Annotated in this window: 57 protein-coding genes; 37 read left to right on the forward strand and 20 right to left on the reverse strand. The window is 43.3% G+C overall.

Annotated features, from left to right (window positions below; translation table 11 throughout):
• Nucleotides 1–200, forward strand: a 200-nt coding sequence (locus ACXAGP_RS17620) for a hypothetical protein (protein WP_475262875.1), incomplete at its 5' end; no start/stop codon positions are given.
• 268 nt (nt 201–468) lie between these two features.
• Nucleotides 469–1,011 carry a gamma carbonic anhydrase family protein gene (locus tag ACXAGP_RS17625; RefSeq protein ID WP_475262876.1) on the forward strand — a complete coding sequence of 181 codons (543 nt, stop codon included), beginning with the start codon at nt 469–471 and terminating at the stop codon, nt 1,009–1,011.
• 10 nt (nt 1,012–1,021) lie between these two features.
• Here the strand turns inward: ACXAGP_RS17625 and aroE are convergent, their stop codons facing one another.
• The 7 genes from aroE to ACXAGP_RS17660 all read right to left on the reverse strand — a co-directional run bounded on the left by aroE (nt 1,022) and on the right by ACXAGP_RS17660 (nt 6,763).
• Nucleotides 1,022–1,819 (reverse strand): shikimate dehydrogenase, encoded by a 798-nt coding sequence (gene aroE, locus ACXAGP_RS17630; protein WP_475263086.1) that lies wholly within the window; start codon nt 1,817–1,819, stop codon nt 1,022–1,024.
• Between the two features lie 8 nt (nt 1,820–1,827).
• Nucleotides 1,828–2,763, reverse strand: a complete 936-nt coding sequence (gene hemF / locus ACXAGP_RS17635; protein WP_475262877.1) for an oxygen-dependent coproporphyrinogen oxidase — start codon at nt 2,761–2,763, stop codon at nt 1,828–1,830.
• 2 nt (nt 2,764–2,765) lie between these two features.
• Complete coding sequence (tsaC, locus tag ACXAGP_RS17640; RefSeq protein ID WP_475262878.1) at nt 2,766–3,338, reverse strand: L-threonylcarbamoyladenylate synthase type 1 TsaC; 573 nt, start codon at nt 3,336–3,338, stop codon at nt 2,766–2,768.
• A 76-nt stretch (nt 3,339–3,414) separates the two neighbouring features.
• Nucleotides 3,415–3,975: a DNA topoisomerase family protein gene (locus tag ACXAGP_RS17645; RefSeq protein ID WP_475262879.1), complete on the reverse strand. Its 561-nt coding sequence runs from the start codon at nt 3,973–3,975 to the stop codon at nt 3,415–3,417.
• A 37-nt stretch (nt 3,976–4,012) separates the two neighbouring features.
• Nucleotides 4,013–4,489, reverse strand: coding sequence for a DUF494 family protein (locus ACXAGP_RS17650; RefSeq protein WP_338290269.1), 477 nt, complete (start codon nt 4,487–4,489; stop codon nt 4,013–4,015).
• Nucleotides 4,490–4,494: 5 nt separating this feature from the next.
• Complete coding sequence (gene dprA / locus ACXAGP_RS17655; protein WP_475262880.1) at nt 4,495–5,649, reverse strand: DNA-processing protein DprA; 1,155 nt, start codon at nt 5,647–5,649, stop codon at nt 4,495–4,497.
• Nucleotides 5,650–5,698: 49 nt separating this feature from the next.
• Entirely contained in the window at nt 5,699–6,763 is a 1,065-nt protein-coding gene (locus ACXAGP_RS17660) for a LysM peptidoglycan-binding domain-containing protein (RefSeq protein ID WP_475262881.1), read from the reverse strand.
• A 151-nt stretch (nt 6,764–6,914) separates the two neighbouring features.
• On the opposite strand from ACXAGP_RS17660, the gene def reads away from it, so the two are divergent.
• Genes def through trkA form a run of 4 tightly spaced genes read left to right on the forward strand, consistent with a single transcriptional unit; the run spans nt 6,915 to nt 11,122 of the window.
• Complete coding sequence (gene def / locus ACXAGP_RS17665) at nt 6,915–7,424, forward strand: peptide deformylase (RefSeq protein WP_475262882.1); 510 nt, start codon at nt 6,915–6,917, stop codon at nt 7,422–7,424.
• A gap of 23 nt (nt 7,425–7,447) precedes the next feature.
• Nucleotides 7,448–8,398, forward strand: coding sequence for a methionyl-tRNA formyltransferase (fmt, locus tag ACXAGP_RS17670; protein ID WP_475263087.1), 951 nt, complete (start codon nt 7,448–7,450; stop codon nt 8,396–8,398).
• A gap of 1 nt (nt 8,399) precedes the next feature.
• Nucleotides 8,400–9,707 (forward strand): 16S rRNA (cytosine(967)-C(5))-methyltransferase RsmB, encoded by a 1,308-nt coding sequence (gene rsmB / locus ACXAGP_RS17675; protein ID WP_475263088.1) that lies wholly within the window; start codon nt 8,400–8,402, stop codon nt 9,705–9,707.
• A 38-nt stretch (nt 9,708–9,745) separates the two neighbouring features.
• Nucleotides 9,746–11,122 carry a Trk system potassium transporter TrkA gene (gene trkA / locus ACXAGP_RS17680; RefSeq protein ID WP_475262883.1) on the forward strand — a complete coding sequence of 459 codons (1,377 nt, stop codon included), beginning with the start codon at nt 9,746–9,748 and terminating at the stop codon, nt 11,120–11,122.
• Between the two features lie 31 nt (nt 11,123–11,153).
• On the opposite strand, the gene ACXAGP_RS17685 is transcribed toward trkA, so the two are convergent.
• Together ACXAGP_RS17685 and ACXAGP_RS17690 are read right to left on the reverse strand one after the other, a co-directional pair.
• Nucleotides 11,154–12,605 carry a TrkH family potassium uptake protein gene (locus tag ACXAGP_RS17685; RefSeq protein ID WP_475262884.1) on the reverse strand — a complete coding sequence of 484 codons (1,452 nt, stop codon included), beginning with the start codon at nt 12,603–12,605 and terminating at the stop codon, nt 11,154–11,156.
• A gap of 125 nt (nt 12,606–12,730) precedes the next feature.
• Nucleotides 12,731–13,177, reverse strand: a complete 447-nt coding sequence (locus tag ACXAGP_RS17690; RefSeq protein WP_475262885.1) for a YtoQ family protein — start codon at nt 13,175–13,177, stop codon at nt 12,731–12,733.
• Between the two features lie 185 nt (nt 13,178–13,362).
• On the opposite strand from ACXAGP_RS17690, the gene ACXAGP_RS17695 reads away from it, so the two are divergent.
• Together ACXAGP_RS17695 and polA are read left to right on the forward strand one after the other, a co-directional pair.
• Nucleotides 13,363–15,909: a TonB-dependent receptor plug domain-containing protein gene (locus ACXAGP_RS17695; protein ID WP_475262886.1), complete on the forward strand. Its 2,547-nt coding sequence runs from the start codon at nt 13,363–13,365 to the stop codon at nt 15,907–15,909.
• Between the two features lie 479 nt (nt 15,910–16,388).
• The gene (polA, locus tag ACXAGP_RS17700; RefSeq protein WP_475262887.1) at nt 16,389–19,157 is read left to right on the forward strand and encodes a DNA polymerase I; all 2,769 of its coding nucleotides are present in this window, start codon (nt 16,389–16,391) and stop codon (nt 19,155–19,157) included.
• A 466-nt stretch (nt 19,158–19,623) separates the two neighbouring features.
• Here polA and yihA read toward each other — a convergent pair whose 3' ends face one another.
• Entirely contained in the window at nt 19,624–20,241 is a 618-nt protein-coding gene (gene yihA, locus ACXAGP_RS17705; RefSeq protein ID WP_475262888.1) for a ribosome biogenesis GTP-binding protein YihA/YsxC, read from the reverse strand.
• Nucleotides 20,242–20,406: 165 nt separating this feature from the next.
• Here yihA and ACXAGP_RS17710 point away from each other — a divergent pair, with 165 nt between their 5' ends.
• The 6 genes from ACXAGP_RS17710 (at nt 20,407) to ACXAGP_RS17735 (ending at nt 25,976) form a co-directional block, all read left to right on the forward strand.
• Nucleotides 20,407–21,030 carry a c-type cytochrome gene (locus ACXAGP_RS17710; protein ID WP_475262889.1) on the forward strand — a complete coding sequence of 208 codons (624 nt, stop codon included), beginning with the start codon at nt 20,407–20,409 and terminating at the stop codon, nt 21,028–21,030.
• A 331-nt stretch (nt 21,031–21,361) separates the two neighbouring features.
• A complete protein-coding gene (gene yihI, locus ACXAGP_RS17715) occupies nt 21,362–21,883 on the forward strand; it encodes a Der GTPase-activating protein YihI (RefSeq protein WP_475262890.1) in 522 nt (173 codons plus the stop codon).
• A complete protein-coding gene (locus ACXAGP_RS17720) occupies nt 21,883–22,347 on the forward strand; it encodes a DUF2489 domain-containing protein (RefSeq protein ID WP_475262891.1) in 465 nt (154 codons plus the stop codon). Before yihI ends, ACXAGP_RS17720 begins: the two co-directional genes overlap by 1 nt.
• A gap of 170 nt (nt 22,348–22,517) precedes the next feature.
• Entirely contained in the window at nt 22,518–23,420 is a 903-nt protein-coding gene (gene glyQ / locus ACXAGP_RS17725; RefSeq protein ID WP_475262892.1) for a glycine--tRNA ligase subunit alpha, read from the forward strand.
• Between the two features lie 23 nt (nt 23,421–23,443).
• Entirely contained in the window at nt 23,444–25,522 is a 2,079-nt protein-coding gene (glyS, locus tag ACXAGP_RS17730) for a glycine--tRNA ligase subunit beta (protein ID WP_475262893.1), read from the forward strand.
• 4 nt (nt 25,523–25,526) lie between these two features.
• Complete coding sequence (locus ACXAGP_RS17735; RefSeq protein ID WP_475262894.1) at nt 25,527–25,976, forward strand: early set domain-containing protein; 450 nt, start codon at nt 25,527–25,529, stop codon at nt 25,974–25,976.
• Between the two features lie 45 nt (nt 25,977–26,021).
• Here the strand turns inward: ACXAGP_RS17735 and gyrB are convergent, their stop codons facing one another.
• The 4 genes from gyrB to dnaA are packed head-to-tail and all read right to left on the reverse strand — an operon-like array spanning nt 26,022 to nt 32,088.
• Nucleotides 26,022–28,451, reverse strand: coding sequence for a DNA topoisomerase (ATP-hydrolyzing) subunit B (gyrB, locus tag ACXAGP_RS17740; RefSeq protein WP_475262895.1), 2,430 nt, complete (start codon nt 28,449–28,451; stop codon nt 26,022–26,024).
• Nucleotides 28,444–29,562: a DNA replication/repair protein RecF gene (recF, locus tag ACXAGP_RS17745; protein ID WP_475262896.1), complete on the reverse strand. Its 1,119-nt coding sequence runs from the start codon at nt 29,560–29,562 to the stop codon at nt 28,444–28,446. The genes gyrB and recF overlap by 8 nt, the downstream gene beginning before the upstream one ends.
• A gap of 10 nt (nt 29,563–29,572) precedes the next feature.
• Nucleotides 29,573–30,676: a DNA polymerase III subunit beta gene (gene dnaN, locus ACXAGP_RS17750; protein ID WP_475262897.1), complete on the reverse strand. Its 1,104-nt coding sequence runs from the start codon at nt 30,674–30,676 to the stop codon at nt 29,573–29,575.
• An 11-nt stretch (nt 30,677–30,687) separates the two neighbouring features.
• On the reverse strand, nt 30,688–32,088 hold the full coding sequence (gene dnaA, locus ACXAGP_RS17755) for a chromosomal replication initiator protein DnaA (RefSeq protein ID WP_475262898.1): 1,401 nt from the start codon (nt 32,086–32,088) through the stop codon (nt 30,688–30,690).
• A gap of 411 nt (nt 32,089–32,499) precedes the next feature.
• Here dnaA and rpmH point away from each other — a divergent pair, with 411 nt between their 5' ends.
• The 22 genes from rpmH to ACXAGP_RS17865 all read left to right on the forward strand — a co-directional run bounded on the left by rpmH (nt 32,500) and on the right by ACXAGP_RS17865 (nt 51,187).
• Nucleotides 32,500–32,634 (forward strand): 50S ribosomal protein L34, encoded by a 135-nt coding sequence (gene rpmH / locus ACXAGP_RS17760; RefSeq protein ID WP_014290886.1) that lies wholly within the window; start codon nt 32,500–32,502, stop codon nt 32,632–32,634.
• Nucleotides 32,635–32,687: 53 nt separating this feature from the next.
• Nucleotides 32,688–33,014 carry a ribonuclease P protein component gene (rnpA, locus tag ACXAGP_RS17765; protein ID WP_475262899.1) on the forward strand — a complete coding sequence of 109 codons (327 nt, stop codon included), beginning with the start codon at nt 32,688–32,690 and terminating at the stop codon, nt 33,012–33,014.
• Nucleotides 32,978–33,226: a membrane protein insertion efficiency factor YidD gene (yidD, locus tag ACXAGP_RS17770; protein ID WP_475262900.1), complete on the forward strand. Its 249-nt coding sequence runs from the start codon at nt 32,978–32,980 to the stop codon at nt 33,224–33,226. The genes rnpA and yidD overlap by 37 nt, the downstream gene beginning before the upstream one ends.
• Nucleotides 33,227–33,233: 7 nt before the next feature.
• Nucleotides 33,234–34,877, forward strand: a complete 1,644-nt coding sequence (gene yidC / locus ACXAGP_RS17775; protein WP_475262901.1) for a membrane protein insertase YidC — start codon at nt 33,234–33,236, stop codon at nt 34,875–34,877.
• A gap of 67 nt (nt 34,878–34,944) precedes the next feature.
• Nucleotides 34,945–35,427, forward strand: coding sequence for a YajQ family cyclic di-GMP-binding protein (locus tag ACXAGP_RS17780; RefSeq protein WP_338294767.1), 483 nt, complete (start codon nt 34,945–34,947; stop codon nt 35,425–35,427).
• An 11-nt stretch (nt 35,428–35,438) separates the two neighbouring features.
• A complete protein-coding gene (mnmE, locus tag ACXAGP_RS17785) occupies nt 35,439–36,806 on the forward strand; it encodes a tRNA uridine-5-carboxymethylaminomethyl(34) synthesis GTPase MnmE (protein ID WP_475262902.1) in 1,368 nt (455 codons plus the stop codon).
• Nucleotides 36,806–37,258, forward strand: coding sequence for an FMN-binding protein MioC (gene mioC, locus ACXAGP_RS17790; protein ID WP_475262903.1), 453 nt, complete (start codon nt 36,806–36,808; stop codon nt 37,256–37,258). Before mnmE ends, mioC begins: the two co-directional genes overlap by 1 nt.
• Entirely contained in the window at nt 37,245–37,880 is a 636-nt protein-coding gene (locus tag ACXAGP_RS17795; RefSeq protein ID WP_475262904.1) for a DnaT-like ssDNA-binding domain-containing protein, read from the forward strand. Before mioC ends, ACXAGP_RS17795 begins: the two co-directional genes overlap by 14 nt.
• Nucleotides 37,867–38,685 (forward strand): ATP-binding protein, encoded by an 819-nt coding sequence (locus ACXAGP_RS17800; RefSeq protein ID WP_475262905.1) that lies wholly within the window; start codon nt 37,867–37,869, stop codon nt 38,683–38,685. Before ACXAGP_RS17795 ends, ACXAGP_RS17800 begins: the two co-directional genes overlap by 14 nt.
• Before the next feature lie 1,063 nt (nt 38,686–39,748).
• Nucleotides 39,749–41,644 carry a tRNA uridine-5-carboxymethylaminomethyl(34) synthesis enzyme MnmG gene (gene mnmG / locus ACXAGP_RS17805; RefSeq protein ID WP_475262906.1) on the forward strand — a complete coding sequence of 632 codons (1,896 nt, stop codon included), beginning with the start codon at nt 39,749–39,751 and terminating at the stop codon, nt 41,642–41,644.
• A gap of 11 nt (nt 41,645–41,655) precedes the next feature.
• On the forward strand, nt 41,656–42,294 hold the full coding sequence (gene rsmG, locus ACXAGP_RS17810) for a 16S rRNA (guanine(527)-N(7))-methyltransferase RsmG (RefSeq protein WP_475262907.1): 639 nt from the start codon (nt 41,656–41,658) through the stop codon (nt 42,292–42,294).
• Between the two features lie 2 nt (nt 42,295–42,296).
• Nucleotides 42,297–43,067, forward strand: coding sequence for a ParA family protein (locus ACXAGP_RS17815; protein ID WP_338294760.1), 771 nt, complete (start codon nt 42,297–42,299; stop codon nt 43,065–43,067).
• A 60-nt stretch (nt 43,068–43,127) separates the two neighbouring features.
• The gene (locus ACXAGP_RS17820) at nt 43,128–44,018 is read left to right on the forward strand and encodes a ParB/RepB/Spo0J family partition protein (RefSeq protein WP_475262908.1); all 891 of its coding nucleotides are present in this window, start codon (nt 43,128–43,130) and stop codon (nt 44,016–44,018) included.
• 143 nt (nt 44,019–44,161) lie between these two features.
• Nucleotides 44,162–44,557 (forward strand): ATP synthase subunit I, encoded by a 396-nt coding sequence (locus ACXAGP_RS17825; protein WP_475262909.1) that lies wholly within the window; start codon nt 44,162–44,164, stop codon nt 44,555–44,557.
• A 34-nt stretch (nt 44,558–44,591) separates the two neighbouring features.
• A complete protein-coding gene (atpB, locus tag ACXAGP_RS17830) occupies nt 44,592–45,431 on the forward strand; it encodes a F0F1 ATP synthase subunit A (RefSeq protein WP_475262910.1) in 840 nt (279 codons plus the stop codon).
• A gap of 86 nt (nt 45,432–45,517) precedes the next feature.
• Nucleotides 45,518–45,763 carry a F0F1 ATP synthase subunit C gene (atpE, locus tag ACXAGP_RS17835; RefSeq protein WP_229530439.1) on the forward strand — a complete coding sequence of 82 codons (246 nt, stop codon included), beginning with the start codon at nt 45,518–45,520 and terminating at the stop codon, nt 45,761–45,763.
• 40 nt (nt 45,764–45,803) lie between these two features.
• Complete coding sequence (gene atpF, locus ACXAGP_RS17840; protein ID WP_475262911.1) at nt 45,804–46,274, forward strand: F0F1 ATP synthase subunit B; 471 nt, start codon at nt 45,804–45,806, stop codon at nt 46,272–46,274.
• A gap of 13 nt (nt 46,275–46,287) precedes the next feature.
• On the forward strand, nt 46,288–46,821 hold the full coding sequence (gene atpH / locus ACXAGP_RS17845; protein WP_338294755.1) for a F0F1 ATP synthase subunit delta: 534 nt from the start codon (nt 46,288–46,290) through the stop codon (nt 46,819–46,821).
• A gap of 14 nt (nt 46,822–46,835) precedes the next feature.
• On the forward strand, nt 46,836–48,377 hold the full coding sequence (gene atpA / locus ACXAGP_RS17850; RefSeq protein ID WP_475262912.1) for a F0F1 ATP synthase subunit alpha: 1,542 nt from the start codon (nt 46,836–46,838) through the stop codon (nt 48,375–48,377).
• A 55-nt stretch (nt 48,378–48,432) separates the two neighbouring features.
• A complete protein-coding gene (atpG, locus tag ACXAGP_RS17855) occupies nt 48,433–49,293 on the forward strand; it encodes a F0F1 ATP synthase subunit gamma (protein WP_475263089.1) in 861 nt (286 codons plus the stop codon).
• Between the two features lie 31 nt (nt 49,294–49,324).
• Nucleotides 49,325–50,710, forward strand: a complete 1,386-nt coding sequence (gene atpD, locus ACXAGP_RS17860) for a F0F1 ATP synthase subunit beta (RefSeq protein WP_338294753.1) — start codon at nt 49,325–49,327, stop codon at nt 50,708–50,710.
• Between the two features lie 60 nt (nt 50,711–50,770).
• Nucleotides 50,771–51,187 carry a F0F1 ATP synthase subunit epsilon gene (locus tag ACXAGP_RS17865; protein ID WP_338294752.1) on the forward strand — a complete coding sequence of 139 codons (417 nt, stop codon included), beginning with the start codon at nt 50,771–50,773 and terminating at the stop codon, nt 51,185–51,187.
• A 47-nt stretch (nt 51,188–51,234) separates the two neighbouring features.
• Here the strand turns inward: ACXAGP_RS17865 and ACXAGP_RS17870 are convergent, their stop codons facing one another.
• From ACXAGP_RS17870 to ACXAGP_RS17885, 4 genes are all read right to left on the reverse strand, one after another.
• Nucleotides 51,235–52,101 (reverse strand): phytanoyl-CoA dioxygenase family protein, encoded by an 867-nt coding sequence (locus tag ACXAGP_RS17870; protein WP_475262913.1) that lies wholly within the window; start codon nt 52,099–52,101, stop codon nt 51,235–51,237.
• A gap of 4 nt (nt 52,102–52,105) precedes the next feature.
• Nucleotides 52,106–53,008, reverse strand: coding sequence for a phytanoyl-CoA dioxygenase family protein (locus tag ACXAGP_RS17875; protein WP_475263091.1), 903 nt, complete (start codon nt 53,006–53,008; stop codon nt 52,106–52,108).
• Nucleotides 53,009–53,078: 70 nt separating this feature from the next.
• Nucleotides 53,079–53,624: a hypothetical protein gene (locus ACXAGP_RS17880; RefSeq protein WP_475262914.1), complete on the reverse strand. Its 546-nt coding sequence runs from the start codon at nt 53,622–53,624 to the stop codon at nt 53,079–53,081.
• On the reverse strand, nt 53,624–54,142 hold the full coding sequence (locus tag ACXAGP_RS17885) for a hypothetical protein (protein ID WP_475262915.1): 519 nt from the start codon (nt 54,140–54,142) through the stop codon (nt 53,624–53,626). Before ACXAGP_RS17885 ends, ACXAGP_RS17880 begins: the two co-directional genes overlap by 1 nt.
• Nucleotides 54,143–54,222: 80 nt before the next feature.
• On the opposite strand from ACXAGP_RS17885, the gene ACXAGP_RS17890 reads away from it, so the two are divergent.
• Nucleotides 54,223–55,086, forward strand: a complete 864-nt coding sequence (locus ACXAGP_RS17890; protein WP_475262916.1) for a helix-turn-helix domain-containing protein — start codon at nt 54,223–54,225, stop codon at nt 55,084–55,086.
• 16 nt (nt 55,087–55,102) lie between these two features.
• Here the strand turns inward: ACXAGP_RS17890 and ACXAGP_RS17895 are convergent, their stop codons facing one another.
• Both ACXAGP_RS17895 and ACXAGP_RS17900 read right to left on the reverse strand, forming a co-directional pair.
• Entirely contained in the window at nt 55,103–55,459 is a 357-nt protein-coding gene (locus tag ACXAGP_RS17895; RefSeq protein ID WP_475262917.1) for a DUF2750 domain-containing protein, read from the reverse strand.
• Nucleotides 55,460–55,535: 76 nt separating this feature from the next.
• Nucleotides 55,536–57,410, reverse strand: coding sequence for a tetratricopeptide repeat protein (locus ACXAGP_RS17900; RefSeq protein WP_475262918.1), 1,875 nt, complete (start codon nt 57,408–57,410; stop codon nt 55,536–55,538).
• Between the last annotated feature and the right edge of the window lie 261 nt (nt 57,411–57,671).

A 57,671-nucleotide genomic window follows, 5' to 3' on the forward strand; every position in this document is an offset into this window, starting at 1 on the left:
CAATTAAAATCGAAAATATAAATTTTTTGGGTCGACATCAAAATCAATCGATGCCCACACAGATTGTCTTATTGCTAATTGTTAAAGAACGCTTGCTTGAGTCTCTCCTCAAGCGGGATGCGCATTCTACACTTCCCTTTGTGACTGTCAACATTTTATTTGAATTTATTTTTTCAAGTGACTTGTTGAAGTCCGCTTAACTAAAGGCCTGTAGAGTTTTTACGCAATTCAGTTTTTGTGCCTTTAGAAGCTGCTTCTGAGTTGTCTCTTTACTAGGAAAGAACGTTTCCCCCCTGAAGCGAGCGCGCATTCTACAGACATCATCTTCACCGTCAACACTTTATTGCAAAATTTTGACAAAAAAGGTTCAAGCGATGAATTATTAATCAATATAGTTCAAAAAGCCTAAATTACAGGCTGATCTTTGCTAAAGTCCTGGAATATTTAACGCTATTAAATGAGACAGTAATGCCAATTCGATCTTATAAAGGAATAACGCCCAAATTAGCTGAAGGGGTTTATGTAGATGAATCATCAATATTAGTGGGTGATATTACTATAGGTTCCCATTCCAGTATCTGGCCATTAGTTGCTGCCCGTGGTGACGTGAACAGTATGACGATCGGCCGCAATACCAATATTCAGGATGGCACAATACTGCATGTCACCCGCAAAAGCGCAGGGAATCCTGAAGGGCATCCACTAATTATTGGGGATGATGTGACGGTCGGTCATCATTGTATGTTGCACGGTTGTAAATTAGGGAATCGAATTCTAGTGGGGATGGGCGCTATTATTATGGACGGTGCCGTTATAGAAGATGATGTGTTTATTGGTGCCGGAGCATTGGTGCCACCCAACAAAACATTAAAATCCGGTTATCTATATGTGGGCCAGCCCTGCAAGCAAGCTCGTCCCCTTAACGACGCAGAGCGAGCCTTTCTAAAACAGTCGGCAGAGAATTATGTTTTATTGAAGGATGAATATCTGGAAGAAATAGTTGAGCAATAACTCCAAGGTTTCAGCCCTTGCGCAATACATCTACCACACTAGTAATATCAGGTTGTTGACCGTGCCATATACGGTAACTTTCAGCAGCCTGTCCCACCAGCATACCAAGACCATCTTTTAGCTGCGTTTTATTATTGTATTTTTCAGCAAACTCTAGAAAGCTGGTTAACCCTTGCTGATAAAACATGTCGTAGACCAATTCCGCCTCTTTGAATACATCAGGTGTGATATCAGGAACACGACCACTGACGCTTGAAGAAGTTGAATTGACAATAATAACAGCTTTGACATAGTCCAGCTCTTCGCTGCTAACGGCAGAAACATTGCCAAAAGCGCATAACTCATTAGCCAAAACGGTTGCCTTTTCATGGGTGCGATTCCAGATGCTTATCTTTTCCACACCAGCTTGAAGTAATGGATAAATACAGCCCCGTGCGGCTCCACCAGCGCCTAATAGCAACACATGTTTTGCGGTCAGATTAACAGACAAACTGAGATCTCCCACCAATCCTTGTCCATCGGTATTGTCAGCCACTATTTTATCTTTGAATAAACTGAGGGTATTGGCAGCTCCGGCAATGCGAGCCCTATGAGATACCTCATCAGCCAGCTGAAAAGCCAGCTCTTTAAAAGGCAAGGTTACATTACAGCCAACAAATCCTTCAAGCTGGAGCGCTTTTACATCTTTTACAAAGTCTGACTCGGTAGAAAGCTGCCTTTCATAGGACAGTTGCTCGCCAAATTGTTGCGCAAACATTTTATGTATTTCTGGAGACCTGCTGTGCGCAATAGGATTTCCAAACACCATAAACTTTTTCAAGCGCGCAACTCCTGCTCGGTGATATTCAACCAATCCTGCGGTTTTAAATAATAGTCGTATAGTTCTGCTTCTTTTGAGCCTGGCTTAGGAGAATAGGCATATTCCCATCTTGCCAGTGGTGGCATCGACATTAATATGGACTCAGTGCGCCCACCACTTTGGATGCCGAAAAGGGTTCCTCTGTCGAACAGCAAATTAAACTCGGTGTAACGCCCACGTCTATACAACTGGAATTGCCTTTCCTGCTCATCAAAACGGGTGGCTTTGCGTTTTTCAACAATTGGAATGTAGGCAGACAAGTATCCTTCGCCGACCTTGCGCATAAACTCAAAGCTCTTATCAAAGCCCCATTGATTCAAATCATCAAAAAACAAGCCGCCCACACCACGCGTTTCTTTCCTATGCTTCAAATAAAAATATTTATCACACCAGCTTTTATATTCCTGATAAACCTCTTCGCCAAAAGGTTCACATATACTTTTAGCTGTTTGATGCCAATGCTGAACATCATCAAAAAATGGATAGAATGGGGTTAAGTCAAAACCGCCACCAAACCACCAGACAGGCTCTTCTCCAGGTTTTTCCGCGATAAAGAATCGCACGTTAGCATGAGAGGTAGGGATAAAAGGATTGTGGGGGTGAATGACCAATGAAACGCCTAGCGCCTGAAAACTTCGGCCGGCCAGCTCAGGTCGAGCAGCTGTTGCTGAGGCTGGCAGCTCTCCACCAAAAACATGGGAGAAATTTACCCCGCCCTGCTCAATAACATCACCACCTGTGAGCACTCGTGTGCGACCGCCACCTCCTTGTTCTCGCTGCCAGTTATCTTCTTTAAATGTGCCTTTCCCATCACTTAATTCTAATGTCTGGCAAATATCATCTTGCAGCTTTAATAAAAACGCTTTAACTTCTTCAATCTGTTGTGTCGACACAGTTAACCCCGAATGATTTGACCGGTAATGGCATCTCTTATAGTACTTGGATTAGCATTGCCATCCGTTTCGCCTTCTATGTATACCACCGAATCGCCAAAAACGGCTTTTGCTTCAGTGATGGTTCGGCAAGCTTCCTGCCCTGCCAGATTAGCGCTGGTTGACACCAGGGCACTATTTAATTTCTGACAAAGTGCTTTTACGCCCTTATGAGCCGTCACTCTTACCGCGATAGAATTATGCTCACCTGTAATCCATGAGGGGGCATATTTAGATTTAGGTAAAAGCCAGGTATTGGCTCCTGGCCAACTGGAAAAGATCTCGGTGCGCTTGTCCATCGGTATGGCACTGTCATCCACATACTTAACCAGTTGAGAATAGTTATCCGCAATCAAAATAACACCTTTGTGCAGTGGGCGTTGTTTCAATGCACACACTTGTTTAACGGCATCTTCATTATCGGGATCGCATCCAATGCCGATAACGCCTTCTGTGGGATAAACAAATATCTTGCCCGCATTAAACGCCTCTAATATCGGATCAACATTGTCATTTGCGGAATTTTGTTGTGCCATGGCTTACCTGTTACCTTAAAACTTTAAGGCTAATGTATAGCTTAAAAACGTAAAAGCAACGCGTTACACCAGAGATTTAGACGTCGACTTTGGTTTGACAGTCTTTTTGCGGGCATTGAAGTTGTGTTTCAGACTTTTTAATGAGAACTGGCCACTGGCACACAGGACAGGTTTCAGCAACAGGCTGCTCGTTAAGAATATACTTGCACCCTGGATATTGATTGCAAGAATAAAAGGGTTTACCGGATTTGTTGGCGCGTTTGACTAGCTCACCCACTTTACACTTTGGGCAAGACACGACTGTCTCAGTTTCGGTTTTTGGCTCATCATGCTGGATAAAGTGGCACTCTGGAAAATTTGTGCAGCCGATAAACATACCAAACCGCCCTTTTTTAACCGCCAGTAACGAATGACATTGCGGGCAGTCGGAGTTTTCCATCACCTTTAAGGTTTCAACACCGTGGGTTTTCCCCAAAGGTTGGGCATAGTCACACTCGGGGTAAGCAGAACACCCAAGAAATTTGCCACTTTTGCCGTTGCGGATACGCAATTCAGACTGGCACTGTGGGCAGTCGCCATAGGCATGCCTGATTGACTCTTTACTGTGGTCAAATAAGGAGTGATCAATATGATTCATAGTTCGCTATCGAGAACATTGTTTGTGCAAGGGTCGTTTAGTGTAACGGACCTTCAGGCTCTTCGAACAGCAAATCTTCCATTTGAGCATAAGCGTTTTCTTTGCCAGGCACATTAAACAGCACCATTAATACTACCCATTTGAGATCTTCAAGGCAGAAGTCATTGGCATCAATTTCCATGACTCTATCTATCACCATCTCACGTGTGCAGGCATCTAACACATTAATTTGCTCAAGGAACATTAAAAAGCCGCGACATTCAACATCAAGACGCACCTCTTCTTCAGCCGTAAACACACGCGCAACCGCGTGACTATTAGCAGAAGACAAATAGGGGTTGATGTCACTGTCTTGCAGAGCAGCTAATTTTTCCAACCAAGCTAAGGCTTTGTAGATTTCATCGTGATGAAAACCCGCTCGGATAAGCTCTTCGGTGAGTTCATCTTGGTCGACGCGAAATTCAGACTCGCTATGAACAAGATTTTCGAAAAGATACATGAGGATATCGAACATTTTTATTATTCCCCCAATCTAATGTAACCACCTGGAACAGTGGCTACCAAACCACGTAGCTCATATTCTAATAATTCTGACATCACCGCCGTCACTGGCAGACCGCTACGTTGCGCTACAACATCTATTGATGTTGCTTCAAACCCAACACTAGCTAACAATCTGTCGGTTGCCAAGGGTAATTTGCACTTTTTTTCTGGCTTTTTTGTTTCAGTTAATTGCGCTATTTGTTTCAGGTTCAGGAATTCTTCATTGATGTCAGAGACTTGCTCTACAAGCTTAGCTCCCTGCTTAATCAGATAGTGGCAACCTCGACTGTTTGAATTATAAACACTTCCCGGCACAGCGAAGACTTCTCGATTTTGTTCAATGGCATAGCGAGCCGTGATCAAAGAACCACTTTTAATGGCCGCCTCCACCACCAAAACTCCTTTAGATAAGCCACTAATGATTCTATTGCGTCTTGGAAAATGATCTTTTTTCGGTGCACTTCCCAGTGCAAACTCAGTGACCAAACAGCCACCATTGGCCACGATTTCCTGTGCGAGCTGTCTGTTTCTTTGAGGGTAAACAGCATCAGCGCCAGTAGCCATCACGGCAATGGTTTTACCATTATTATGCAATGCCCCTCGATGCGCTTCAGTGTCCATGCCCATTGCCAAACCACTGGTTACTACCCAGCCGCATTGCACAAGTTCAGAAGACAGAGTACGGCCGAGTTTAGCGCCAGTCGGGGTTTGTTTTCTCGCCCCTACAATAGCTATTTGAGGCAACTGCAGGATTTGATGCTCCCCAACACAAAAAAGAACCAAAGGTGGGGATGAAATTTCACGCAGTGGATCAGGATAATCAGGATGATTAAAGGTGAGTACCCTATGTGATTTTGAGTCAGTAAGCCAACTTTTTACCTTTTCAATATAGGCCGCGTTAGACTTTAACGCCGTTGCGATTGAGGGCTCAGAGAAATTCAACTGCTTTAAAGCTGTGGAACTGACTTCCGGAAGGTTTTCCAGACGACCATCGCACAACATGGATAGTTGTTTTACTTTCTGAAACCCCAACCCAGGTGTGTTGTGTAGTAATAGCCAATAATCTATTGATTGTTCTGGCGCATATTTAAAGAGGTTGCGCTCCTCTGTGTGGGAATATTCGTCCATCATCTCCCTACTCCCGAACTCCTTGTTCGGCGATGTTATTTAAATTTCCGTTCTAGGGCTTCGCCACTATCGCTCCTTTTCGAATCACACTGGTGGATGAGGTGATTAAGCCATAACTGACTTTGGCAAATGTTTTGAATATCACCATTTCTCCTACCTTAACAGCAGGCTGCTGTATGCGGCCAGATTCGTTGTGGAAAGTGAGTAACGACACTTCATCTTCGTCGTAACTTAAAGGCTCAGCATCAATAATGTCTGGTCCTTGTAAATAAACTCCCATTACGGTGCCTGCTTGTACATCGTCGTAGCCCAAATCCACCACGACGGTATCATATTTTCCCAATAAAGAACGATCTTGTAAACTGGTAATTATATTTCCCTTTTGAGATACTGCTGGGCTCATTTCCACCTGCAAATCTTGGGCGCGGTGCTCAAGCGGAATTAGCCGGTCACCTTGTTTAATTTCCTGATCTGCACCCTTGATGCGCACTAACATCTCCGTATCCAGTTGTGTTTCTATTGGTTCAGCCGTCGCCACATGCTTGACCAAAAAGCCCAAGCTCTCCCCCTCCATAGAGAGCAATTCACTGTGTGCTCTCACCACTTGAAATGTTTCCGGTTGAAAGCCCCCTTTTTTGCCAAGCACAATGTCGGTATGGGCGAAACGCACTGCACCTTCACGATCACCCAACAAATAAGGCTGTGCATCATAAACGGCTTTTTCCATTACCAGATCATTGCGAATATGGGTTTCAATGATTGACCAGGAAAGAGTGGGAATTGGGTCTGGTTTTTTCAGCTGTCGAATGGCTTTAGGAGATAAACTGACTTGACGCTTTTCATTTCTCACCATGGTGAGTTCAGGCTGCCCATGCTCATTGCGCACTAACATTAACTTATCACCGGGATAAATCAGATGTGGATTAACAATCTGGGTATTTTTCTGCCATAACAGCGGCCAATTCCAGGGCTTGTCCAGGTACATGCCAGCAATTTGCCACAGCGTATCGCCTTTTTTTACAACGTAGACATCCGGGGCCGAGGCTTTAATCTCCACTGATAGCGCGCTAAAACTTATCAGAAACAACAGAACCAAACTAAAAATACGGAATTTCAAACCCATCTCCACCAGTGATTAGTTGCTCAAGCTACTGTTATTAGCCCGACGTTATCAGTTAGAATAGCGGGTTAAAAGCAATTGATCGTAATTTTTAATCAAATAAATGTATGTAAGCCGATACCCTGTAACGGTTTTACAGAGAAGAGTTATGGCAGTATTAGACGTTTTAAGATTTCCCGATGAAAGACTCAGAACAGTAGCTGAAACAGTGACTGACATTGATGCTTCCATCAAAACCTTGGTCAAAGATATGTTCGAAACCATGCGCGAGGAACGCGGCATTGGTCTGGCTGCAACCCAGGTTAACGTACACAAACGCGTTATCGTTATGGATGTGTCGGACGAACAAAATGAACCACGGGTATTCATCAATCCAGAAATCATTGAACAGCAAGGCAAAATGATCAATGAGGAAGGCTGTCTTTCAGTACCTAACAACTATGCCAAGGTAGAACGTGCTGAAGAAATCACGGTTAAGGCACTGGATGAAAACGGCGAAGAATTTACCTTAAGTGCTGAAGGGTTGCTGGCAGTGTGTATTCAGCATGAAATGGACCACTTAGAAGGCAAGTTATTCGTAGACTATTTGTCGCCATTGAAACGCCAACGCATCAAAGCCAAGCTGGAAAAAGAAGCCCGTTTAGCGGCAAAAGGATAACCATCGCCGTGTCACAGAGCACCATTAAGAGAAAGCTAAAGATAGTATTTGCGGGTACACCGGATTTTGCTGCCAAGCATTTACAGGCACTGCTTAACTCAGAGCATCAAGTGGTTGCTGTTTATACGCAACCTGACAGACCCGCCGGTAGAGGTAAAAAATTACAGGCAAGCCCGGTAAAACAGCTTGCCTTGGAAAGCAACTTGCCGGTTTACCAGCCCGCGACATTAAAAGCGGAAGATGCACAAGCGGAACTACGAGACATCGAGTTCGACATCATGGTAGTGGTAGCTTATGGATTGATCTTACCGAAAGTGGTACTGGATATTCCTGAACTGGGTTGTATCAATGTTCATGGTTCGTTGTTGCCAAAATGGCGAGGTGCAGCTCCGATACAACGTGCCATCTGGGCAGGAGACGAGATTACTGGCGTCACCATTATGAATATGGACGTCGGCCTGGATACTGGTGACATGTTGTTGACATCAGAACTAGCCATAGAAGCGAATGATACCAGCGCCAGTCTCTATGAAAAACTGGCCGAATCCGGGCCCGTAACCTTGGTGGAAGCATTGAACAACATTGAGCAACTGACCCCAGTGAAACAGGATGAACAGCTAGCCACCTATGCTCAAAAACTGGAAAAGTCCGAAGGACTTATTGACTGGAGCCAAGATGGACAACAGCTGGAAAGGAATATCCGTGCTTTCAATCCCTGGCCAGGTACCTGGTTTGAACTGGATGAGCAAAATATTAAGGTCTGGCAATCTCAATGGCTAAATGATGATTCAGGTAAGGTGCCCGGTACTGTATTGGCCGCTGATAAAAATGGTATTCAGGTACAAACCGGTAACGGCGTATTAAACTTGCTGCAGCTGCAAATCCCCGGAAAAAAAGCCCAATCAGTAGCAGACATACTCAATGCCCGTCCAGAATGGTTTACGACAGGAAAATGTTTAGGAGCCGCTCATTAGTATTGCCAAACAATACAATCTAAGAGCCATAGCCGCACAAGCAATCTATGGAGTATTGGAACAGCGTAAGTCGCTGCAAGAAGTGCTGCCCAAAACCCTGGAAAAAGTCAAAGAGCAAGACAAAGCTTGGCTGCATGAAATGCTTTATGGTGTTTTGCGCAATTTGCCCACCTTACAATTTTGGCTCAATAGATTACTGCAGTCCCCCATCAAACCCGACAGCAGAGTCGTTGAGCATCTTCTGTATTTGGGAGTTTATCAGCTGCATTTTTCTCGAGTATCAGAATACGCTGCCGTTTCAGAAACAGTGAGTGCCTGCGATAACTTAAAGCAACCTCATTTAAAAAAACTGGTAAACGCCGTTTTACGCAATTTTGTACGAAAAGAAACGGCCAGACTAATGCCCAAAGAAGAACGTATTCAACTCAATCTTCCAAAGTGGTACTACAAAAAAATCAAGCAAGCTTATCCCGAACAGTATCGCGACATTGCTTGTAATCAAAGCGCTAAACCACCAATCTGGTTGCGAATCAATCAAACCAAAACCACAGTCGATACCTTTTTAGCAGCCTGTTCACAAGCGGGTATCGAATGTAGCCAGGAAGAGCAGTTGCCTGAAACGATCAAATTAGTGAACAACATCAATATCCAAACCCTTCCCGGCTTCAACGAGGGATGGTTTAGTGTCCAGGACAAAGCGGCACAGCAGGCTGCTCACTATCTTGCCGCGCAGCCCAATGATGTAATTCTGGATGCCTGTGCCGCCCCCGGCGGAAAGTATTGCCATATTCTTGAAGCGCAACCGCAACTGCAAACATGCATCGCTCTGGAGTTGGATGCCGTACGGGCTAAAAATATTGCAGAAAATACCGAACGTTTAGGACTGAGCAACACCGACATCAGAGTTGCCGACGCCAATGACATAACCAGCTGGAATCCAACTGGCCAATTGTTCGATAAAATATTGTTAGATGCCCCCTGCTCTGCCACTGGTATTATCCGCAGACACCCAGACATAATGTGGTTGCGCAAGGGTCCGGATATTGAACAATTGTCTGGTTTGCAGGCACAAATTCTGGATTCGATGTGGACCTGTTTAAAACCTGGTGGTGTTTTGCTTTACGCCACTTGCTCTATTTTGCCTGAGGAGAATAGCCAACAAATTGTTGAATTCCTCAGCAGAACCCCGGATGCATCAGCTATGTCGCTACATGAAAGTATTAGCGCAACGGAAAGACAAATATTGCCCGGTGAGTCTGGTATGGATGGTTTTTATTACGCTAAACTGCAAAAAGCAGTCACTGAGTGAACAAAAACAACAATAATTGAGGGTCGTTACGCTCCAACATGAAAATCATAATATTGGGCGCCGGTCAGGTTGGTGCCACCCTGGCAGAAAATCTGGTGGGCGAAAAAAACGACATTACCGTTATCGATTATGACGCAGATAAAATTCGGGCACTGCAAGACAGGCTAGACTTGCAAGTGGTGCACGGTATCGGCTCCCATCCCGACGTATTGCAAAAAGCCGGTGCAGAAGATGCCGACATGTTGGTGGCCGTAACTAACAGCGATGAAAGCAACATGATGGCTTGTCAGGTTGCCTACAGCTTGTTTAAAACCCCCACCAAAATTGCGCGGGTTCGCTCAGAACAATATATCCATTACCAAAAGCAATTATTCAAACATCAAGATGTACCTGTAGATCACTTAATAGCCCCTGAGCAACTCGTGACTCAATCAATAAAGCGCCTTATCGACTACCCAGGTACGTTGCAGGTTGTAGAGTTCGCAGAGGGAAGAGCCAGTCTCGTGGCGGTAAAAGCCTATTATGGGGGGTTACTGGTAGGCCATGCTTTATCCGCATTAAAAGAACATATGCCCAACGTAGAGACGCGCGTAGCAGCAATTTATCGCCGTGGAAAACCCATCCGTCCACTGGGCACAACAGTTATTGAAGCGGATGACGAAGTCTTTTTCATCGCTGCTACTAAGCATATTCGTGCCGTTATGAGTGAGTTGCAGAAACTCGAGGGCAGCTACAAACGTATAATGATTGCCGGTGGTGGATTGATCGGTGCAGGGTTGGCCAGACAACTGGAACACGATCACCATGTAAAACTGATTGAATACAGTTACGACCGGGCTAAATACCTGTCTACAACACTGGATAAAACCATCGTATTTGTAGGCGACGCCTCAGATCAGGAATTACTTCAAGAAGAGCAGGTGGAACAAATAGATGCCTTTATCGCCGTTACCAATGACGATGAAGCCAATATTATGTCTGCCATGTTAGCCAAACGACTTGGTGCCAAAAAAGCCATGGTGCTGATTCAGCGTGGTGCTTATGTGGATCTGGTGCAAGGTGGTGAAATCGACATCGCCTTCTCCCCACAACAAGCGACTATCTCTGCACTACTGACCCATATCCGTCGAGGCGATATCGTTAATGTTTACTCACTTCGCCGCGGTGCCGCTGAAGCAATAGAAGCCATTGCTCATGGCGATGAAAACACTTCAAAGGTAGTGGGCAGAATGATTTCTGAAATCCGGCTACCTCCGGGTACGACAATAGGTGCCATAGTACGCAAAGAAGAAGTGATCATTGCTCATAGCGATACCGTTATCGAAGCTGACGACCACGTGATCATGTTTTTAGTGGATAAGAAATTTATTTCTGATGTAGAAAAACTGTTCCAGCCCAGTGCGTTCTTCTTCTAAATTGAGGCAGTAATAATTGCTATAACAGCGCTTAACTACGCCAAAAAGTTGGTGAAAACAACACAAGCAAGGAAAAGACTTCAAGTCGTCCAAACAGCATAGCCAGTATTAGAAACCATTTCCCCGCATCGCTGACTGTAGAATAACTTGCTGCCACTTCACCCAAGCCTGGACCAAGATTGTTAAGCATGGCTGCCGTTGCGGAAAACGCAGTCAGGTTGTCCAGGCCGGTGGCAATCAGACAGATCATAATAATCACGAAGACCAAAGCATAAGCGGAGAAAAATCCCCAAACCGCATCTACCACGCGACTGGGTAACGCTCTATCTCCGAGCTTTACAGAGTAAATTGCTTTGGGGTGTATCAAACGATCCACCTCCCGCTTACCTTGTAGATAAAGCAATAATACCCTTATCACCTTCAGGCCCCCTCCCGTTGAACCTGCGCAACCACCGATAAAGCTGGCAAAGATCAAGACTATTGGCAGAAAAATAGGCCAGGCAGAAAAATCCGTTGTGGCAAAGCCTGCAGTGGTGCTGATAGAAACGGCTTGCAATAACGCCTGATCAAACGCCTGCTCTGCATTATCGTATAACTCGTAATACACCAACACCAAAAAAGTAATTAATACCAAAGTAAATTGAATGGAGAAAAAAGCTTTGAGTTCAGGATCTGAAAAATAGGTTTTTAATGATCTGCCGGTAGCGGCTGCATAGTGCAAAGCAAAGTTGAGCGCCGCAATCCACAAAAAGACAACACACACTAAATTGATCAGGGTGGAGTCAAAATGGCCTAAACTGGCGTCATAAGTGGAAAAGCCGCCAATAGCTATGGTTGAGAAAGCATGACATATTGCATCAAACCAGCTCATACCTGCCAACCAGTAAGCTACAGTACAAGCAATGGTTAATGAGAGATAGATATACCACAAGTGTTTTGCGGTATCGGCAATTCTCGGCGTCATCTTGGAGTCTTTCACCGGGCCCGGTGTTTCCGCCCGGTATAGCTGCATGCCACCTACACCAAGGATAGGTAAAATAGCAACAGCCAAAACGATAATCCCCATACCGCCCAACCACTGTAACTGTTGTCGATAAAACTGTACCGCTTTGGGCAGGAACTCGATGCCCTGAATAACGGTGGCACCCGTAGTGGTTAAACCAGAAAAGGACTCAAAAAAAGCATCGGTTACTGACATCTGAGGCTGTTCCATCAAAATTAATGGCAACGCCCCGAAACTGGCTAGTACGGCCCAAAACAAAGCAACAATTAAAAAGCCCTCTTTAGCACGCAGATCATCTCGTGCATCCTTGTTGGGGTACCAAATTGCTACGCCGGTGATTAAACACAAAAAGAAAGCCAGTAAAAATGGAAGGCCACCGCCATCTTGAAAGATCAGAGATACCAGAGCAGGCGGCACCATGGTGACACTGAACATTGCCACCAGTAAACCCAAGATCCTGACGATGGAGCGATATTGCATGTATATGAGAAATAAAAGAAATTAGCTAGCCAAAGAATAGCGCACTTTAAAAGTAATGGGCCAGATACTCAAGGATAAATAGATGCACTGAATAAGAAATACCTGGAAATAGGAACTACTACTGGCTAACTGCAAATATAAGCCAGTGCTTTTACAACTTGATCCACATCGTTGGCTACGGTTACAGCAGCGGCATCAATGTCTTTAAGCGCGTGGTCGAGGGATTCATCGTGCCAGGAAATTAACTGCTTGCCATGGGCAACGGCATATCCAGCATCAAAGGCGGAGTTCCATTGTCTGTAATGCTCACCGAAGCGAACAACTACAATATCGGACTTTTCTAACAATACTTTGTTGCGAGCTTGGTTTAACCTGGCGCTTTTAAAATCGTTCCAAAAGGCTTTTTGCTCTGCACCTGAGATTTGCTGGCCAATATCATCACTCAGTTGGTGGTCAGTGATTGGGCTACAATAGGCTGCATTAATCCCCAGAGTCTCACTCAACCCCGTAATTTCAGCACGCCACTGTGTGTGGATTTCTCCAGCCAAATACACTTGCCAAACCATCGACATGACACTTTAACCTTTGTCCCGAATTTAAATATGGACGTAATACCTTAAAAATACAAATTTTGGTTTATTTTTTAGACAATAACGCAAGCTACTTCTCAAAAAAATACAACTTTAGATGTATGTGTATTCCTCAGAATTCATTCTATACTTACGGCAAATAACTCATTTCAAAGAATTATTCCGGTTTGGCTAAAGTAAAAACGCGCAAAAACTATCTACAATACTGCATCTCCTTGTTGTTGGTATTACCCCCTTCAGCGATCACCTTAGCGCAAACAACTATTAGCCTGGATTCTGCAGAAGATTTTGAGGATGAAGAAATCGAGCAAGTGCGAGTTATTGGTACTCGTAACTTTGGGCGCAGCAGTGCGCAATTGCCAGTTGCTGTTGACACTATAGATGCACAAAGATTGCGTAGCAGCGGTCATTTTGAAGTGGGCAGAATGTTGCAGAATACTGCGCCCTCTTTCAACTTTTCCAGCTCAGCTATCAGTGATGGCACCGATGCTATACGACCCGCCACCCTGAGAGGATTGGGCCCGGATCAGACACTGGTATTGATTAACAACAAACGACGGCATACTGCTGCACTGGTGCATATCAACACCTCAGTAGGCAGAGGAACCTCTGGAACAGACCTCAATGCAATACCGGCTGGCGCTATTAAACGCATAGAAATATTACGGGATGGAGCCGCAGCGCAATACGGCTCTGATGCCATTGCGGGTGTCATCAATATCATTCTTAAAGATGACGTGGATTATTCCTCTGTATATGGCAGCTATGGCTTGCATCACGAAGGTGATGGCAATTCAGCGCTAATTTCAGTTAACCACTCTATTGAGTCAGAATTGGGCACAATAAACGCGACGCTTGAATATAGAGACCGTGGGTCTACCAATCGCGCTGGACAATCTGGAGTGTGCCAGTACTTACTATCTTGTTCAGATATGAATAATGACGGCATATTTGAAACCAGTGACCCAAGAGAAATTGCGTTTCCCAGGACCAACTTCCAGATAGGCGACGCCGATGTCAAACAGTTGTCAGGTGCTCTAAATGGCTATCGCGAAACCCTTGATGGTGAATATTATGGTTTCGCCACCTTTTCATTGCGAGAAACCCTCTCCAGGGGATTCTTCAGAAGAGCCAATGAACTGGAAAAAAACCCACTTGTAGACGGTACTCAAAGTTTTTACCCTGATGGCTTTCTACCCGAAATTGATTCTCAGCTATTAGACTTTTCAGTCAATGCCGGTTATTCCACATTGTTAGAAAGCAATATCAATATGGATGTATCTTTCACTTTTGGTCGTAATCAAATGCAATTTGATGTGAATAATTCCGTCAATGCTTCTTTTGTGCAAGAACAAGTGAATAGTGGTTTGAACGCCCAACAAATCATAGCCAATACCCCTACTCATGCCTATGCAGGAGAGTTGGCCACATCTCTGGGGACAGTTAATCTGGACTTTGTCAGTGAACGCATAAGAAAGAATTACGCATGGGGACTAGAGCTACGATTGGATCAGTATGAAATTAAACAAGGCGACGAATACGCCTGGTTTGATTACGATGGTATAGAAGGTGGTGGTGCTGCTGGCATTCAAGTATTTCCGGGATTTACACCAGAAAATGAAGTCAATGAAACGCGCTTTGTTTATTCTGCCTATTTTGACGCTGAATGGGACGTCACCACTAAAAGCCTTGTGAGTGGGGCGCTTCGTTATGACCACTATCAAGGTTTTGGCGGTACTCTCAACGCAAAACTGGCGGGTCGCTTTGATTTCTCCCCAACACTTGCCATTCGAAGCTCTATTAATACAGGATTTCGCGCGCCCTCAATGCAGCAGCTCTATTTCAACAATATCAGCACCCAATTTAACTTTGGCAGCGCAGCGCAAGTAGGCACTTTTCGCAATGACAGCGATCTGGCTCAGCAAATTGGCATCCGGGAATTGCAAGAGGAACAATCTGTCAGTTTTAATGCAGGCTTGCTTTACAATAATCACAATGTCACAGCAACACTGGATTTTTATCTCATCCATATCGATGACAGAATCGTTATTAGCGAACAATTAACGCAAGGATTAGGTAGCCTTCAGCTCGATCAGGCCTTAATGCAAAACGGCGTACAAAGTGCTCAATTTTTTATTAATGCCGCGGAAACTGAAACCAAAGGACTGGATTTAGTGGTTTCCTGGTTCCCGGAAATATCAGTAGGCGACCTGGAACTCACTGCCGCTTTAAATATTACCGACACCGAAGTCACAAGCATCAACGCCAGTGGCAGTTTGTCCGAACTTAACGACCTGGATTTGTTTGGTGAGCAAGCCAGATCCATCATCGAAGATTGGCAACCTGAGTCGCACGCCATTTTTTCTGCTAACTACACCCACGAAGATTGGCAAATAGACTTTAATCTAAATCGCTACGGAAAATATCGCGTTATTGATGCACAACAAAGTCAGCAGTTTTCCAGCAAGTGGCTGGCAGACGTTCGAGTGGGTTACTCTCTCAGTGAAACCATCTTGATACATTTCGGGGTAAATAATCTGACAAATACCTATCCAGACACTAATTTAATCGGTCAAAGTCGAGAAGGTCGAATAGAAACCAATACAGGTGATGTGGTGGTGAACTCGGCCGGCGTATTTACCTATTCCAGAAGAGCCGCTCCTTTCGGTTTCAATGGTCGATTTTACTACGCTGGAATAGAGAGCCGTTTTTAACATCAAAACTTCTGAAACCCAAAAAAGCTAGTGTATTCATTGCTTTAAACTGAGGTTGAAAGTTGTCAAATCTATCATTAGTTCGTTTGGCTGTTTACTAATAAAAAAACTCTATAAAGAAATCGTTAATTAATACTATTAAAAATCTTTGAACGTGGTAAAGTCTCACCCCCTTGACGAAAAACGATTAAAAAATCCACTGTGGTTTTGAAGTTCTTCCAAAAGGTTATCCACAAAAAAAACTAAAATAAGAATTAATACTCACAGTCTCTTCTTATTATAAGTTGTTGAAATTAAAATAAATTTTCGTAAACCATGCCGTTTAATTACGGTTTCTCGTGTTTCTGAAAAATTATGCTCACAAAGTTATCCACAGGATTTTGCATGTTATCAAGGATAAAGACCTGCATTTCATGTGTAATTCGTTATCATGAAGCGATAACTTTAAAACCCGCAAAACATGCTTCGGATATTTGTTAATGACTGCAAAGAACAACGCACCTTTTATCTTGGTGGATGGCTCATCCTACTTATTCAGAGCCTTTCACGGACTTCCACCGCTTACCAACTCTAAAGGCATGGCTACCGGCGCCATTTATGGTGTGATAAACATGCTAAAGAGCTTAATAAAACAATACAATCCAGAATTGATGGCGGTTATTTTTGACGCAAAAGGTAAAACCTTTCGCGATGACATTTATCCCGAATACAAAGCCAATCGTCCCCCCATGCCCGACGAATTAAGGGAGCAAATAAAACCTTTGCACGAAATTGTGGCCGCTATGGGCTTACCCCTATTGGTTATTGAAGGTGTCGAAGCCGACGATGTCATAGGAACACTTGCTAAACAAGCATCAGACTCTGGGATGAAAACTCTTATCAGCACGGGTGACAAAGATATGGCTCAGTTGGTAAATGACAAAGTCGAACTGATTAACACCATGACAAACACTCTGATGGATGTACCAACCGTCAAAGAAAAATTTGGTGTTGGGCCAGAATTAATCATTGATTATCTGGCGTTAAAGGGTGACAAAGTTGACAACATACCGGGCGTGCCTGGTGTGGGAGATAAAAGCGCTACCAGTCTGTTGAATGGCATAGGCGGAGTGGATGAGATCTATGCAAGGCTTGATGAAATTGCCTCCCTGGAGTTCAGAGGTGCTAAAAATTTTGCCAACAAAATCCGTGATTTTGAACAGCAAGCAAAACTATCTTACGAACTTGCCACCATTAAACTGGACGTTCCATTAGACGCCTCTCCTGCAGATCTTAAAATAAAGCCAGCAGACAATAACAAGCTTATTGAGTTTTTTGGCGATCTGGAATTTAAACGTTGGCATCAGGAACTGCTTAACGCGTCTGATGCTTTTTCACCAGCCAACATTGAAACAACGCAACCTGATGAAACGAGTCAAAGTGCTAATACCGCAATGCCAGTGGAATACGAAACTATTTTGACTGAACAACAATTGCAAAGCTGGTTAGAGAAGTTGTCTTCAGCCACATGTTTTGCGGTGGATACTGAAACCACAAGCCTGAATTACATGCAAGCTGAGCTGGTTGGGATGTCTTTCGCCACAGAAGAGCACAAAGCTGCTTATTTACCTTTGAGGCACGATTATCCCGGCGCCCCTGAACAACTACCTTTTGAAGACACATTAGCGAAGTTAAAAACTATTCTTGAAAATAGCGACATTAAAAAAGTGGGGCAGCACCTTAAATACGATCAAAATGTGTTAAGTCATTACGGCATTAAGATTAACGGAATTGGTAACGACACTATGCTGGCCTCCTATGTCCTCAACAGTGTCGCCGGTAAACACGATATGGATAGCCTGGCGCAGCGATACTTACAAACATCAACAGTATCTTTTGAAGATATTGCCGGCAAAGGTGTTAAGCAACTCACCTTTAACCAAATTGATCTGGACAAAGCCGCCCATTATGCGGCGGAAGATGCCGATATTACACTGCGTCTGCACAACGAACTCAATAAGCAGTTAGCCAATACCCCTTCGCTTATGAAGATTTTGCAAGAAATAGAACTACCCTTGGCTTCTGCGCTATCACGCGTTGAACAAAATGGGGTTTATATCGACGTACAAAAGATGCAGGAGCTGTCCAACAGTTTTGCCATCCGCGCAGCTGAGATTGAGCAACAAGTGCACGCTGAAGCTGGGGAAACCTTTAATTTAAGCTCCACCAAACAGTTGCAAGAAATCCTGTTCAACAAACTTTCGCTACCGATACTGAAAAAAACGCCAAAAGGCGCCCCTTCTACATCTGAAGAAGTACTTCAGGAGCTGGCATTGGATTACCCTATCCCGCGCCTCATTATGGAGTATCGGGGCCTGACTAAACTGCGCAATACCTACACCGATAAGCTGCCCAAGATGGTGGACAACAAAACCGGACGGGTACACACCAGTTATCATCAAGCTGTTGCAGTTACTGGAAGACTGTCTTCTACTGAGCCAAATTTACAGAATATTCCCATCCGTAACGAAGCTGGTCGAAGCATAAGAAAGGCGTTTGTTGCACCTGCAGGCTATAAAATAATGGCCGCGGATTATTCTCAGATAGAACTGCGCATTATGGCGCATCTATCCGGAGATGAAGGCCTGATTAATGCCTTCAAGATGGGACTGGATATTCACAAATCCACTGCAGCAGAGGTTTTTGATGTGCCGTTAGAAGAAGTCACGGCAGATCAGCGAAGAAGCGCTAAAGCCATTAATTTTGGACTGATTTATGGCATGTCAGCCTTTGGTCTTGCCAGACAATTAAACATTCCCAGAAATGAAGCACAGAAGTACATGGACTTATACTTTGAACGCTATCCAGGCGTACTGCGTTATATGGAAGAAACCAGGGCCTTTGCTGCTGAAAAGGGCTATGTCGAGACAGTATACGGGCGCAGGCTCTATTTGCCTGAGATAAACGCCAGAAATGGTGCCCGAAGAAAAGCAGCAGAACGCGCTGCCATCAACGCGCCCATGCAAGGTACCGCAGCTGATATTATTAAGATGGCTATGTTACGGGTCGACAACTGGCTTAGTCATCAAGACAACGATGATATAAAAATGATCATGCAAGTACACGATGAACTAGTTTTTGAAATAAAAGAACAAAAACTTAAAGAGTACTCAGCTGAAATCAAAGCCCTCATGGAAGCAGAAAATAGCTTAGAGATACCATTAATAGTTGAATGTGGTGAAGGAGACAACTGGGAAGAAGCTCATTAACAATTAAAATAAATGTAATTTAATTACATTATTGTTATTGACTTTCAATTAAGCCAGGACTATAGTCTCTCTCGTAGGGTACAGAGGTAAGATGTTCTATCTTTCAAACCTTTGCTTTAACCCCGGTAGTTTTACCGGGGTTTTTTTATGTCTGCTCGCTCTCAACAATTCCCTTTCATATTTTCTTGTATTGAAGTTCTTAAAAATCGTTTTGTTGTTATAAAGGTAATATCCGTTTACCGGGTCGTTTTCTGGAATTATTGAAATGTTACCAACTTAGTGACCTGGATTAGCTTGTAGGCATTGAGAAACTGACGTGGAAAAAGTGAAGAATAAAAATAATTAAAAAAATTTATTTATTTGTGAACTAATCAGAATTAGCTCGGTCTATGTATATAGTTGTGTGTGTTTTCTCTGTTAAATAGCCCCTCCTCTGGAGGGGTTTCTTTTATCTGCGCCTAAATATTCAAACTGATTCATCAGTTTTGTTATCAAACCCAAACCAATGATTCAATTTATTTTCCAGTATAGGCAGTCCAATTTTACTGGTGGAAGAGAATGCTGCGACTTCAACATCGCCACAAAATGCCATAGCAGCCTCTTGAGCCATAGCCACCTGGGCTTTTCGTTTCCCCGATTTGAGTTTGTCTGCTTTAGTTAATAGCGCCAGTACCGGGATCTCACTGGCCACCGCCCAGCTAATCAATTGCTGATCGAGATCCTTTAAGGGGTGTCTGATGTCCATTAAAACCACTAAGCCTTTTAAACTCTGTCGTTTTTCAAGATACTCACCCAATGCTCTTTGCCACTTTTCTTTCATTGCCTTTGGAACCTGGGCAAATCCATAACCGGGGAGATCGATCAGTCTTTTATCTTCGGCAATTTCAAATACGTTAATCTGCTGAGTTCGACCTGGGGTTTTACTGGTACGCGCCAGGCTTTTTTGACGCGTCAACGCATTTAAGGCACTAGACTTACCGGCATTGGAGCGTCCGGCAAAAGCGACTTCAATGCCTTCATCGACCTTTAAATGCCTTATATCAGGGGCGCTAATAGTAAATGTTGCTTTAGAATAAATGCTCACGGTAACTGTTTTCTCTGTAAATTCTGCTAAAGTTTTTGCATTGGAAACTGCAAAACAACAACAGATAATTACTCAGAATATCTTTTATGCTGTTTTCCTGTGTTTCAAAGTGTGTAAAATACCTGATTACTAAACGATTTTAACAAGAATTACTTGAGAACCACTATGAAAAAATGGCTTTTATTGCTTGGACTGGCTGCGGGTTTTGGTCAAATGGCGTTTGCTGAGGGTGATGCCGAGGCTGGTAAATCAAAAGCGGGCACCTGTGCTGCATGTCATGGCAATGACGGAAATAGCATGATCCCGATGAATCCAAAAATCGCGGGTCAACATGAAGGTTACCTGGTTAAACAGTTAATGGACTTTAGACTAGCCTCACAAACTGGTGGTGCAGAAGGCAGAAATAACGCCGTTATGAATGGCATGGCGGCCGGTTTATCGGACCAGGATATCGCCGATTTATCTGCATGGTTTGCTAGTCAAACTATGAGTAAAGGTGAAACACCAGAAGATGTTATTGAAGCGGGTAAAGCACTATACACTGGTGGTGATCTTGAGCGTGGCATCACCGCTTGTATCGCTTGTCACGGCCCCAGAGGAAACGGCATGGAATTGGCCAAATTCCCAGACATTAGTGGTCAGCACAGCGATTATACCAAATCTCAACTTGAACAGTTCAGAAGCGGTCAGCGTGCCAATGACCTCAATGGCATGATGCGTGATATCGCTAAAAAGTTAACAGACGAAGATATCCGAATACTGTCACTGTATGTTTCCGGATTGCATTAATTTTGTTTTTGTAAATAAGTTGTAAAATTTTTAACATCGTGTATTCTTACGTCCCAAGGTTGAGCAGGGAATAATAATTTCCCCCTACCAACCTACTTCTTGGGAACAAGGAAGAAATAATAAGTGTCACGATGACATAAAATAAAAAAGTCCCGAATAAAAATAACAAACACGGGATTACAACAAGATTGGTTACTGAAGGGATCATGGTTTCTCTATAACCTGTTTTAGAAACAACGGTGCATCTGCACCGTTTCTTGTTTTTGTCTCTCAATAAATATCCTATAATTCACCTAATTAAATCCCCTTCATTCATCAGAGAATAAATTCTATGCCTCGTGTTAAAAAAACTCGAAAGGTCACTCAATCTGCTCCCAGGCCTAAAGTCAGACCAACTGAAAATGCGCCTAAAAGAAATAAAAAGTTAAAGGGCAATGCACCTGGAAATCGAAATAGCCTGAAAGACGGTAACCCAGGTGGAAACCAAACTGGTAACGCTAGTGACAACAAAGATCGACGCTTTGGTAGCAAAAAGAAGATTTCTTTGTTGCCAAATGAAAAGGCAGAGTCCGGTAACAAGCGGCTTATTCCCAAATTCAAAACGCCCCAGGAAGAGCTAAACTACATCGAAACCGATACTCGATTACAGGCGCTAATGGATAAAATGGATGATGGCCAGAGTGTTGATAAAACAGATGAGCTTTATGTAGAACAGCTGTTAGCTAGACACAAAGTTCTGTGCGAATTATTGGGCATCAGTGTCGACGATGACGTAAAAGAAGAAACTCAAGCAGAACATGATTCTGACGATTTGCTTGATATGCTTGATAAGTCTCCGGGTAAGTTTTTCTGATGAGCTTTATTGAAACGCATTTGCTTACTATCAGTTTTATTGCAGGAGCCATTGTTCTGGTTCTGGCTGGTTACGCCAGCCACTTGATGTACAAACTGCATCAGCAGAAAGCGCGTGTCAAAAATATCAACGATGCCAGACTTAAAGACATAACAGAGAGCCTCGACGTTATCGCAAGAGCCACTTTGCAACAGCAATGTGGTATCAGCGAGGCAGTTATCAGGCTCAGAGGGCTTTTAGACGCATTAGCTGTGAGAGAACTTAATTTCCAGCAATTGCTGCCCCACTCGGCACAGTTTTATCTCAAAATACAACATCACCCTATACTTTCAGCAAGAAAAAAAGTTAATAAACTTAAGTTGCTAAAATTAGATGCTGAAAGAGAAGAGCTCGAAGCACAATGGGAGCAGCGAATATTGAAAGAACTGGAGCAGTTTATAGTGGTACTGCAGCAAAATTCTTAATTGTTGCAAGCCATAACTTTCTTTCTCAGTTGTTTTACCATGGTATTTTGATGTACCTCTTTAATATTCCGCATAATATTCCATAAATAACCCGTTCCCAAAGCTTTTGGGCTACATAATAAGCATTACAAGAGTTATACTTCGCCCATTTTGGTTGAATTGACAGTTATATGGCGAATTACGATTTAAAAACCTTTCAAGGGCTCATCTTAAGCCTACAGGATTATTGGGCCAGGCAGGGTTGTGTCATTGTGCAACCTCTGGATCTAGAAGTAGGTGCAGGCACCTTCCACCCCATGACTTTTCTGCGCGCAATTGGTCCTGAGCCAATTAGTAGTGCTTACGTGCAACCTTGCAGAAGACCTACAGATGGGCGTTACGGCGAAAACCCCAATCGATTACAGCATTATTACCAGTTTCAGGTAATGCTTAAACCTTCTCCAGAGAATATTCAGGAATTGTATTTGGGCTCTCTAAAAGAAATGGGCTTTGATCCGCTGGAGCACGATATTCGATTTGTGGAAGATAACTGGGAATCTCCTACCCTGGGAGCCTGGGGGCTTGGTTGGGAAGTATGGCTCAACGGGATGGAAGTCACCCAATTTACTTACTTTCAGCAGGTTGGTGGTCTTGAGTGTAAGCCGGTAACCGGAGAAATCACCTACGGTCTGGAACGACTTGCAATGTATGTGCAAGGCGTGGATTCTATTTATGATTTGGTGTGGGCAAATGGGCCATTTGGCAAAGTCACCTACGGTGATATTTTCCATCAAAACGAAGTAGAGCAATCGAAGTACAACTTTGAACTTGCGGATGTAGAAAACATGTTCCGCTACTTTGACGAAGCTGAAAAACAAAGCCAATTGTTAATTGAACAGTCACTACCTCTTCCCGCTTACGAACAAGTAATGAAAGCATCACATTATTTCAATTTGTTAGATGCACGTCAGGCTATCTCAGTGACAGAAAGACAACGTTATATTTTACGTGTACGAACGCTCGCAAAAGCCTGCGCAGAAGCCTTTTACAAAGCGCGAGAAGAACTTGGCTTCCCCATGTGCACCACTAAATAATTAGTTTTAAGGATTAACAGAACGTGAGTAATAATTTAGTTATAGAGCTGGCTTGCGAAGAGTTGCCACCCAAGGCACTCAGAGCCTTAGGTCAGACTTTTAAGTCCAATATCGTTGATGGCTTAAAACAATCCAGATTTGCTTTTCAATCTACACAATGGTTCGCAACACCAAGACGACTTTCAGTACTGGTAACAGGTTTATCTGAAAAACAGGAAGATATTGAGTTGGTAAAAAAAGGGCCTCCAGTTAAAAGTGCTTATGATGCTTCAGGTGAGCCTACAAAAGCAGCTTTGGGTTGGGCCAAGTCAAATAACATTACTTTAGAAGAAGCTACGGTTGTCGAAACACCGAAAGGTGAATGGCTACAAGTTACGATCCAGGAAAAAGGTAAGAATATTAGTTCTTGTTTGCAAGATATCCTGGATTCGTCGGCTTCAAAACTTCCTGTACCCAAAGTAATGCGCTGGGGCCACAGTGAACATCAATTTGTAAGGCCCGTACACAACCTGTGCTGTCTCTTTAATGACAAAGTAATGCCTGTAGAGCTTTTTGGTAAAAAGGCCAACAACTTGGTTATGGGGCATCGTTTTCATTCTCCCGGTCTGCATGAGCTGCATAGCGCAGAAAACTATGAAAGCCAGTTAAATAGTCTCAATGTAATCGCCGATTTTGAAAAACGTAAAGACTCTATTATTCAGTCTTTGAATAAAGCGGCAATTGAGCTAAATGGCGCTGTAGTTGAGGATGACGACCTCGTAGAGGAAGTGACAAGTTTAGTTGAATACCCTGTAGTGTTGAGTGCTCAGTTTGATGAAAGCTTTCTCAAAGTTCCCAAAGAACCTCTCATTTATACAATGAAAGATGATCAACGTTACTTCCCTTTATTATCTAACAACGATGGTAAGTTACTCAATCGCTTTTTGTTTGTTACAAATATTGCCAGTAATAACCCCAACACTGTAGTTAGTGGAAATGAAAAGGTCGTTAGACCACGCCTCGCTGACGCAAAGTTCTTTTATGAATACGATTTATCTGTATCCACGGAATCAAGACTAGATAGTCTTAAATCTATTGTTTATCAGAAACAACTAGGCACTTTATTTGAAAAATCACAAAGAGTTGCTAACTTGAGTCGTGCTCTATCAGAGCAGTTGCAAATTGGTGAGCCACAAAAGTGCTATCGTGCAGGCCTTTTAGCAAAATCAGATTTAACCTCGAAAGTTGTTTATGAATTTCCTGATGTACAAGGCTATATGGGTCAATACTATGCCTTAAACGACGGCGAAGATGCAGAAGTAGCTACGGCGATTGCTGACCACTACAAGCCTCGCTCAGCATCTGATTCCCTACCTACTAGTGATACTGCTAAAATTGTATCTATAGCAGAACGGTTGGACACACTGACGGGCATTTTTGGCATTGGTATGTTACCCAAAGGCGATAAGGATCCATTCGCACTTCGTAGAGCCACATTGGGTATTATTAAGGTGGTCTTAGAAAATAATATTAATCTTGATTTCAAAACCCTGCTTAATATGTCCGCGGGCTTCTACTCTGAAGGCACTTTGAGCAATCAAGATTGGCAAGATCAACTACTTCAGTTTTTCAATGGCCGTCTTGAAAACTTCTTCATAGAACAAGGCCATCAAGTTAATACAGTGCGCTCAGTTATTGAAGTGTCTGGTAACTCAATCGAGACAGTGAAATACCGCTTAGAAGCACTCACTAACTTTATTGATACAAATCGCGATACCATGGCAATACTATCCGAATCCAATAAGCGAATCGCTAATATCCTCGCAAAGAATAATGTAACTGCTACAGATGTAGAACCGTCATTATTTGTAGAAGAGCAAGAGAAAGTATTATGGCAGGCGCTAAATGAAATTAGTAAAGAATCAGAAGAAAAGCTTTCTTCACAAGGTTATTCGGCTCAATTAAAAGAGTTAGCTTCATTGAGAGATCCAATAGCTGAATTTTTTGATAATGTGATGGTAAATGCAGATGATGATGCAATTAAGCAAAATCGTTTTGCTTTAATTGCGACAATCAGAAATAAATTTTTGTCAATTGCCGATATTTCATTATTACAGGGATAAGATTTTGAAGTTAAAGTCCCTATTCAGCACATTTTTAATAGCCGCCACACTAACTGGTTGTAGTTCAACTAAGACTTTTGTAGACGGTTTAGATAATGACAAACCCTCTTATGATGAACTTTACCTTCGAGGTAGTTTTACCTGGTGGGAAGCTGATGAAGCCTATAAGGTCGTTAAATTTGATGAAAGCATTTATAGAGTAGTTGTAGAACTAGTGGCAGACGGACAACCTTATGATTTCAAATTTGCAGATAAAGCATGGTCTGAAGGATTAAGTTGTGGATATAAAGATAAAGACTCAGACGAGTATTTAGCTTTAGATAAAACAGTCAGTGCTAATTGCAACACACCGGTAGATAACTTTATTTTCATACCCGAAGATTCCGGGAAGTATATATTTCAAATAGATTTTAGTGGCTGGCTAGATCCTAAGGTATCTGTATTTAAGATGTAAAAAAAAGGCTCCATACGGAGCCTTTTTTATGTTTATTGCAATAATCTATACATCAAGATTGGTCACTTTAAGTGCATTTTCTTGAATGAATAGCTTACGTGGCTCTACGTTATCTCCCATCAGAGTAGTAAACAATTGGTCAGCACCAATAGCATCTTCGATGGATACTTGTAGCATACGCCTGGTTTCAGGATCCATAGTGGTCTCCCACAACTGTTCAGGATTCATCTCGCCAAGACCTTTGTATCGCTGTATGTATTGGCCCTTTTTAGACTCTGCCATAAGCCAATCAAATGCCTCTGCAAAATTAGCCACCTGATGCACCTTTTCACCGCGTTTAACATAACCGCCTTCTTCAAAGAGGTTATTGATAGCTTTATTCAATGCTGTAATTTGTTGTAGTTCACCAGATTTAACAAAATCGTTATTAAATTTGAATGTAGTATCAACACCGTGCTGACGGACAACAACAACTATCTTTTGACAATTGTGCTCTTCATCATGCTCAGCCGTTACAGTATAGGTTGCACCATCTTTTTCTGACTCGGTAAGTTGTGTTTCAAAGCTTTTAGCAAAATTTTCAGCTTTTGAGGCATCTTGCAACAATTCAACATCCATTACATCGGAATATACTAAATTATTTAGGATATGTTTAGGATAGAACCTGGACATACGTTTTATTAACTTAGTAGTGGTTGTATATTGTTTAACAAGTGTCTCTAAACCGCCGCCTTGAATGGGAGGAGCATTTTCGTTTACGTGAACTGAAGCACTATCTAACGCTATATTGATAAGGAATCCTTCCAAAGCTTCATCATCTTTTAAATATTGCTCTTGCTTACCTTTTTTCGTTTTGTACAAAGGAGGCTGTGCGATATAGATGTGCCCTCTTTCAATAATCTCTGGCATTTGACGATAGAAAAAGGTAAGCAGTAAAGTTCTGATATGAGAACCATCAACATCAGCATCCGTCATAATGATGATATTGTGATAGCGCAGTTTTTCTGGGTCATATTCGTCACGCCCTATGCCACAACCCAATGCAGTAATAAGAGTGGCCACCTCTTGAGAAGAAAGCATCTTGTCAAATCGTGCCTTCTCGACATTCAGTATTTTACCTTTAAGAGGAAGAATAGCTTGGTTCTTACGATTTCTACCTTGTTTGGCAGAACCACCGGCGGAATCACCCTCCACTATGTATAGTTCGGATAAAGCAGGATCTTTTTCCTGACAATCCGCCAATTTACCGGGTAAACCTGCTAGGTCTAATGCCCCTTTTCTACGTGTCATTTCACGAGCTTTACGAGCAGCCTCACGGGCTCTTGCAGCATCAATAATTTTATTTGCTACCGTCTTAGCATCAGTTGGGTTTTCTAGTAAGAATTCACTGAGTTTTTCACCCATTGTTGTTTCAACAGCTGATTTAACTTCAGAAGAAACGAGTTTGTCTTTGGTTTGCGAAGAGAACTTTGGATCAGGCACTTTGACAGATACTACAGCTGTAAGACCTTCTCTGGCATCGTCACCAGTAGTGGTGGCATTTGCTTTGGCCTTTTTATTAAGACCTTCACTCTCCATATAGTTGTTTAACGTTCTGGTAAGTGCCCCTCTAAATCCTGCCAAATGGGTACCACCATCACGTTGTGGTATGTTGTTCGTAAAACAAAAAATGTTTTCCTGGAAAGAATCATTCCATTGCATTGCAACTTCAACGGTTACACCGTCATCTCTCTCTGTAACAAAATGAAAAACGCTTGGGTGAATAGCGGTTTTGTTTTGATTTAGGTACTCAACAAATGCCTTAATACCACCTTCATACATAAAGTGGTCTTCTTTACCATCACGCTCATCAATTAAGCGAATCGACACCCCTGAATTAAGAAATGATAGCTCACGTAAACGTTTTGCCAGAATATCGTAATGATATTCTGTATTGGTGAATGTATCTTCACTAGGCCAAAAATGAATAGTAGTTCCGTTGTCCTGACAGTTACCCACAGATTTTAGTGGATAGTCTGGCTCGCCATGAGTGTATTCTTGCTCGAATATTTCACCATTACGACGGATCCGAAGCATCAATTTCTTGGAAAGTGCGTTAACTACTGAGACACCTACTCCGTGTAATCCGCCGGATACCTTGTAAGAATTATCATCAAATTTTCCGCCAGCATGCAGAACGGTAAGGATAACTTCGGCTGCAGATACGCCCTCTTCCGGGTGTATTTCAGTGGGGATACCACGACCATCATCTTGAACAGACACTGAGCCATCGAGATGTATTTTAACTATAATGTCAGAGCAGTGGCCAGCTAAGGCTTCGTCAATTGAATTATCCACCACCTCAAATACCATGTGATGCAGACCGGTTCCATCATCGGTATCACCAATATACATGCCGGGACGTTTTCTTACAGCATCAAGGCCTTTTAATACTTTAATACTCGAAGAGTCATAATTGTTATTTTCTTCAGACATTTTGTTCCTCAACGACTTCACCTTGTTTCACGTGAAACATTTTGAATTTCGTAAAGTGTTCACTGACGAAATCAAAGAGTGAGTCTTTAGTTAGTGTCGTTATAAATAGTTGTAATGGCAAAGATGCCAATTTCTTTAAAAGCATTTGGATAAACTTGCTATCTAGCTCTGCAGACAAATCATCTATCAAAAAAAGAATACTTTTATCTGTTTTAGCGTATACCGTTTTTAAAATAGCAATCATCAGAATTAGTGTAAGTGTTTTTTCTTCACCTCGACTGAAATTTCTTTTATTGTATTTGGTATCAAAACAAAAATCACACTTTTGAAAACCTAAAGTGGTGTAACCTAATTTGCACTCGTAAGACCTTTTTTCAACTAAAGCCAGTTCCAGCTCTTCTTTTTCGTTCCATGAATACTTGACGTTTATGCCACGAATCCTGCTGACCAAATCTTCAATGTTGCCCTCCGAAGATTTTACTTCCTGGCATTCATGTTCAAACTGTTCTTGAAGCTCTTTCATGCAGAGCTCTGTGGTTATTTTCAGATCGTCAGAGTAATCAGTTATTTTCTTTTCCCAAAAAAGAAATTCAGATTCATCGCCTCCAGATCTCAACAACTGATTACGATGTTTGACCGCTTTTTGCAGCGAAGAAAATCGTTCTTTAAAGGCAGGTTCCACGTGAAACAAGTACCAAAACAACAAGCTCCTTCGCGAACCTGCAGCCCCGGAAACCAAATTATCAGTTTGCGGAGAAAAATAATAAACAGGTAACAGTGTAGCTAAATCTGAACTTCTTTTAATGGTCTCGCTATTAAATCTGTAAAGACGACCTTTATCCTGTTTGGAATATTGAAAGCCGAAAGGAAAAAGCTGTTCATCTTGTTGCGCATTGCCTCGAATAAGCACCTTGTTACTTTCAACATTAACTGTGTCCTGAATCCTGGAACTTCGAAAAGAACGACCATTCCAAAACAAATAGATAGCCTCTAACAACGAAGTTTTACCAGATCCATTTTCGCCACAAATAACATTACAGCCTTCAGAAAATGCTAAATCTGTTTCTTTGATGTTTCTAAAATCGGATAACATCAAATGTTTAAGAATCATAAAAACTTTATTAAAGTCTCATGGGCATAACAACATAGAGGCATTTATCTGTAGACTGCGCTTCAACTAACGCACTACTATTCGAATCAGCCAAGGTAATCTTGATGGTTTCGTCATCCACAGCGCCGAGAACATCGATCAGGTAGGCAACATTAAACCCGATTTCTAATGAATCGCCTTGGTAATCAACGTCGATAACTTCAACGGCTTCTTCTTGTTCTGGGTTGTTTGCTGTTATCTGTAATTCACCACTACTCAAATCTAAGCGGATACCACGAAACTTTTCGTTTGACAGGATAGAAGCACGAGTTAACGCGTCTTTTAATAATGATTTATTAGCAAGCACGGTTTTATCACCGTCTCTCGGTAAAACTCGACGATAATCAGGAAACCTTCCATCAACCAGTTTACTGGTAAAAATAAATTCAGCTGAATATAAACGAATGTGATTGGAACCAATCTGTATCTTGAGTGAACTATCTTCTTCACCAATCAAGCGTAGAATTTCCATCACACCTTTTCTTGGAATAATAACCTGGCTAGTGGGAAACGAAGCGCCGTCCAGAATGTGCTTACTTAAAGCGAGTCTATGACCATCGGTAGCCACAGAACGAATAAGATCCCCTTCCAGTTCTAGCGACAATCCATTCAGATAATAACGTACATCTTGCTGGGCCATAGAGAAATGTGTTTTCTCAATTAAAGAACGTAAGTTCTTTTGTGAAATTTCAAATTCAATTTCACCTTCCCAGTCTTCAAGATTTGGATAGTCGTCTGCGGGTAATGTTGATAGTGTGTAGCGACTACGACCACTTTTTACTAATACTTTGCTACCATCAACTGAGATTTCAATTTTAGCTTCAGCAGCCAGGCTACGGCAGATATCAAATAGTTTTCTTGCTGGTACAGTTACTTCACCGTCCACTACATCTCCGCTTAATACCGTACTTGAAATCAGTTCTACTTCTAAATCGGTACCTGTAAGCCAAAGAGAACCTTCTTCAACTTTTATCAATACATTAGACAAAATGGGCAGTGTATGTCTTTTTTCTACCGCCCCAGAAACAAGTTGTAAAGGTGTCAGAAAGTCTTCGCGCGCTATCGAAAATCTCATTTTTATTCTCTTTATGACGACAAGGTTCGGATTAAATTCTGAAAGTCTTCTTTCACGCTGTGATTTTCGTCTTTCAGCTCTTTAACTTTTCTACATGCATGTAAAACAGTAGTGTGATCACGGCCACCAAACGCATCTCCTATTTCAGGTAAACTATGGTTGGTGAGTTCTTTAGCTAACGCCATAGCAATTTGTCTTGGTCTTGCTACACTTCTGCTACGGCGTTTAGATAACAGGTCAGATACTTTAATTTTGTAGTATTCAGCCGTTGTCTTTTGTATGTTGTCTATTGTTACAAGTTTATCCTGAAGTGCAAGTAAATCTCTTAATGCATCTCGAACAAATTCAATTGTAATAGGCTTTCCAGTGAAATTTGCATTAGCAATAACGCGATTTAATGCTCCTTCCAATTCACGAACATTAGTACGCAACCTTTTAGCAATAAAAAATGCGACTTCGTTGGGCAAATTGACACGATTCTCAGCTGCTTTTTTCATTAAAATAGCAACACGTGTTTCCAGTTCAGGGGGCTCGATAATTATCGTTAAACCCCAGCCAAAACGCGATTTCAAACGGTCATCAACACCATCTATCTCTTTTGGATAACGGTCAGAAGTTAATATAACCTGCTGATTTTCTTCAAGTAAGGCATTGAAAGTATGAAAAAACTCTTCTTGAGAGCGTTCTTTATTGGCGAAAAACTGAATATCATCAATTAATAAGGCGTCTACGGAACGATAATAACGCTTAAACTCTTCGATGGCGTTATTCTGTAACGCTTTAACCATGTCCTGTACAAAGCGTTCAGAGTGCATGTAAACCACATTGGCATCTTTTTTCTTATTGAGAATGCCATTGCCCACGGCGTGCAGCAGGTGGGTTTTACCCAAACCAGTACCACCATATATGAACAGCGGGTTGTAAGATCCACCGGGATTGTCAGCCACTTGCTGAGCTGCTGCCCTGGCTAACTGGTTACTTTTACCCTCTACGAAATTGTCAAATTGATAGGTTTTATTAATATTACTTTTCTGCGCAGCGGGCTTTACTTCTGCAGGTGCTATAGTGTTTTGTACAGGTTTTGGCGTCTCTACCTTCGCTGGCGTTGCAACAGGTGCCTGAGGTGCAAATTGAACCGCTGGTGAAGGTGGAGCAGCAGGCGCACTCTGCTGTTTATTAGATATTACGTCAAATCTAAGTGTGAGATCGGCATTATCTGAATATTCTGCGATGAGGTCACTGATTTGCCCCAAATATTTATCTCTGACCCAGTCTAATACAAATCGGTTAGGCGCAAATAGCGTCAAGCAATTCCCTTCTACTTCAGGCTCTAATGGTCTCAACCACATGCTGTACTGTTGCGCCGGGAGATCTTCCTGAAGTCGTTTCAGGCAACTTTGCCAAATTTGCATAATAGATAAAGTACTCTGTCGTTTAATTTTTTATTTTTTTGAGGTTAGCAGCGAATTATCGTATAACTGTGAATAAATGTACAACGCATTTCAAGCATTATCGCTTATACGTTTCCAGCCCCATGTATTGTAAGCAATTTTAACTATTTTAAGCACACCAAATAGCACTAAACCGACGACGATAAAAAGCAAAATGACACCTTAAAAAAAGGATGCTATCACTCATCTGTGGATAAACTGTGTATATACTTTGGATTATTTGTTCTCATTTTTATTTTTAGCCCAAAAAGAGGCTTATTTTTTGATCTTATTGCTATTTAATGTTGACGCATACATGGAAACTCTTTAGAATTGCGCGTCCTTAAATCAGGGGTAACCCCCTTAGACTAACCAACTGCGGCAGATATTAAGATGAAAAGAACTTTTCAACCCAGCAATCTGAAGCGTAAGCGCAGTCATGGATTCCGTGCACGTATGGCTACTAAAAATGGACGTAAAGTTCTTGCCGCACGTCGCGCTAAAGGCCGTGCCCGCTTATCAGCTTAAGTGTTTGATATGATCTCAAAGTGAGTTCTCAGGATTTTTCCAAAGAGTTTAGGTTGTTAAAACCAGCTCACTTTGAGCATGTCTTTTCAGACGCTACCCCAGCAGTATCCCCACAAGTTACAGCTCTCGCTCGAAAAAATAATCTGACTAATCCTCGACTAGGTATTACTGTGCCTAAAAAACGGGTAAAGAAAGCCGTGGGACGTAATCGTATTAAACGGATTATCCGGGAAAGTTTCAGACTGCAACAACACCGCTTACCCAATATTGATATTGTCATTATTGCAAAAACGGGCATTGCTGATTTGAGCAATCAAGAACTCAACCTGTTACTGGAAAAGCTATGGAAAAAATTGATAAAGCGCTGCGCCGTGGATTGATTTTTTTGGTAAAGCTTTACCAACGTTTTATCTCTCCACTGCTAGGTGGAAATTGTCGCTTTCATCCTACGTGTTCTCAGTATAGCATTACGGCTATCGAACATTTCGGAGTCATTAAAGGACTCTGGCTAACAATTCGTAGAATTATCCGGTGTCACCCATTGAATCCCGGTGGATACGACCCCATTCCGCAGAAAACAAAAAAGAACTGACATTATTATGGAATCGCAACGTAGCTTTCTCGTTATCGGACTCGCTTTGGTAACGTTTTTATTATGGAACCAATGGCAAATCGACTATGGTCCAAAACCTGTTGAGACAAAAGTCACACCAGAATTACAAGAATCGGTCCCCACAGCTAGTTCAGGTACCACTGCAATGGATGTGCCTGAAGGACAGCAAATGCTTCCGGGCGTCACCAGTGCATCAAATCAAAAGCTAATTAGTGTCACAACAGATACTCACGAATTGCTAATTGACACAAAAGGCGGTGATGTTGTTTCTGCGAAACTACTTAAATTTCCACTGGAAATAGACAAATCTGAACCTATCCAGATCTTAAACCCCGACAGCAACCTGTTGTATGTTGCACAAAGTGGTTTAGTTGGCAGCCATGGACCTGATTCCAATCCGGATGGCCGCCCTGTTTACAGCAGCTCGTCAGATTCTTTCGAAATGACAGGAGACACCTTGGTCGTTCCCCTGACATTTGTATCGGCCGAAGGTATTACTTATCAAAAGATATTCACCTTTGCCCGAGATAGCCACGCCATTGATGTTAAGTTTGAAGTGCTGAACAGCACCGACAGCAGCATCAGTTTCCAACAGTATGCGCAGCTAAAACAAGTTACCGGCAGACAAGGCGGCAGCATGTTCATGCCTACCTATCGCGGCGCAGCTTACTCCACCTCTGAAGAACGCTACAAAAAATATGATTTCTCCGATATCGCCGACGAAAACCTGAAAGAGACCACACAAGGCGGTTGGGTAGCGATGCTGGAACACTATTTCGTATCTTCATGGGTACCACCTCAAGAGCAAAATACCAACCTGTATTCCAGAACCGTTAATCAAAATCAGGCGGTTATTGGCTATACCAGCTCACCAGTTACAATAGCCGCAGGTGATAAAGCTACAGTTAATAGTATTTTGTACATTGGTCCGAAAGACCAAGATACCCTGGCTGCAATCGCTCGTGGACTGGACCTGACAGTGGACTACGGTTTTTTATGGTGGTTAGCACAGCCCCTGTTCAGTTTGTTGAGCTTCATTCAGGGCATCGTTATTAACTGGGGTGCCGCCATTATCATCATCACTATTATCGTGAAAGGTTTAATGTATCCGCTCACAAAAGCGCAATACGAATCCATGGCCAAAATGCGCGCTTTAGCCCCTAAGATCCAGGCACTTAAAGATCGCTATGGCGATGACCGTCAGAAAATGTCACAAGGCATGATGGAATTGTACAAAAAGGAAAAAACCAACCCCATGGGTGGTTGCTTCCCGCTGCTGTTACAAATGCCAATATTCCTGGCACTTTACTGGGTATTGTTAGAATCTGTTGAATTGCGCCATGCTGGTTTCATCTTCTGGATTGAAGATTTATCGGTAATGGATCCTTACTTTGTATTACCCGTATTAACGGGTGCCAGTATGTATCTGTTACAGAGGTTGAATCCGGTGACAGTAACCGACCCTATGCAACAAAAGATCATGCAATGGATGCCTGTTGCTATGAGTGTCTTCTTCTTGTGGTTCCCGGCCGGATTGGTACTTTATTGGTTGATCAGTAACGTCATTACCCTGGTCCAGGCAAAATTAATTTATGCCTCAATGGAAAAGAAAGGCATAAAAGTTAACTAATTTTTTCAGGCCCTGTTTACTCAGGGCCTTGTGCTTACCGGCACAGATAATATCAGGAGTATTCACCATGCCCTCATTTGACGTAGTATCAGAAATCGAATTGTCCGAACTGCAAAATGCGGTAGATAATGCCAATCGAGAGATTTCTACCCGTTTTGACTTCAGAGGCGTAGAGGCCACGTTTAGCAGAAATGAAAACATTGTAAGCATGAGCGCCGAAGGCGACTTCCAGCTACAACAAATGCAAAGTATTTTGCGCGACAAATGTGTTAAGCGAAATATCGACACTCGTTCGTTAGATCTCAAAGATGTAAATAAAACCGGAAAAACCTGTAAACAGGACATTGAGTTTAAACAAGGTATTGATAAAGAAACCGCGAAGAAACTGGTAAAACTCATTAAAGATTCCAAAATCAAAGTACAAACCGCTATTCAGGGTGAAGAGTTGAGAGTTACCGGCAAAAAGCGAGACGACTTACAGCAGGCCATTGCACTGATCAAAGGTGCAGAATTAGAGCAAGCGTTTCAGTACAAAAACTTCAGAGATTAAGATCTCACATCATGTTGGCCAGTGACCAGGATACCATAGTTGCCCAAGCTACAGCGCCCGGCAAAGGCGGTGTCGGCATTATTCGCGTATCGGGAAAACTGGCCGAGACTGTAGCGCAACACTTATTGGGTAAAACACCTGCTATAAGAGCCGCTGAATACTTGCCCTTTTATAATCTCGATAAACAAATTCTCGATCAGGGTATCGCCCTCTATTTCAAAGCCCCCCACTCTTTTACCGGTGAAGATGTTCTGGAATTACAAGGACATGGTGGACAGGTATTACTTTCCATGTTGATGGACGAAATCGTCAAAATTGACGGAGTGCGCTTTGCAAACCCGGGAGAATTCAGTCAACGGGCTTTTCTCAACGACAAGCTTGACCTTACTCAAGCTGAAGCTATCGCTGATATTATTGATGCGTCTTCCTCTCAAGCAGTTGAAAGTGCCATGCGCTCATTGCAAGGTGAGTTTTCCAGGCATATTCATGAGCTGGTAGAACAAGTTATTCATCTGCGCATGTACGTTGAAGCCGCCATTGACTTTCCAGAAGAAGAAATCGATTTTCTGGCTGATGCCACGGTGATCAACGGTGTTGATGCTCTTAAAAACAAAATGCAAAGTACCCTGGCACAAGCCAAACAAGGCAGTATTTTGCGAGACGGCATGAAGGTAGTTATCGCCGGTAGACCCAATGCGGGTAAATCCAGTCTCTTAAACCAACTTGCCGGTAAAGAATCGGCGATAGTGACAGATATCGCAGGCACCACCCGCGACGTATTAAAAGAGCATATCCACATTGATGGCATGCCACTACACATAATCGATACCGCCGGTTTGCGGGAGAGTCCCGACAAGGTAGAACAAATCGGTATTGAGCGTGCCTGGCAGGAAATAAATCAGGCGGATCGCATCCTGCTGCTTGTGGATAGCACTGAGTCTGACGCCACAGACCCCGCCACTTTATGGCCAGAATTTCACGCTCAATTACCCGACCAAAACAAAATCACCATAGTGCGCAACAAAGCCGATCTCAGTGGCGAAGTCACTGGTATGAGCGAAGCTCCACATCCTGTGCTCTCCCTTTCTGCCAACACGGGAGACGGTGTTAATTTATTAAAACAACACCTTAAAGAGTGCATGGGGTTTCAGCAAACCACAGAAGGTCAATTCAGTGCCCGTGCCCGACACGTTAAAGCGCTACAGGCAGCACAGCAACACATTAACAATGGCTACGAGCAACTCACTGAATTCCGAGCCGGCGAACTACTGGCTGAAGAGTTACGTATTGCACAACAGTTTTTGAACGAAATAACCGGCGAATTCAGCTCTGATGATTTGCTGGGCCGGATTTTTTCCTCTTTTTGCATAGGTAAATAATGACCGATCAGATAGAGATTATTACTGGCTCCATGTTAGGTGCCACTGAATATGTCGCTGAACAAGTGCAAACTGAACTGCAACAAGCCGGTTTTAAAGCTGAGTTGCACTTTCAACCCGATATTGCTCAGATAAGGCAATCAGGTACCTGGATTATATGCAGCTCAACTCATGGCGCAGGCGACTTGCCAGATAACATTCAAGCTTTTGCAAAAGCCCTGCCCGACTTAGATTTAAGCCGGGTTAAATTCATTGTTATTGCTTTGGGTGATTCTAGCTACGATACTTTTTGTCAGGCGGGTAAAACCCTGTATGAACTTATGTGCAACTCTGGAGCGAAATCTCTTTCTGAAATATTTTGCATTGATGTGTTACAGCACCCTATGCCCGAAGAAGTTGCAGGCCAATGGTTTGCAAATCAATTAGCAGGAGGATTGCTTGAATCAAACTGAGCTGCAATCCTTAACGAAACCACTGCACAACAATTCCAGGGTGTTATACCTGTTGTATTTTCGCCCTTCAGCGAATCCACAAACTGGAAACTGCCCTCCTCTCAACTACAAAGCTATTCAAGAATTACTTAATAGCGGTGGCGCTAATATAACCCTGGGTAGGGAAATCAACGAGTTTATATTGGAACTCATTGCCGAAGAGCTGTTGGAGCCCTTAACCACAATCAATGACAGTGATTCCTTGTCGGGTGTGCAGTTCCGGCTGCCACAAATGCTGCAAACCCAAAGTGCAGCGTTATCACAACGCAACAGAATAAACAAAGACTGGCGCCCCAACGACAAAACCTTTGAAGAAATAGCACAACTGGTTGGCGTGATACAAAAAGACTATTCAGATTCTGAATTAGGCGAGTTTATTGCTTACTGGCTTGGTCGTCCTGAACAAAGCTTTTCAGAATGGCAATGGACACAAAAATTTGTGCTGCATATTCGCAAATCCAGACAAATAAAAGGCTATAATCCAGATTCCATCATCGGCTACCAACAGGTAGAGAAACAACCTGAAGTGGTAATTGACGAAAACACCAAGAAACTCATAGACAGATATCATGGAAAATCTTAACGACAAACTCAGAAAATTTTCAGAGACCTTGGGCAAAAAACTGGATTCTGGTCCAGCGATGGATTATCAGTCTTTGCGCAAAGTTTATGAGTTACAGGCAAATCAAGATATCCAACTGGATCAGCAAAAAGCCCGTGTGGATCGCGTAGCGACATTACAGGGTAAATCCGATCTCAATCCAAAATGGCGTTTCGAAAACCTGCAGCTGGATAGTCCAGATGTAGTGGAAGCTGTCAGCATCGCAAAGAGTTTCATTGCCGCCCACCAGGACACTAGCTGGCGCGAAAGCGGATCTCACTTGATGTTGTTTTACGGCGACTACGGTCGCGGAAAGTCTCACATTGCCGGGGCCATTGCTCATGAGCTCATCAATGAACACGAGATCACCGTGCTCTATCGACAACTCTCTAGTTTATTGGAATTGCGCACCTTTTCCTGGGACTACAAAGCACAAGATAACGTCGGCGAAAAATTCCGTGAAATAAACAAAGATCTGATTGAAGTAGATTTGCTCATCCTGGACGAGGTTTGCGTCAATGAAACGCAACTCAATAAAAATTCACAAAGCTGGTTAGGTAACCTGTTAAGACAACGTCTGGCAAACAAAAAGAATTGTATTCTCATTACTAATCACGGTTTACCGCAACTACAAAACGCACTAGGCCAGTACTGCTTTGAATCTATCAAAGAGTACGATACCTACAAGGTGAAGTTCAGTGGCCCCAGTCGACGTGACAGCCTCTCAGATGAATACAGCGGCTACACTGATAACAATACCGGATATCGACCTAATCAGGTGAAATAAGCCCGCTTCTGCTATCCACAGCCTCGATTTAACCTATGTAGGTCTTGCTTTAGCACCATGGATGGTGTGTATGTCTTTTTTGCAGGGAGCAAAAAAAGACGAGCAGGATAGCGGTGAATGCTGAATTTGCTCGGGCAAAAATCGGCCAGGCAGAAAATAGTACTGGCTAAAACAATATTTACGAAAGTGTCCGCCTGAAGGCGAACCTACAATTTCGATTAGTGCAACATCCTTATTGCATACCTTCAGGTGTAATCTGCCCTTTTCGCTTATCTCTCGTTCGGCTGGAGACGTTAGGACTTCCAATTGTATTTCATTAGTTTTTTGAATAAGACTTGAAGTAGAGTCAATTTGCTTGTTAATAGAGCAGACACGAGTGTGTAATGCTGTCCGCTTCGCGCATTTTTGCTCCCTGTAAAATCAGTATTCACTACATATGTGTAGTTCAAATCAAACCTTCAACAGTAAAAACCTTGTTAATAACTCGCTATTTACCGCACCCAGGCGATTAAATTTAGAAGTTTTTCAGCTGAAAAACACAAAATCCCCGCAAGTTTTGCCTGGTTTATGAACATTAAAATAGTTAAAGCGATTATTTTGCAACTATCTTGAATTTATTGATCAAAAGTTATGCACACACGAGAAAAGCCGAAAAACGGCACAGATCACAATTTACCCACAGCTAGATCGTATTTTGATCACACCTGTGGATAAAATGAGGAATAAGCCGTGAGATCATGGTCAAAAGATCCTTGAGTAACTTTTCAGGTAAAATCCACCTGTGGATAAACTGGCAAGTTATCACCGAGTTTAAGGCAAGAAATACAGCATTAAATGACAACTTATTAAGTCTATAAACAATTGATATATATAGTAAAAACAAGGTTTTCCACAGAAAAACGGCTGCTTAATAATAAAAATAATAAAAGATCTATTCATTTCTTTATTTTTTTTAACTTTGCGGCATTTCCATAAAAACCGTGCATTGACTAAAATATAAACAGTTTACAAAACCTTATTTGTGTATAGAATAAGCGCCCCATTTTTTTAACAGAGGCTATTGATGGTTTACGCACAACAATATAATGTTATCGTCGTCGGTGGTGGACACGCTGGTACCGAAGCTGCTTTAGCAGCAGCGCGTATGGGTGTACGTACGCTTCTGTTAACGCAAAATATGGAAACCCTTGGACAAATGTCCTGTAATCCAGCAATTGGTGGGATTGGTAAAGGTCATCTTGTCAAAGAAATTGATGCCTTAGGTGGAGAAATGGCGGTGGCCATTGATCATGCGGGTATCCAATTTCGAACCCTGAATGCCAGTAAAGGGCCTGCTGTCAGAGCCACACGTGCTCAGGCTGATCGCGCTTTATACCGAACCCACATTCGTCAAAAGCTGGAAAACCAAGAAAATCTCACCATTTTTCAGCAATCCTGTGATGATTTTATTATTGAAAACGACAGGATCGTGGGCGTCGTTACCCAAATGGGTGTAAAATTCATGGCCAAAACGGTGGTATTAACTGCCGGAACTTTCCTTGGTGGTGTAATACACATTGGTCTTGAGAATCATCAAGGTGGTCGAGCCGGAGATGCACCTTCAAATGCCCTGGCTCAAAGATTACGCGCCTTGCCATTTCGCGTAGACCGATTAAAAACCGGTACTCCTGCCCGTTTAGACGCCAGAACCTTAGATTATTCGGTGATGCAAGAGCAGCCCGGTGATACGCCTTTGCCGGTATTTTCTTATCTTGGCAATCGGGCACAGCATCCACGCCAAATCTCTTGCTACATCACCCATACCAACAGTAAAACCCACGATATTATCCGCAGTGGCCTGGATAGATCTCCCATGTATACCGGAGTTATCGAAGGTATTGGACCGCGCTACTGCCCGTCTATCGAAGACAAAATCATGCGTTTTGCGGACAAGGACACTCACCAGATTTTTGTAGAGCCGGAAGGCTTAAATTCCATTGAAGTGTATCCCAATGGCATTTCCACCAGTCTGCCCTTTGATGTACAAGTGGAGCTTATTCACTCTATACGTGGCTTTGAAAATGCCCATATCATCCGTCCCGGCTATGCTATCGAATACGATTTCTTTGACCCGCGGGATTTAAAACAGTCTCTGGAAACCAAATACATTCAGGGGCTATTTTTCGCAGGTCAAATCAACGGTACCACTGGGTATGAAGAAGCCGGTGCGCAAGGGTTAATGGCGGGAGCCAATGCTGCTTTGCAATCGTTGGGTAAAGAGCCATTAATCCTGGGCCGTGAACAAGCCTACCTCGGGGTATTGATTGATGATCTGGCCACGCTTGGTACCAAAGAGCCTTACCGCATGTTTACCAGCCGTGCCGAGTATCGTTTGTTATTGCGTGAAGACAATGCCGATATCCGCTTGACGGAATTGGGTTACAAAGTCGGTTTGGTGGATGAGCATCGCTGGCAGGCATTTAATGCTAAACAGGAAGCGGTTGAGCAGGAAAAACAGCGTTTGCGCGCTAACTGGGTACACCCTAATCATCCGGTGGTACCGGAACTGAACAAAATTTTGAAAAACCCGGTGACACGTGAGCATTCTCTGGAAGAACTCATTCGTCGTCCGGAAATGACGTATGCCACCTTGATGTCTTTGCCTGAATTGGATTCGGGATTGATACAGCAAAACGAACTGGCCGCTGAGCAGGTGGAGATCCAGATTAAGTATGCCGGCTATATCGCCAGACAGCTGGACGAAATCGAGCGAACTAAACGCAATGAAAATACGAAAATTCCAGCTGATATGGATTTTTCAGTGATTTCTGGGTTATCAAACGAAGTAGTGGCCAAGTTAAGCGATGCCAGACCTGAAACAATTGGCCAGGCGTCTCGAATTTCCGGTATCACGCCGGCGGCGATTTCGTTATTATTGGTTTATCTGAAAAAACACGGTTTATTGCGTAAATCAGCCTGATGAACTTCCCCATGGAAAAAATTGCACTGGATTTTGACAATGCAGTGCAGCAACTCGGTGTGTCTGTTACCGCACAGCAGAAACAAAAATTGCTGGATTTCCTGCAGTTGCTGCACAAGTGGAACAAAGCCTATAACCTCACTTCTGTTCGGGATCCGGAACAAATGCTGTATGTGCACATTCTGGATTCGATAGCAGTGGCGCCACTACTGAGCAAAAATACCTATATCGATGTTGGCACTGGCCCTGGATTACCTGGCATACCGCTGGCTATCATGTTTCCGGAAAAGCAATTTACATTGCTCGATAGCTTGGGAAAACGCATTCGTTTTATCAAACAAGTTGCATATGAATTATCTCTCACTAATATAGAGCCTGTGCAATCCAGAGTTGAAGATTATCAACCTGAAACAGCATTTGATGGTGTATTAAGCCGGGCTTTTGCTTCCATCTCAGATATGCTGTCCTGGTGCCAACACCTGACCGACGAAAAGGGCGCGTTTTTAGCGCTAAAAGGTCAATACCCGGAACAAGAACTCGCTGATTTGCCGGACGGTTTTGTAATGACCTCGGCAGACGAGTTAATTGTGCCCGGGCTGGATGCAGACCGTTATCTGATTACCGTGAAAAGAACACAAGTGGAAGGATAATTTTGGGAAAGGTAATAGCAATAGCTAATCAAAAAGGTGGTGTCGGAAAAACCACTACCGCGGTGAACGTTGCTGCATCGATGGCAGCCACAAAGCGTAAAGTGCTTTTGATTGATCTAGACCCTCAAGGTAATGCTACGATGGGCAGTGGCGTGGACAAATACGAAGTGGAGTCCACCGCTTATGAGTTGCTGATCGAAGAAAAACCGATTCAGGAAGTGGTTGTGCAGGCGACTACTGGCAAATATCACTTAATTGCCGCGAATGGTGATGTCACTGCTGCTGAAATTAAATTGATGGAAGTGTTTGCCCGTGAATTGCGCTTGCGCAATGCCATTCAACCTGTGCGGGATCAATACGATTTCATTTTCATCGACTGTCCACCTTCCCTCAGCCAGCTTACGGTCAATGCCATGGCCGCCGCAGATTCTGTGCTCGTTCCGATGCAGTGTGAATATTATGCCTTGGAAGGGTTAACTGCACTTTTGGACACCATTCAAAAACTGGCTTCCGTGGTGAATCCGGAGCTGAAAATTGAAGGTGTACTGCGCACTATGTACGATCCGAGAAATCGCCTGGCCAATGATGTCTCCGAACAACTCAAGCGCCATTTTGGTGAGCAGGTGTATCGTACTGTGATACCGCGTAACGTGCGTTTGGCAGAAGCCCCGAGTTTTGGTGCACCAGCCATGTATTACGAAAAGTCCTCTACCGGGGCTAAAGCGTATCTTGCACTAGCGGGGGAAATTCTGCGTCGTGGTAAGAAAACTTAACTATTTCGAAAAAAACTGATTACCTATCAGGTAATTGCGAGCTTCTTCAAAGAGAGTACTATGTCAGCGAAAAAACGAGGATTAGGACGAGGCTTAGATGCCCTGTTGGCCACCAGTCAGTCACAGCGCGAAGTGAAAATTGATGAGGTACCCGAAACCGAACAGGCCAAAGGTGAGCTGCAAAAATTACCGGTAGAGTTTTTACAACCTGGTCGCTATCAGCCGCGCAAAGACATGTCTCCGGAAGCGCTAGAAGAGCTGGCTTCTTCTATCCGCTCACAAGGTATCATCCAGCCTATCGTTGTTCGTCAAGTTGCTGATAATAAATACGAAATTATTGCTGGGGAACGTCGCTGGCGGGCCGCGCAGTTGGCTGAACTGGACGTGGTACCTTGTCTGGTTAAAGATGTACCAGACGAAGTGGCGGTTGCCATAGCCCTGATTGAAAACATTCAACGGGAAGATTTAAACGCCATGGAAGAAGCGCAAGCGCTGGAGCGTTTAATTCTGGAATTTGAGTTAACTCATCAGGAAGTGGCCGAAGCTGTCGGTAAATCTCGCACCACTGTAACGAATCTTTTACGTTTGAATAATTTGAACGACGATGTCAAAACCTTGCTGGAACATGGTGATATCGAAATGGGCCATGCGCGTGCCCTTCTCACCTTAGAGGGTGACAAGCAAAGTGAAGCAGCTCAAACAGTGGCTAACAAAGGATTAACGGTAAGAGATACGGAGTCTTTGGTGCGTAAAATTATGCAGCCCAAGCCAGAGAAAACCAAGCCTGAAGAGGATCCAGATGTGAAAAGCCTGGAGAACCGGCTAGGTGAAAACCTCGGGACTACCGTGGCTATTTCCCACAATGCCAAAGGTAAAGGTAAATTGGTGATTAACTTTGCTAACCTTGAGCAATTGGATGGAATTCTGGCTCATATTGAGAAGAATTCATAAAAAATTCACCACAATCCGTTTTCGTGTTGATAATGTAACCGGATCTTTCAGACTTGACGCGGTTTGGCTTGAAAACTGGTTTTAAAGCAGTATACTTTTCGCGCTTTAAGTTTCTGTGTGACCCTATGAGGAACTCTTAGCTTATGGATTTGGCCAAAGCCGGTAAAAGGTTAGCCAAACAGATGCTAGTCTTGCAATTTGCGATAGTCATGGCAGCAGGTGTACTATTTTACCTGTTGAGTGACCTCTCCTCCGCAATTTCCGTAGTCACAGGTGGAACCCTGAGCGTATTAACTAATGCTGTTTTTTCGTTTTATGTGTTCCGTTTTTCCGGTGCCAGTAAAACCAAAGAAATCGTAAACAGCATGAAGAAAGGGAACAAATATAAATTGTTGCTGGTGTTGTTGGCTTTCATGGTGATTTACCAACTGCCCTTTCTCGATAAAGCGATAGTGATTTTAGGGTTTTGTAGCATGTTACTGCTGCAATATCCGATACTGATTATTTTGCACCGTGTGAGCAAAGCACAGGGTGCCTGAAACGTTTTTTAAACTTTGACAATTAGGATAGAAAATGGCTGCATCTGGCGGTGAACTGACAGGTTCACAATATATTTTGCACCACTTGACCAATGCAAAGATGTGCTCGACCGACGCGGGTCTGGCATTCAACAAAGCATGTGCTGATAGTGGATTTTGGGTTTGGCATATTGATACCTTGGGTTGGTCGATCGCTTTGGGTATTTTGTTTTTAGCAGTTTTCAGAAGCGCTGCAAAAAAGGCAGATACTGGCGTACCTGGCAAATTCCAATGTTTCATTGAAATGATCATTGAGTTTGTTAACGACACGGTTAACAGCACCTTCCACGGCAAAAATGCGGTGATTGCCCCTCTGGCATTGACCATTTTTGTTTGGGTACTGTTGATGAACATCATGGATATCATTCCTATCGACTGGTTACCAGCAACTGCGGGACTAATCGGTTCGTCTTTCTTCGGTATGGATTCACACGATGTCTACATGAAAGTGGTTCCCACCACTGACTTGAACCTGACCTTTGCGTTGTCATTGGGCGTCTTTGTCCTGATGATCTACTACTCATTCAAGATCAAAGGGTTTGGCTTTGTTAAAGAATTGTCCATGAACCCTTTCAATCACTGGGCGTTCATCCCGGTAAACCTGGTGCTGGAGCTGGTAACTTTGTTTGCTAAGCCTCTGTCACTGGCGCTGCGTTTGTTCGGTAACCTGTATGCAGCAGAATTGATCTTCATTTTGATTGCAATGGTGGGCTTGTTCCAGTTGCCACTGCACTTCATTTGGGCGACGTTCCACATTCTGGTAATTCCATTACAAGCATTCATTTTCATGATGCTGAGTATTGTGTACCTAAGCATGGCGCACGAAAAACACTAGATTCAACGGCAGCGTTATCCCTTGCGATAACGCTGCTGAAGATTTTAAAACTTAAACTTAAACTTTAACTAAAAGGTAAATTAAACATGGAAATCTTAGGTAATTTGTACATTGCTGTTGGCATCCTGATCGGTCTTTGCGCCTTGGGTCCAGCTATCGGTTTCGGTATTTTGGGTGGTAAGTTCCTTGAGTCTTCTGCTCGTCAGCCTGAACTGGCTCCAGCTTTACAAACTCGTATGTTCATCGTTGCAGGTCTTATCGATGCGATCGCGATGATCGGTGTAGCTATTGCACTTTATATTCTGTTCGTTGAAGGTCCGAAATTCGTATAAACAAACGACTTAGATTTTAACGAACAGAGGAGATGGGGTTGTGAATATCAACGCTACTCTACTTGGACAATCACTTGCATTCATCGTGTTCGTACTTTTCTGTATGAAATACGTATGGCCACATTTGTTGGGTGCAATTGAAGAGCGCCAAAAGAAAATTGCTGATGGTCTTGCCGCGTCTGATCGCGCTGAAAAAGACCTCGAATTAGCTCAGAAAAAAGCAACTGAGCAATTAAAAGAAGCAAAAGCACAGGCGGCTGACATTATTGAACAAGCGAAAAAGCGTGCTACGCAGATCGTTGATGAGGAAACTCAACGCGGTCACGACGAGCGTGCCAAAATCATTGATCAAGGTAAAGCCGAAGTCGAAGCTGAACGTAATCGTGTTAAAGAAGAACTTCGCAAACAGGTTGCAACTCTGGCAGTTGTGGGCGCGGAGCGTATCTTAGCTCGTGAAATTGATTCAGCAGCACATAGTGACATTGTTGAAAAACTTGTCACCGAGCTATAAGGGAGACTGAGCTATGTCTGAATTGACAACCGTTGCTCGTCCCTATGCGAATGCTGCATTTGATTACGCAGTAGAAAAGCAAGCTGTGAATAACTGGCTTGAAATGCTGCATTTTGCTGCTGAAGTTGCAAAAAATGAATCGGTAAAAGAAATCTTAAGCGGTTCTACCGCGGCAGATACACTAGCTGATTTGTTTATCAATCTTTGCGGTGAACAATTGAATGAGAATGGCCAAAACTTTATTAAGGTTTTGGCTGAAAACAAGCGCTTACAGGCCTTACCTGAGATTTTAGTGTTGTTTACTGAGTTGAAAGCGGAATACGAGAAAGAAATCGATGTTGATGTGACATCAGCAACCGATCTTTCTGACGCGCAACAACAGGAAATCAGCCAATCTTTGGAAAAACGCCTTGCACGAAAAGTTAAGCTGAATTGTAACGTGGATCCTGAATTGATCGCTGGCTTTGTAATCCAGGCAGGCGACATGGTTATCGACGGCTCCATTAAGAGTAAACTCAACCGTCTTACGGACGCGTTACAAGCATAACGAGGAAAAAGGGCATGCAACTTAATTCCACTGAAATTGCAGAACTGATCAAAAAACGTATTGAGCAGTTTGAAGTAGTAAGTGAAGCTCGCAACGAAGGTACTATTGTTAGTGTTACTGACGGTATCATTCGTGTACACGGTCTTGCAGACGTAATGCAAGGCGAGATGATCGAGCTTCCTGGCAATCGCTACGCGATTGCTTTGAACCTGGAACGTGACTCTGTTGGTGCAGTTGTCATGGGTCCATACGCAGACTTAAAAGAAGGCACTAAAGTAAACTCCACTGGTCGTATCCTTGAAGTACCAGTAGGTCGTGCACTTTTAGGCCGTGTTGTTAACACTTTGGGTGAGCCTATCGATGGTAAAGGTTCTATCGACGCAGAAGGTTTCGAGCCTGTTGAGAAAATCGCACCTGGTGTTATCGACCGTCAATCAGTAGACCAGCCTGTACAAACAGGTTACAAGTCTGTTGACTCTATGATTCCAATCGGTCGTGGCCAGCGTGAGTTGGTTATCGGTGACCGTCAGACAGGTAAAACAGCATTAGCTGTTGATGCCATCATTAACCAGAAAGGTACCGGCATTAAGTGTATCTACGTTGCAGTAGGCCAGAAGGCTTCTACTATCGCTAACGTAGTACGCAAGCTGGAAGAGCACGGCGCAATGGATCACACCATTGTTGTTGCGGCATCTGCTTCAGAATCTGCGGCACTGCAATACCTTGCTCCTTACTCTGGTTGTACTATGGGTGAATTCTTCCGTGACCGCGGTGAAGATGCACTGATCATCTATGATGACTTGTCTAAGCAAGCTGTTGCTTATCGTCAAATCTCATTGTTGCTACGTCGTCCGCCAGGTCGTGAAGCTTACCCAGGTGACGTTTTCTATTTGCACTCCCGTCTGCTAGAGCGTGCTGCACGTGTAAACCCAGTTTACGTAGAGCGCTACACTAACGGTGAAGTAAAAGGCAAAACTGGTTCACTAACTGCGTTACCTATCATTGAAACGCAAGCGGGTGACGTATCTGCCTTCGTACCTACCAACGTAATCTCCATCACAGATGGTCAGATCTTCCTTGAAACTAACCTGTTTAACGCTGGTATTCGTCCTGCTGTTAACGCGGGTATCTCAGTTTCTCGTGTTGGTGGTGCAGCTCAGACTAAAATCATCAAGAAGCTGGGCGGTGGTATCCGTTTGGCATTGGCTCAGTATCGTGAATTGGCGGCATTCTCGCAGTTCGCATCTGACCTTGATGAAGCCACACGTGCTCAGCTTGAGCATGGTGAGCGCGTTACCGAGCTGATGAAGCAGAAGCAGTATGCGCCTCTGTCCATCGCTGATATGGGTGTATCTCTGTTCGCAGTAGAAAAAGGCTATTTGAAAGACATCGAATTGAACAAAATTCTGGATTTCGAAGCAGCTTTGCATTCTTACATGAACAGCGAGCATTCTGAGCTGATGAACAACATCAACGCTTCTGGTGATTACAATAAAGACATTGAAGGTGCTCTGGCAGCTGCCATTGAGAAATTCAAGTCAACACAAACGTGGTGATAAACCCGAAGGAATGAAGCGCGAGCTTCATTCCTTGTAATCACAGGAGAGTATGATGGCAAACGGTAAAGAGATAAAAGGCAAAATCGGCAGCATCAAGAATACGCAAAAAATCACCAGTGCAATGGAGATGGTAGCGGCTTCAAAGATGAAAAAAGCGCAAGATCGCATGCTTGCCAGTCGTCCTTATGCAACAAGTATGCGTAAGGTTATCGGCCACATTGCTCATGGTAACCTGGAATACAAACATCCTTATTTGGAAGAGCGTGACGTTAAACGCGTTGGTTTTATCGTAATTTCTACCGACCGTGGTTTGTGCGGTGGATTGAATACCAACGAATTTAAGGTCGTATCCAAAGAAGTTAAAGAATGGCAAGACAAGGGCGTCGAAGTAGACTTCGCTGCACTGGGCTCAAAGGCCTGCGCTTTCTTTAATCGATTCGGTGGCAACGTCTTAGCTGCTGAATCTGGTTTAGGTGAAGCGCCTTCTGCCAAAGATGTTATAGGTTTGGTTCAGGTGATGTTGGAACATTTCAACGAAGGTAAACTGGATAAGATTTTCCTGGTTAACAATCGTTTTGAAAACACCATGTCACAAGTTCCTGAAGTTGAGCAATTGCTGCCTTTGCCAAAATCTGATGAAGATGATTTAACACATCGCTGGGATTACATATACGAGCCCGATCCAAAACCTATTTTGGATACATTGTTGGTTCGTTACATTGAATCTCAGGTATATCAGGGCGTTGTAGAAAATGCAGCATCAGAACAAGCTGCGCGTATGGTAGCCATGAAAGCGGCTACGGATAACGCTGGTAATCTTATCGATGAATTACAACTGATATACAACAAAGCACGTCAAGCCGCGATCACACAAGAAATTAGTGAGATTGTTGGTGGTGCTGCTGCGGTGTAGGCAAAGGTTAATAAATTAACGGAGACTAAATATGAGTCTGGGTAAAGTCGTCCAAATTATCGGTGCTGTTGTGGATATTGAATTTCCACAAGATGCAGTACCAGCAGTGTACGACGCACTTAAAATCACAGCTGGTGATCTTGAAGGTTTGACCCTTGAAGTTCAGCAACAGCTTGGTGGCGGTGTTGTACGTGCTATTGCATTGGGTACTACTGACGGTCTGCGTCGTGGTATCGAAGTACAAAACACAAATAATCCAATTCAGGTTCCAGTAGGTACTGCCACACTTGGCCGTATCATGGACGTATTGGGTAATCCAATTGATGAAGCAGGTCCTATCGGCGAAGAAGAGCGTATGTCTATTCACCGTGAAGCCCCTTCTTACGAAGACCAGTCAAGCTCGGTTGAGCTGTTAGAGACAGGTATCAAGGTAATCGACCTTGTATGTCCTTTCGCTAAGGGTGGTAAAGTTGGTCTGTTCGGTGGTGCCGGTGTTGGTAAAACCGTAAACATGATGGAATTGATCCGTAACATCGCTATCGAGCACAGTGGTTACTCTGTATTCGCCGGTGTTGGTGAGCGTACTCGTGAGGGTAACGATTTCTATCACGAAATGAACGAATCTAACGTACTAGATAAAGTATCGTTGGTATACGGTCAGATGAACGAGCCACCGGGTAACCGTCTGCGCGTAGCATTGACCGGTTTGACCATGGCGGAAAAATTCCGTGACGAAGGTCGTGACGTTCTGTTCTTCGTAGATAACATCTACCGTTACACACTTGCTGGTACTGAGGTATCTGCACTTCTGGGTCGTATGCCATCAGCGGTAGGTTATCAGCCTACTCTTGCTGAAGAAATGGGTGTACTGCAGGAGCGTATCGCGTCTACTAAAACTGGTTCAATCACTTCAATCCAGGCGGTATATGTACCTGCAGATGACTTGACTGACCCTTCACCAGCTACCACCTTTGCTCACTTGGATGCAACGGTAGTATTGTCGCGTGATATCGCTTCTTTGGGTATCTACCCTGCGGTTGACCCGCTTGACTCTACTTCACGTCAGCTGGATCCACTGGTAATCGGTGTAGAGCATTACGAAACTGCACGTGGCGTTCAGACTGTTTTACAGCGCTATAAAGAGCTGAAAGACATCATCGCTATCTTGGGTATGGACGAACTATCTGATGAAGACAAGCAAGTGGTATCACGTGCTCGTAAGATTCAGCGTTTCTTATCTCAGCCTTTCTTCGTAGCCGAAGTATTTACCGGTTCACCAGGTAAGTATGTATCTTTGAAAGATACTATCGCAGGATTCAAAGGAATTCTTGCGGGTGAATACGATAGCCTTCCAGAGCAAGCCTTCTACATGGTTGGCTCTATCGAAGAAGCTGTAGAAAAAGCGAAGAACATGTAATTGGTCGGGCGTATTGAGTCATCAATACGCCTGGTTCCGGGTCCACCTTAGGAGGGGGATATGGCAGCTATGACAACACATCTGGATGTAGTAAGTGCCGAGCAGAGCTTGTTCTCTGGTCGCGTTGAGCACATTCAGGTGACAGGTAGTGAAGGTGAATTGGGTATCCACCCAGGTCACGCTCCATTGCTGACAACCTTACAGCCCGGCATGGTTCGTTTAGTGAAGCAACATGGCGAAGAAGCACACATTTACATCAACGGTGGCGTTCTGGAAATCCAACCAGGTACGGTAACTGTTCTTGCTGATGTGGCTGTCCGCGGTGAAGAGCTTGACGAACAATCAGCCCTGGAAGCTAAGCGTCGTGCTGAAGAGCACATTGCTAATCCAGGCACTGACTTTGACTATGCCGAAGCGGCACATGAATTAGCACAAGCTATTGCGCAATTGCGAGTTATTCGCTCCATGCGGAAGTAAGTTGATTCTAAGTTTTAAAAAACCCGGCATAAGCCGGGTTTTTTGTTTTATGGGTAGTCTTCCCGCTTAACCGGGGGAAATGCCCAGTTAGAGGGCGTTGGACTTTCCCTGTTGGCATATAACTGTTGGTAAAACTCTGAGGGTAATTCTTCGATTGGGGAGTGATCTACCCTATTTGAATCGTTCGTTTTGTTGGCCTTGGCATGCAGCAGCGCCATCCAACGCTTTCTCAAATTTACCCAGTTTTCACTTTGAGAACCTGTGGCCAGTATCTCGGTGGTAGGGCGGAATTCGATATAAATGGTTCTTCTTGTGCCCGGGCTGATTTTAGGTGTTGAACCGTGTAATGTCATTACATCGTGAAACAATAAATCCCCTGCATTAACTGGCACTTGTTGGCACTGAGGAATATTCCAACCGTGTTGAGATGCTAGCTGATGAACATCTTGTTTGTGTTTATGGGAGCCCGGTAGATAGCGCAGACAGCCATCATCTTCATCAGCGTCATCCAGATAAACGCCCATGGCAAAATAAGGCACTGAGCCATTGTGAATAGAGTCTTGATGCCATGGAACTACGGAAGCGTCATGAGAACTCTTATAAAGAATATCAACCCCAAGCGGGATAACATCATTACCTGCAAGCTCGAGTATTGACTGGTAAACCATAGGCGAACTCAATAGCTCATTGACTATTGCTGAATGACTACGGTAAATGTGATCAATTCTAAATACCACTGAGGGAACCTCAATGCTGTCCAGTGACACTTGCGGCATATCCAGCTCTGCTGATTGCTCTAAAGCAGCAGTCTCCAGGGCTTTGGCCATGTTGTCCAGGCGGGCCAACAAAGTAGAAGGAATGGCGTTTTTAACCACACAGTAACCTTCATTTTGATACTTTTTTTTAAGACTCATACATCTACCAGTCCAGCATATCTTCTGGAACCGGATAGTTTTTTGACTCTACCGGGAAAATTCCCCACACAGCTGGTTGAGGCGGTTCCCTTAGTTCTAATATTTCGTTAACCAATTGCTGTGGCTCTGGCACATCAGGATAATCTGCCCGCCATGGTTGTGGCCAAATGGCGGCGGTATCTTTTTGCAGAACCAAACTCATCCATTGTTTTCTGAGGTCTGCCCAATGTTCAGATTGTGATTTTGACTCAACAATAGATTGCCACGGTCGCAACTCAATGTAGATGGTGCGTCTGACACCCGCAGAGCGTTTCGGTTGCGAGCCGTGTAACACCATCATATCTTGAACCAGCATATCTCTCGCTTTCGCAGGTTGTTCAATTACCCCTGGTATTTCCCAACCATGCTCTTTAGACAAGGCCTCAATGTCTTGAAGTTCGTGTTGCGTTCCGGGTACATAACGCAAACAGCCATCACCCGCCGGAGCATCATCAAGGTAAATTCCTACGTTGAGATACGGATAGTGACGACTGTGTTGAGCACCTTGATGCCATTTGATAACCGGGTGTGGGTGTTGTTGTTTGAAAAGAACGTCCATTTGTACTGGTACACTGCCTCTACCACACAAGATTTTAGTCATCTCTAAAACTGCGGGTAAGGCCAGGGTTTCTAATATCAAATCTGGATCTTGTGCAATTATGTCGTCAAAGCGCATAAGACGGGGGCCTGGCTTATCTTCTACAACGACAGCACCGTGCAAATGGCTTTGTTCTTTATGGCTCTTTACCGCTTTGCATTCCAACTCCTCGGATAGAGTTCGCCACCTTTGCAATAGATCCTCTGATAGCACGTTTTCTATTAAACAATAGCCATCTTCCTGAAATTGTTTTATTTGCTTTTCTTCCATCACACCGAACTGACTTGTCTTTAACTGTGAAAATCAGTGTAGCCAGGTGAAAGAAAATACTCAAATAGCGCTACATTTTACGAGATGCGATAATGCGATATACCTCTTTCCAGTCTGTGTCGGTTTTTATCTCTAGTTTCCAGTGAAATCGATTAGCTTGAATATCGTAAAAGGTAATTTTGGACTCGTTACCGGAAAAAGTACCGCGCATCACAATCTCGTTGTTTATCATATTGGCCGTGAAGGTATTCAGCTGCTGTCCTTTTTTGGACATCCAGGCCAGTTCCCATTGGTGCTTTTTCGGATTAAAGATGCGGATATTGGTGCCGAATTGACGTTCACTATCTGGTATATCTTGGTTTAATGGTGGCGCAATCCAGTCGTCCTGAATGGCGTGGCCATCAAGTATGGTGTACCAATGCCAGTCGGCGCCTTGGCCTTTTTGCCAACTGCCATCTGCTGTGAGATTAAAATCGGTGATTGCCCAGTGGCCCAGCAAGGGTTCAAATTGTTGGGTTTCTTTTGGGGCATTGGGGTTTATTTTATCAATTTCATTGATGTCAGCTTTTGCTGAAACGACCCCACAAAGAAATAAACAAAAAATGAGCGAGCGCATTACATGGCCTTTGTACTGGATTTTCGCTTGTAGAAGCCCAGAAACGCATCCTGCCAGGTTTTTCCACTATCTCTGCTCACTTGCCAGTGTTGCTTTACCTGACCGTCTTCTAAGGGCGTATAGCTAATCCTGTGAGTTACTGGTTTGCCATCCCGGCCTAAGCGTTCTCCTTCTAACACCATAACCTCATCTTGTAAGGTGCCATCAAGATATAAAATACCGCCGTTGGCATCTATCCAGGTTTGATGCCACTGTTTGGTTTGGCGGTCGTAAAAGTTAAAACTCTTGCCGCTACTACCTTTGGCACCACGCCAGTTTTCCTGCAGGGTACAGTCATTCAATAACAACTCAATGGTATTGTGACCTTGCAGATTACCGTTTTTATCTGATACCACCCAATCACCTACCCAAAAATCAAACTGTCGGTGGGGTTCTGATTGGCAATCAGGCGGGCTATTTTGGGCACATGCAGTCAAACTCAATGTGCTTAACAAAAACAAACAGAGAAGGGCTTTCATAACTCGTATTACCTGTTTTTCCTCAGTACCTGCTATCTTAGTGGTCAGGACAGATAAAAACTTTCAAATTCTTGCTCAAAATGCCTGAATCAGCCCATTGCTCGCAATACAGTCAACTGTACCTGGATCACGCCAAGGTCAGGGTAGGGCGTTTTTCCTGTCCTGCATCCAGTGATGATTTTGCCAGTGCTGGTGCCATTACCTTACCCACCTTGGTGTTCCCTGCAACGCCAACTTACATCTGCAAAAGCAGTGGTGGTCGCTTTTTATCGGATGCCAGCAAAATCAATATCTACGATGGTAGCACTAGTTACGAACGCCAGGTGTGCGACCCCCGGGGTGATCACTGCCATTGGCTGGAGTTAGATAGCAGGGTGTTTTTCAATGCTATAGAAGCGCATCCACTGAAGCACTTTAGAGCATCGGACAAGGAGCTCAGATTAGATCAACTGCTGAGCAATCCGGGCATTAATATGATGTTTTACCGATTGCTGCAGCACTTAAAATGGCAGCGGTTATCCAAGGAAGCTGGCTTTGAACAAATCCTTATTTTTCTGGCAACCCTGTTTAACAGTGCTGTGCCAGATAAACATGAAGTTCAGCAAGTAAATAAGCGCAAGCGTTGGCGAGCTTTGGCGGAAGCAGCCCAGACCGTTATTGCCAAACAGCCAGAAAAAAATCTAAGCATCAGTGAGCTAGCCAAAGCGTTGCATACTTCTGAATTTCATCTGTGTCGGGTGTTTAAAACGGTGATGGGCATCAGTGTGCATCAATACCGCAAGCTGCTACGGCTTAATTTGGGCATAGAACAGTTAACTACAAATACCTCTATTACCGACATCGCCATGGTATTAGGTTTTGCTTCCCCGGCCCATTTTAGCGATGCCATTAAAAAAGGGCTCGGAATGAGCCCTCGGCAGATCAGAAAACAGTTAAGGATTTAATGGCAAGATAAATATCTTATTTAAGACGCTCGGCCAATTCCCATGGTTCAACCACTACGCCTTCATCGTTACTATCAGGCATCACCAGAATCGACACTTCATCCTCTTCCAGTCCCGGTACCCAGTCTTTAAGCCACTTATCGATAGTGATTGGCATGGGTTTACAATGATCCCAATCATCAGTGCACCACAACTGCGCCATGGCTTCATCGGGCCAGATACCGATACAATCTTCCTGTTCACTGTTAAACATCACCGCACCTATATCATCGGCAAGGATCCAGATTTGTTGCTGTTGTTTCACCTGATTGATCAGGTAGTTATAACGCTGCTCCGCAGGTTGGTTAAGCAGGTCTTGAATGTTTTTGTCCATGGCGTTAATTCAATATCAGAGTTGATTGTTAGCCAGTATAACAACAAACCTGCAACAGGGTGATACTCCTGCGCGACTAATCAGTGCGTTCAAGTAATTCTTTAAACCAGTCTAGCTCTTGTAAGTTTTTTAAATCGGGGTCTGATTTAAGATGCTTTTTATCGGGCAATGTCCCCGCTTTTTCACAACGTAGGAGTTTTTCCTTCGCGCCATCAAAATCGTCTGTAAGTGATAGCAAACAGGCATAGTTATAGACCTCGTCAGGATTAATGGATTCAACTTTTTGGGCAAGTAGCAACGCTTCCTCGTACAGAGCAGGTTTTTCTGCATCATCTACTCTGTTGGCAAGTGTTGTCAAAGTATCTATGTGGTTATTTATTGCTTCAATCCTGTCCGGTTTAATCTCGTAAGCTCGTTTATAGTGTTCAATTGCTTGTTCAAAAATCGGTCTGGTTTGAGCGATGCTTTCAGTGTGCTCTGCAAATTCCATTAGTGCGACACCCAGATTATTCAGTGCTTCATCAAAATCGGGTTTAATCTTAATGGCCTGTTGATAACGCTTAATTGCTTTCTCAAATAGCGGCTTAGCTTCAGTAATAGAGGCTGTGCGTGTCGCCAATCCCTTTAGTGCGAGACCCCAATTATTTAGTGCATAATGATAATCGGGTTTAATTTTAATAGCTTGCTCATAGTGCCCAAATGCTTTTTCAAATAGCGGTTTGGCTTCAGAAATGGACTCAGTGCGTGTTGCCAGTGTCTTTAGCGCAATAGCCCAATTATAATGAGCTTCGTACCCATTAGATTTAACTGCTATCGCTTTTTCATAATACGAAAAGGCTTTGTTTAGCTCTTCTGATGAATAATTTTTAATATCTTCTACTTCGAATGCTTTGCTTTGATATGCCCAATAAAGGTAGTGTAATTCCTTATCAGATTTTGGCGGATTTTTCTCTAATATAGCAATAATCGCGTCATAGTTTTCATCTACCCAAAGTGATTCAATATTCACGCGATTATTGTGATTTACTGCATCACTCTCAAGCTGTGATTTTACACTGGCCATTACATCCATATCATCTTGCCATTTGCCCGGGTAATCTGTGATTTGTTCCAGTTCACCCAAAAGGTGTTGATAGGGATTATCTAAAAAGGGAGGCAGATGAATTTTAAGTTCTTTTGTGAGTTCCACTAAAAAATGGTCGGAGTTTTTACACTTAATGTATTTAGCGACGCTATATTTTGATTCAAGATGGTCTTTGACATGTTTTGGGGTATCGTCATTCAGGTCCACCCAGAATAAACGGTTTTCGGCTCGATATTCGGTTTTAATGACATCGAAAAAGCTATCTGCAAGGCCACTGTAGCCAATAAAGACACAATGGGCTTGATTAAACATTTCACGCACAAACACTCTTTGCTTTTCGGCGCTATTTTGTGTCTCAAGTGGTGTATGTAGCTGCTCAAAGCCATCACTTTGTCCATGTAAGTGCACTATACAGGGATCGGCAATCATATTGTGAAACTTTGGATCGGCACCAGTGAAGTCATAAACCGCTGGATGGAAACCCAACAAAGAACAGGCTCTGGTAAGTACATTGTCAAAATTAAAACTGAGTACCCGCTGTGCGTAGCCTTGTTGCATTAACAGTGATAGAGCAATGTGTCCCCAATTGACTTTACTGTTATCGACGTATTTTTTTATTAAAGACTTTCTGCCTTGTTTGTGGATAGCCTCCATACAGCGGCCATAATCTTTTTTAGATTTATCATCCAAATCTTCCAGGTCATATTCAAATCCCTGATCATCATTTATTTCTTGTACAAATTCCTTAGCCAGAGGGATACCCGCCGTTTTTGAGCAGCCTGCGCCAATAAAAAAGTAGAAGCGTTCATTGTTGTCTTTAGCGTGACGAAGCAGCTGTCCTAGCTTTTGGTATCCATTTTTTGACATGAAATAATTCTTTGAAAGTGATTTTAGTGACGCATATTGGTAAATCATTTAGAACTGAAATGCAAACGAAGTGGCCAATTCAAACCACGGAACTAAGATTCCCTTTTATGCGCAATAACTTGTCCAGCTAAAGCAGAACCTACATAAGTGGTAAGTTGAGAATGTAGGTTCGCTTTTAAGCGGACATCAGTTCATATTCAAACAACTTCGTCCAGCTGGTCTTTTATTGCTCCCTGCTAAAAAGACATTCACACCATCCAC

The organism is Planctobacterium sp. AWM4_229 (assembly GCF_056160305.1).

Excerpts from the sequence above, each read along its gene's own strand:
- ACXAGP_RS17625 (WP_475262876.1), top strand. The coding sequence starts at position 469 with ATGCCAATTCGATCTTATAAAGGAATAACGCCCAAATTAGCTGAAGGG.
- aroE (WP_475263086.1), bottom strand. The coding sequence starts at position 1,819 with ATGGTGTTTGGAAATCCTATTGCGCACAGCAGGTCTCCAGAAATACAT.
- tsaC (WP_475262878.1), bottom strand. The coding sequence starts at position 3,338 with ATGGCACAACAAAATTCCGCAAATGACAATGTTGATCCGATATTAGAG.
- ACXAGP_RS17645 (WP_475262879.1), bottom strand. The coding sequence starts at position 3,975 with ATGAATCATATTGATCACTCCTTATTTGACCACAGTAAAGAGTCAATC.
- ACXAGP_RS17650 (WP_338290269.1), bottom strand. The coding sequence starts at position 4,489 with ATGTTCGATATCCTCATGTATCTTTTCGAAAATCTTGTTCATAGCGAG.
- dprA (WP_475262880.1), bottom strand. The coding sequence starts at position 5,649 with ATGATGGACGAATATTCCCACACAGAGGAGCGCAACCTCTTTAAATAT.
- def (WP_475262882.1), top strand. The coding sequence starts at position 6,915 with ATGGCAGTATTAGACGTTTTAAGATTTCCCGATGAAAGACTCAGAACA.
- trkA (WP_475262883.1), top strand. The coding sequence starts at position 9,746 with ATGAAAATCATAATATTGGGCGCCGGTCAGGTTGGTGCCACCCTGGCA.
- ACXAGP_RS17685 (WP_475262884.1), bottom strand. The coding sequence starts at position 12,605 with ATGCAATATCGCTCCATCGTCAGGATCTTGGGTTTACTGGTGGCAATG.
- ACXAGP_RS17690 (WP_475262885.1), bottom strand. The coding sequence starts at position 13,177 with ATGTCGATGGTTTGGCAAGTGTATTTGGCTGGAGAAATCCACACACAG.
- polA (WP_475262887.1), top strand. The coding sequence starts at position 16,389 with ATGACTGCAAAGAACAACGCACCTTTTATCTTGGTGGATGGCTCATCC.
- ACXAGP_RS17710 (WP_475262889.1), top strand. The coding sequence starts at position 20,407 with ATGAAAAAATGGCTTTTATTGCTTGGACTGGCTGCGGGTTTTGGTCAA.
- yihI (WP_475262890.1), top strand. The coding sequence starts at position 21,362 with ATGCCTCGTGTTAAAAAAACTCGAAAGGTCACTCAATCTGCTCCCAGG.
- ACXAGP_RS17720 (WP_475262891.1), top strand. The coding sequence starts at position 21,883 with ATGAGCTTTATTGAAACGCATTTGCTTACTATCAGTTTTATTGCAGGA.
- glyQ (WP_475262892.1), top strand. The coding sequence starts at position 22,518 with ATGGCGAATTACGATTTAAAAACCTTTCAAGGGCTCATCTTAAGCCTA.
- gyrB (WP_475262895.1), bottom strand. The coding sequence starts at position 28,451 with ATGTCTGAAGAAAATAACAATTATGACTCTTCGAGTATTAAAGTATTA.
- recF (WP_475262896.1), bottom strand. The coding sequence starts at position 29,562 with ATGATTCTTAAACATTTGATGTTATCCGATTTTAGAAACATCAAAGAA.
- dnaN (WP_475262897.1), bottom strand. The coding sequence starts at position 30,676 with ATGAGATTTTCGATAGCGCGCGAAGACTTTCTGACACCTTTACAACTT.
- dnaA (WP_475262898.1), bottom strand. The coding sequence starts at position 32,088 with ATGCAAATTTGGCAAAGTTGCCTGAAACGACTTCAGGAAGATCTCCCG.
- rpmH (WP_014290886.1), top strand. The coding sequence starts at position 32,500 with ATGAAAAGAACTTTTCAACCCAGCAATCTGAAGCGTAAGCGCAGTCAT.
- yidD (WP_475262900.1), top strand. The coding sequence starts at position 32,978 with ATGGAAAAAATTGATAAAGCGCTGCGCCGTGGATTGATTTTTTTGGTA.
- yidC (WP_475262901.1), top strand. The coding sequence starts at position 33,234 with ATGGAATCGCAACGTAGCTTTCTCGTTATCGGACTCGCTTTGGTAACG.
- ACXAGP_RS17780 (WP_338294767.1), top strand. The coding sequence starts at position 34,945 with ATGCCCTCATTTGACGTAGTATCAGAAATCGAATTGTCCGAACTGCAA.
- mnmE (WP_475262902.1), top strand. The coding sequence starts at position 35,439 with ATGTTGGCCAGTGACCAGGATACCATAGTTGCCCAAGCTACAGCGCCC.
- mioC (WP_475262903.1), top strand. The coding sequence starts at position 36,806 with ATGACCGATCAGATAGAGATTATTACTGGCTCCATGTTAGGTGCCACT.
- ACXAGP_RS17800 (WP_475262905.1), top strand. The coding sequence starts at position 37,867 with ATGGAAAATCTTAACGACAAACTCAGAAAATTTTCAGAGACCTTGGGC.
- mnmG (WP_475262906.1), top strand. The coding sequence starts at position 39,749 with ATGGTTTACGCACAACAATATAATGTTATCGTCGTCGGTGGTGGACAC.
- rsmG (WP_475262907.1), top strand. The coding sequence starts at position 41,656 with ATGGAAAAAATTGCACTGGATTTTGACAATGCAGTGCAGCAACTCGGT.
- ACXAGP_RS17820 (WP_475262908.1), top strand. The coding sequence starts at position 43,128 with ATGTCAGCGAAAAAACGAGGATTAGGACGAGGCTTAGATGCCCTGTTG.
- ACXAGP_RS17825 (WP_475262909.1), top strand. The coding sequence starts at position 44,162 with ATGGATTTGGCCAAAGCCGGTAAAAGGTTAGCCAAACAGATGCTAGTC.
- atpB (WP_475262910.1), top strand. The coding sequence starts at position 44,592 with ATGGCTGCATCTGGCGGTGAACTGACAGGTTCACAATATATTTTGCAC.
- atpE (WP_229530439.1), top strand. The coding sequence starts at position 45,518 with ATGGAAATCTTAGGTAATTTGTACATTGCTGTTGGCATCCTGATCGGT.
- atpH (WP_338294755.1), top strand. The coding sequence starts at position 46,288 with ATGTCTGAATTGACAACCGTTGCTCGTCCCTATGCGAATGCTGCATTT.
- atpA (WP_475262912.1), top strand. The coding sequence starts at position 46,836 with ATGCAACTTAATTCCACTGAAATTGCAGAACTGATCAAAAAACGTATT.
- atpG (WP_475263089.1), top strand. The coding sequence starts at position 48,433 with ATGGCAAACGGTAAAGAGATAAAAGGCAAAATCGGCAGCATCAAGAAT.
- atpD (WP_338294753.1), top strand. The coding sequence starts at position 49,325 with ATGAGTCTGGGTAAAGTCGTCCAAATTATCGGTGCTGTTGTGGATATT.
- ACXAGP_RS17865 (WP_338294752.1), top strand. The coding sequence starts at position 50,771 with ATGGCAGCTATGACAACACATCTGGATGTAGTAAGTGCCGAGCAGAGC.
- ACXAGP_RS17870 (WP_475262913.1), bottom strand. The coding sequence starts at position 52,101 with ATGAGTCTTAAAAAAAAGTATCAAAATGAAGGTTACTGTGTGGTTAAA.
- ACXAGP_RS17875 (WP_475263091.1), bottom strand. The coding sequence starts at position 53,008 with ATGGAAGAAAAGCAAATAAAACAATTTCAGGAAGATGGCTATTGTTTA.
- ACXAGP_RS17880 (WP_475262914.1), bottom strand. The coding sequence starts at position 53,624 with ATGCGCTCGCTCATTTTTTGTTTATTTCTTTGTGGGGTCGTTTCAGCA.
- ACXAGP_RS17885 (WP_475262915.1), bottom strand. The coding sequence starts at position 54,142 with ATGAAAGCCCTTCTCTGTTTGTTTTTGTTAAGCACATTGAGTTTGACT.
- ACXAGP_RS17890 (WP_475262916.1), top strand. The coding sequence starts at position 54,223 with ATGCCTGAATCAGCCCATTGCTCGCAATACAGTCAACTGTACCTGGAT.
- ACXAGP_RS17895 (WP_475262917.1), bottom strand. The coding sequence starts at position 55,459 with ATGGACAAAAACATTCAAGACCTGCTTAACCAACCTGCGGAGCAGCGT.
- ACXAGP_RS17900 (WP_475262918.1), bottom strand. The coding sequence starts at position 57,410 with ATGTCAAAAAATGGATACCAAAAGCTAGGACAGCTGCTTCGTCACGCT.